This window comes from Pseudoalteromonas sp. bablab_jr010 (assembly GCF_016464105.1).
Lineage (GTDB): Bacteria > Pseudomonadota > Gammaproteobacteria > Enterobacterales > Alteromonadaceae > Pseudoalteromonas > Pseudoalteromonas simplex.
In genome coordinates this window covers 1-52,296 of sequence record NZ_JACDWV010000198.1, presented here as the reverse complement: position 1 = coordinate 52,296, position 52,296 = coordinate 1, and the positions used below count along the sequence as shown (strand labels likewise).

General features: G+C 41.1%; 50 protein-coding genes. 13 read left to right on the top strand and 37 right to left on the bottom strand.

Annotated features, from left to right (window positions below; translation table 11 throughout):
* Positions 1-285 precede the first annotated feature (285 nt).
* The gene (gene nfi, locus JIG37_RS19720; protein WP_199530122.1) at positions 286-954 is read left to right on the top strand and encodes a deoxyribonuclease V; all 669 of its coding nucleotides are present in this window, start codon (positions 286-288) and stop codon (positions 952-954) included.
* Positions 955-965: 11 nt separating this feature from the next.
* On the opposite strand, the gene JIG37_RS19715 is transcribed toward nfi, so the two are convergent.
* Both JIG37_RS19715 and JIG37_RS19710 read right to left on the bottom strand, forming a co-directional pair.
* Positions 966-1,862 (bottom strand): hypothetical protein, encoded by an 897-nt coding sequence (locus JIG37_RS19715; protein WP_199530121.1) that lies wholly within the window; start codon positions 1,860-1,862, stop codon positions 966-968.
* Between the two features lie 116 nt (positions 1,863-1,978).
* Entirely contained in the window at positions 1,979-2,317 is a 339-nt protein-coding gene (locus tag JIG37_RS19710) for a Grx4 family monothiol glutaredoxin (protein WP_054551536.1), read from the bottom strand.
* 264 nt (positions 2,318-2,581) lie between these two features.
* On the opposite strand from JIG37_RS19710, the gene JIG37_RS19705 reads away from it, so the two are divergent.
* The 5 genes from JIG37_RS19705 (at position 2,582) to JIG37_RS19685 (ending at position 9,061) form a co-directional block, all read left to right on the top strand.
* Positions 2,582-3,163: a Fe-Mn family superoxide dismutase gene (locus JIG37_RS19705; protein ID WP_054551537.1), complete on the top strand. Its 582-nt coding sequence runs from the start codon at positions 2,582-2,584 to the stop codon at positions 3,161-3,163.
* Positions 3,164-3,402: 239 nt separating this feature from the next.
* Positions 3,403-5,325: a PrkA family serine protein kinase gene (locus JIG37_RS19700; protein ID WP_054551538.1), complete on the top strand. Its 1,923-nt coding sequence runs from the start codon at positions 3,403-3,405 to the stop codon at positions 5,323-5,325.
* A 26-nt stretch (positions 5,326-5,351) separates the two neighbouring features.
* Positions 5,352-6,638 carry a YeaH/YhbH family protein gene (locus JIG37_RS19695; protein WP_138600437.1) on the top strand — a complete coding sequence of 429 codons (1,287 nt, stop codon included), beginning with the start codon at positions 5,352-5,354 and terminating at the stop codon, positions 6,636-6,638.
* A gap of 20 nt (positions 6,639-6,658) precedes the next feature.
* On the top strand, positions 6,659-8,173 hold the full coding sequence (locus JIG37_RS19690; RefSeq protein WP_138616001.1) for a SpoVR family protein: 1,515 nt from the start codon (positions 6,659-6,661) through the stop codon (positions 8,171-8,173).
* Between the two features lie 6 nt (positions 8,174-8,179).
* A complete protein-coding gene (locus JIG37_RS19685; RefSeq protein ID WP_199530120.1) occupies positions 8,180-9,061 on the top strand; it encodes a universal stress protein in 882 nt (293 codons plus the stop codon).
* Positions 9,062-9,117: 56 nt separating this feature from the next.
* Here the strand turns inward: JIG37_RS19685 and JIG37_RS19680 are convergent, their stop codons facing one another.
* Together JIG37_RS19680 and JIG37_RS19675 are read right to left on the bottom strand one after the other, a co-directional pair.
* Positions 9,118-10,080: a diguanylate cyclase gene (locus JIG37_RS19680; protein ID WP_054551542.1), complete on the bottom strand. Its 963-nt coding sequence runs from the start codon at positions 10,078-10,080 to the stop codon at positions 9,118-9,120.
* A gap of 3 nt (positions 10,081-10,083) precedes the next feature.
* Positions 10,084-11,088 carry a response regulator gene (locus JIG37_RS19675; RefSeq protein WP_054551543.1) on the bottom strand — a complete coding sequence of 335 codons (1,005 nt, stop codon included), beginning with the start codon at positions 11,086-11,088 and terminating at the stop codon, positions 10,084-10,086.
* A 205-nt stretch (positions 11,089-11,293) separates the two neighbouring features.
* On the opposite strand from JIG37_RS19675, the gene tpx reads away from it, so the two are divergent.
* Positions 11,294-11,875 (top strand): thiol peroxidase, encoded by a 582-nt coding sequence (gene tpx / locus JIG37_RS19670; protein WP_199530119.1) that lies wholly within the window; start codon positions 11,294-11,296, stop codon positions 11,873-11,875.
* An 82-nt stretch (positions 11,876-11,957) separates the two neighbouring features.
* Here the strand turns inward: tpx and adk are convergent, their stop codons facing one another.
* The 11 genes from adk to JIG37_RS19620 form a co-directional block, all read right to left on the bottom strand.
* Positions 11,958-12,602, bottom strand: coding sequence for an adenylate kinase (gene adk, locus JIG37_RS19665; protein ID WP_036967590.1), 645 nt, complete (start codon positions 12,600-12,602; stop codon positions 11,958-11,960).
* A gap of 179 nt (positions 12,603-12,781) precedes the next feature.
* Positions 12,782-14,695, bottom strand: coding sequence for a molecular chaperone HtpG (gene htpG / locus JIG37_RS19660; RefSeq protein ID WP_138600431.1), 1,914 nt, complete (start codon positions 14,693-14,695; stop codon positions 12,782-12,784).
* Between the two features lie 262 nt (positions 14,696-14,957).
* On the bottom strand, positions 14,958-15,770 hold the full coding sequence (locus JIG37_RS19655; protein ID WP_138616005.1) for a hypothetical protein: 813 nt from the start codon (positions 15,768-15,770) through the stop codon (positions 14,958-14,960).
* 134 nt (positions 15,771-15,904) lie between these two features.
* Entirely contained in the window at positions 15,905-16,513 is a 609-nt protein-coding gene (gene recR / locus JIG37_RS19650; RefSeq protein WP_054551546.1) for a recombination mediator RecR, read from the bottom strand.
* 10 nt (positions 16,514-16,523) lie between these two features.
* Positions 16,524-16,850 carry a YbaB/EbfC family nucleoid-associated protein gene (locus JIG37_RS19645; protein WP_054551547.1) on the bottom strand — a complete coding sequence of 109 codons (327 nt, stop codon included), beginning with the start codon at positions 16,848-16,850 and terminating at the stop codon, positions 16,524-16,526.
* 59 nt (positions 16,851-16,909) lie between these two features.
* Positions 16,910-19,348 carry a DNA polymerase III subunit gamma/tau gene (gene dnaX / locus JIG37_RS19640; protein ID WP_199530118.1) on the bottom strand — a complete coding sequence of 813 codons (2,439 nt, stop codon included), beginning with the start codon at positions 19,346-19,348 and terminating at the stop codon, positions 16,910-16,912.
* Between the two features lie 3 nt (positions 19,349-19,351).
* Positions 19,352-19,897: an adenine phosphoribosyltransferase gene (apt, locus tag JIG37_RS19635; protein WP_054551549.1), complete on the bottom strand. Its 546-nt coding sequence runs from the start codon at positions 19,895-19,897 to the stop codon at positions 19,352-19,354.
* 161 nt (positions 19,898-20,058) lie between these two features.
* Positions 20,059-20,181 carry a hypothetical protein gene (locus JIG37_RS22890; protein WP_254907726.1) on the bottom strand — a complete coding sequence of 41 codons (123 nt, stop codon included), beginning with the start codon at positions 20,179-20,181 and terminating at the stop codon, positions 20,059-20,061.
* A gap of 85 nt (positions 20,182-20,266) precedes the next feature.
* Positions 20,267-21,025 carry a putative DNA-binding domain-containing protein gene (locus tag JIG37_RS19630; protein WP_268795021.1) on the bottom strand — a complete coding sequence of 253 codons (759 nt, stop codon included), beginning with the start codon at positions 21,023-21,025 and terminating at the stop codon, positions 20,267-20,269.
* Complete coding sequence (locus tag JIG37_RS19625) at positions 21,018-21,881, bottom strand: DUF692 domain-containing protein (RefSeq protein ID WP_199530117.1); 864 nt, start codon at positions 21,879-21,881, stop codon at positions 21,018-21,020. Before JIG37_RS19625 ends, JIG37_RS19630 begins: the two co-directional genes overlap by 8 nt.
* Positions 21,882-21,935: 54 nt before the next feature.
* Positions 21,936-22,424 carry a hypothetical protein gene (locus JIG37_RS19620; protein WP_199530116.1) on the bottom strand — a complete coding sequence of 163 codons (489 nt, stop codon included), beginning with the start codon at positions 22,422-22,424 and terminating at the stop codon, positions 21,936-21,938.
* A gap of 173 nt (positions 22,425-22,597) precedes the next feature.
* On the opposite strand from JIG37_RS19620, the gene JIG37_RS19615 reads away from it, so the two are divergent.
* Both JIG37_RS19615 and JIG37_RS19610 read left to right on the top strand, forming a co-directional pair.
* Complete coding sequence (locus JIG37_RS19615) at positions 22,598-23,575, top strand: tRNA-dihydrouridine synthase (RefSeq protein ID WP_199530115.1); 978 nt, start codon at positions 22,598-22,600, stop codon at positions 23,573-23,575.
* A gap of 51 nt (positions 23,576-23,626) precedes the next feature.
* Positions 23,627-23,962 carry a TraR/DksA C4-type zinc finger protein gene (locus tag JIG37_RS19610; RefSeq protein WP_054551553.1) on the top strand — a complete coding sequence of 112 codons (336 nt, stop codon included), beginning with the start codon at positions 23,627-23,629 and terminating at the stop codon, positions 23,960-23,962.
* Between the two features lie 14 nt (positions 23,963-23,976).
* Here JIG37_RS19610 and JIG37_RS19605 read toward each other — a convergent pair whose 3' ends face one another.
* From JIG37_RS19605 to pyrC, 10 genes are all read right to left on the bottom strand, one after another.
* Complete coding sequence (locus JIG37_RS19605; protein WP_199530114.1) at positions 23,977-24,981, bottom strand: hypothetical protein; 1,005 nt, start codon at positions 24,979-24,981, stop codon at positions 23,977-23,979.
* 56 nt (positions 24,982-25,037) lie between these two features.
* Entirely contained in the window at positions 25,038-26,297 is a 1,260-nt protein-coding gene (locus tag JIG37_RS19600; RefSeq protein ID WP_054551555.1) for a tetratricopeptide repeat protein, read from the bottom strand.
* A gap of 11 nt (positions 26,298-26,308) precedes the next feature.
* On the bottom strand, positions 26,309-26,926 hold the full coding sequence (locus tag JIG37_RS19595; RefSeq protein WP_054551556.1) for an energy transducer TonB: 618 nt from the start codon (positions 26,924-26,926) through the stop codon (positions 26,309-26,311).
* On the bottom strand, positions 26,926-27,330 hold the full coding sequence (locus JIG37_RS19590) for a biopolymer transporter ExbD (RefSeq protein ID WP_054551557.1): 405 nt from the start codon (positions 27,328-27,330) through the stop codon (positions 26,926-26,928). Before JIG37_RS19590 ends, JIG37_RS19595 begins: the two co-directional genes overlap by 1 nt.
* Positions 27,331-27,344: 14 nt before the next feature.
* Positions 27,345-27,869 (bottom strand): MotA/TolQ/ExbB proton channel family protein, encoded by a 525-nt coding sequence (locus tag JIG37_RS19585; RefSeq protein ID WP_054551558.1) that lies wholly within the window; start codon positions 27,867-27,869, stop codon positions 27,345-27,347.
* Positions 27,869-29,233: a MotA/TolQ/ExbB proton channel family protein gene (locus JIG37_RS19580; protein WP_054551559.1), complete on the bottom strand. Its 1,365-nt coding sequence runs from the start codon at positions 29,231-29,233 to the stop codon at positions 27,869-27,871. The genes JIG37_RS19585 and JIG37_RS19580 overlap by 1 nt, the downstream gene beginning before the upstream one ends.
* Before the next feature lie 6 nt (positions 29,234-29,239).
* On the bottom strand, positions 29,240-30,010 hold the full coding sequence (locus JIG37_RS19575) for a DUF3450 domain-containing protein (protein ID WP_054551560.1): 771 nt from the start codon (positions 30,008-30,010) through the stop codon (positions 29,240-29,242).
* Positions 30,011-30,476: 466 nt separating this feature from the next.
* On the bottom strand, positions 30,477-31,091 hold the full coding sequence (locus JIG37_RS19570) for a response regulator transcription factor (protein ID WP_082389172.1): 615 nt from the start codon (positions 31,089-31,091) through the stop codon (positions 30,477-30,479).
* Positions 31,092-31,499: 408 nt separating this feature from the next.
* Positions 31,500-31,709, bottom strand: coding sequence for a cold-shock protein (locus JIG37_RS19565; protein ID WP_036967526.1), 210 nt, complete (start codon positions 31,707-31,709; stop codon positions 31,500-31,502).
* Between the two features lie 340 nt (positions 31,710-32,049).
* Positions 32,050-33,096, bottom strand: a complete 1,047-nt coding sequence (gene pyrC / locus JIG37_RS19560; RefSeq protein WP_199530113.1) for a dihydroorotase — start codon at positions 33,094-33,096, stop codon at positions 32,050-32,052.
* Between the two features lie 191 nt (positions 33,097-33,287).
* On the opposite strand from pyrC, the gene JIG37_RS19555 reads away from it, so the two are divergent.
* Positions 33,288-35,660: an EAL domain-containing protein gene (locus JIG37_RS19555; RefSeq protein ID WP_166339406.1), complete on the top strand. Its 2,373-nt coding sequence runs from the start codon at positions 33,288-33,290 to the stop codon at positions 35,658-35,660.
* Positions 35,661-35,718: 58 nt separating this feature from the next.
* Here JIG37_RS19555 and JIG37_RS19550 read toward each other — a convergent pair whose 3' ends face one another.
* Entirely contained in the window at positions 35,719-37,998 is a 2,280-nt protein-coding gene (locus JIG37_RS19550; protein ID WP_138601660.1) for an acyl-CoA dehydrogenase, read from the bottom strand.
* Positions 37,999-38,166: 168 nt separating this feature from the next.
* Between JIG37_RS19550 and JIG37_RS19545 the strand changes: the two genes are divergently transcribed.
* The gene (locus JIG37_RS19545) at positions 38,167-40,017 is read left to right on the top strand and encodes a M2 family metallopeptidase (protein WP_138601662.1); all 1,851 of its coding nucleotides are present in this window, start codon (positions 38,167-38,169) and stop codon (positions 40,015-40,017) included.
* A gap of 57 nt (positions 40,018-40,074) precedes the next feature.
* On the opposite strand, the gene JIG37_RS19540 is transcribed toward JIG37_RS19545, so the two are convergent.
* The 11 genes from JIG37_RS19540 to JIG37_RS19490 form a co-directional block, all read right to left on the bottom strand.
* A complete protein-coding gene (locus JIG37_RS19540; protein ID WP_054551566.1) occupies positions 40,075-40,863 on the bottom strand; it encodes a putative porin in 789 nt (262 codons plus the stop codon).
* Positions 40,864-41,083: 220 nt separating this feature from the next.
* On the bottom strand, positions 41,084-41,458 hold the full coding sequence (locus tag JIG37_RS19535; protein ID WP_054551567.1) for a PH domain-containing protein: 375 nt from the start codon (positions 41,456-41,458) through the stop codon (positions 41,084-41,086).
* A gap of 2 nt (positions 41,459-41,460) precedes the next feature.
* Positions 41,461-42,369, bottom strand: a complete 909-nt coding sequence (locus JIG37_RS19530; protein ID WP_054551568.1) for an ABC transporter ATP-binding protein — start codon at positions 42,367-42,369, stop codon at positions 41,461-41,463.
* Positions 42,366-43,184: an ABC transporter permease subunit gene (locus JIG37_RS19525; protein WP_199530112.1), complete on the bottom strand. Its 819-nt coding sequence runs from the start codon at positions 43,182-43,184 to the stop codon at positions 42,366-42,368. Before JIG37_RS19525 ends, JIG37_RS19530 begins: the two co-directional genes overlap by 4 nt.
* Positions 43,185-43,299: 115 nt before the next feature.
* Positions 43,300-44,478, bottom strand: a complete 1,179-nt coding sequence (locus JIG37_RS19520) for a cystathionine beta-lyase (RefSeq protein WP_054551570.1) — start codon at positions 44,476-44,478, stop codon at positions 43,300-43,302.
* Between the two features lie 19 nt (positions 44,479-44,497).
* A complete protein-coding gene (gene nudC, locus JIG37_RS19515) occupies positions 44,498-45,415 on the bottom strand; it encodes an NAD(+) diphosphatase (protein ID WP_138601666.1) in 918 nt (305 codons plus the stop codon).
* Between the two features lie 114 nt (positions 45,416-45,529).
* Positions 45,530-46,324, bottom strand: a complete 795-nt coding sequence (gene nagB / locus JIG37_RS19510) for a glucosamine-6-phosphate deaminase (protein ID WP_063705946.1) — start codon at positions 46,322-46,324, stop codon at positions 45,530-45,532.
* Between the two features lie 210 nt (positions 46,325-46,534).
* A complete protein-coding gene (locus tag JIG37_RS19505; RefSeq protein WP_166339410.1) occupies positions 46,535-47,665 on the bottom strand; it encodes a DUF5009 domain-containing protein in 1,131 nt (376 codons plus the stop codon).
* A gap of 63 nt (positions 47,666-47,728) precedes the next feature.
* Entirely contained in the window at positions 47,729-48,841 is a 1,113-nt protein-coding gene (nagA, locus tag JIG37_RS19500; RefSeq protein WP_138601670.1) for an N-acetylglucosamine-6-phosphate deacetylase, read from the bottom strand.
* Entirely contained in the window at positions 48,841-49,755 is a 915-nt protein-coding gene (locus tag JIG37_RS19495) for a BadF/BadG/BcrA/BcrD ATPase family protein (protein WP_138601672.1), read from the bottom strand. Before JIG37_RS19495 ends, nagA begins: the two co-directional genes overlap by 1 nt.
* Positions 49,756-50,124: 369 nt before the next feature.
* Positions 50,125-50,619, bottom strand: coding sequence for an NYN domain-containing protein (locus JIG37_RS19490; protein ID WP_138601674.1), 495 nt, complete (start codon positions 50,617-50,619; stop codon positions 50,125-50,127).
* A gap of 155 nt (positions 50,620-50,774) precedes the next feature.
* On the opposite strand from JIG37_RS19490, the gene JIG37_RS19485 reads away from it, so the two are divergent.
* A complete protein-coding gene (locus JIG37_RS19485) occupies positions 50,775-51,389 on the top strand; it encodes a hypothetical protein (protein ID WP_171041557.1) in 615 nt (204 codons plus the stop codon).
* A complete protein-coding gene (locus JIG37_RS19480; RefSeq protein WP_138601678.1) occupies positions 51,386-52,138 on the top strand; it encodes a DUF3307 domain-containing protein in 753 nt (250 codons plus the stop codon). Before JIG37_RS19485 ends, JIG37_RS19480 begins: the two co-directional genes overlap by 4 nt.
* The last annotated feature ends 158 nt before the right edge of the window (positions 52,139-52,296 follow it).

Genomic DNA, 52,296 nt, shown 5'->3' with positions numbered 1-52,296 from the left:
CAGTTAAAGAAAGGCAATTTATCATTGCTAGGTATACCTCTTTTCGTTTCTCCTTGCTCAATATAAAAATTAAGCTCTTTTGTATTATTTATATAAACCTTTCTATACTTTTCAGGATTTTTTATCGCCAGCTTACGCTTTCGTAAAAATTTTTCTAAGTTTTTATTCATTATTTACATGTACCTGCTTTTTTGATGAGTAATAATAAACTTTATTTTTTTCATACAACTAGCATTTTTTAATTATGATAAAATCTCACATTATACTTTGAATTTTTAAGATGTTATGGATATCAATCGTTTAAAAGAAGCACAGCTGTCGCTCTCTAAAAAAGTAAGAGCATCCGATGAAAAGCAATGTGTTAAGACAATTGCTGGTGTCGATGTTGCTTATAACGAACAATCATCTGAAGTTGTTGGCGCAATTACGGTACTGAATGCTGATACATTAAAAGTACTTGAAGTACAAACTAGTATTGAGCCCATCAGCTTTCCTTATATACCAGGGCTATTTTCATTTCGTGAAGTGCCACCGCTTTTAAATGCATATAACAAACTGACCATAACACCTGATTTAATTGTTTGCGATGGCCATGGCCTTGCACATCCACGGCGTTTTGGTCTTGCTTGCCACTTGGGTGTCACATTAGATATCCCCACCATAGGTTGCGGAAAAACCAAGTTATTAGGCGAGTTTAATGAACTTGCAGCACACCGCGGCGCAACGGCAGATTTATTAGATAACGACGAAGTTATTGGCAAAGTGTTACGCACACAAGATAACATTAAACCTGTTTATGTATCTATTGGCCATAAAGTATCTTTAGATACAGCAGTTGAGTGGGTTCTCAAGCTAACGCCTAAATACAGACTTCCCGAGACAACACGTCAAGCTGATCAACTGGTAAATAAAACTTTAAAAGAACATAGAGAAAAGACTTATGAAAAAACATAAATCTTAACTCATTAATAAAGCTTAAGTTTGTATAATATTTTTACCTTCTTAAAATTATCATTTCGAAAAGAAATGACCTCATCTAATGTTAAATTAACTAAATGGTGAAAGCTTAGTTCTTCTAGCTCCAGCCAAGCATGTTTTTTCAGCTCGTATAAAACACCCCAGCTAATATTTGAAACTAAAAGCGTATTAACTGGGAACTCTAACAGCGACGGCAATAATTCTGTAAATTTTACATCCGTTACGTCTTGTAAGCTAAGCTCTATAACATTATCAGAAAGCAATTTTTTTATATCGCTAAAACTCGTGATTTTTAGCGGTGAGTCATCAACCTTAGCATTCAAAGAAAAGATATCGTCAATACTCTTATAGATATATATACCACGAAGCTTATTCTCTTTATTAAATGATAACTTTAAACTTCTTTTATCCCCAGCTTGAACCTTCACTTTGTAATAAGACAACACTGAAGGCTCATTCCATATATATTCATACTGAATAGGACCAGCGCCATAAATTAATTCAGAGTAACAATCATGCTTTTGAAAATGTTGAGAAAAACCATCTAATTCCCACCCTTCAATGATACAACGTACATCACACACCCAGTCATAAGCAATCTCATAAACAACACCATTAAAAGGCTTACCTTCATGAAAAAGCTGTAAGTTTCCATCCCATTTTTCATCAATGATACTATCTAATAACTCAAGCCCTTTAATATCGATATAAGGAAAATTGTATTCTCCTAATATTTCGCCATTAAAAAATTGCTTTTTGCTAACAACAACCCCGCTTTCAGTGAAAATCGCAACCCCCGTAAAAGGCACCCCTTTGAAAAAGTAGGAACTTTCCTGTTTTACTAGCGCACCAGACACAACAAGTGGTGGAGCTTCACATTTCATTTAATAATCAACCCAGCAGAAAATTGAACATGCATTTTATTTTTAAGTTGTACTTAACTAAGAAAATAGGTAAAAAAAAAGCCGCAATCAGCGGCTTCTTTCAACACTAAATATAATTATTCAGCGTCTTTTTCTTTGTACTTTGCAGCTGTTTCAGTGATTAGTGGCTGTAATTCACCACGTTGAAACATTTCGATGATAATGTCACAACCACCGATAAGCTCGCCTTCTACCCATAACTGTGGGAATGTTGGCCAGTTTGCGTATGCAGGTAACTCTGCACGGATATCTGGGTTAAGTAGAATGTCAACGTAAGCAAACTGCTCACCACACGCCATAAGTGCTTGTGATGCTTGTGAAGAAAAACCACAGTTAGGTAACTTTGGTGATCCTTTCATGTAAAGAAGAATTGGATTTTCAGAAATTTGCTGTTTAATTTTATCGATGGTTTCCATTTACAACCTCAAAAAAGACATTGGCTTACTACATTGGCCTTGAAAAAGTTTCACTGTGGCCTCAGATATATAACTTAAAATCGGCATTCGTAGCCACAATTTTAAATAGTCTTTAGCAATAGCATTGCTGTTTGCTAAAACTTGAGTAAAATACTCAACAATTATAGTAACACTATAATACCACTTGGTATAGGGAAGTACGCTGTTTACCTTGCTATTACCTATAACTGAGTGGACTATCAACCAAGAAGATGGAGATAAAAAATGGCATTTGAACTACCGTCACTACCATACGCAATCGATGCATTAGAGCCACATATTTCAAAAGAGACTCTAGAGTTTCACCACGGTAAACACCACAACACTTACGTTGTGAAATTAAACGGTCTGATCCCAGGCACAGAATTCGAAAACAAATCTCTAGAAGAAATCGTATGTTCTTCAGAAGGTGGCGTATTTAACAATGCTGCACAAATCTGGAACCACACGTTCTACTGGAACAGCCTATCTCCAAACGGTGGTGGCGAGCCTACAGGCGCAATCGCTGACGCGATCAACGCTAAATGGGGTTCTTTCGACGCATTCAAAGAAGCGTTAAACGACAAAGCAGTAAACAACTTCGGTTCTAGCTGGACTTGGTTAGTTAAACTAGCTGACGGCACACTTGATATCGTTAACACATCAAATGCTGCAACGCCATTAACTGATGAAGGTGTTACTCCAATCCTAACTGTGGATCTTTGGGAACACGCTTACTACATCGATTACCGTAACGTTCGTCCAGATTACCTAAAAGGTTTCTGGGCATTAGTTAACTGGGACTTCGCGAACGCTAACTTCGCTTAATCTTCTGTTACTAGCAGTAATCAAAAAAAGACGCTTCGGCGTCTTTTTTATTGCGGATGCACGCCCCTTCTAAGTCGCAGCCAAGCCCTCAGCCAAAAAGCGTAATCAAGATGAGCTTTTTTCAATTAAATTCTTAATTTTCTTGCGCAAAAATTCAAAATCGTGACTAAGCTTTAATTAGCCTTTGCTTTTCTCTTAATCTAATTACACGTCATTTTAGCGGGTTTTCGGAGGTCTCTATGAGTATTTTTGAGCATTACCAATCACGATACGAAGCAGCGCAAGAAGAAGAATACAGTATTGAGGAATTTCTCGAGATCTGTAAGAAGGATAAATCAGCTTATGCCAGTGCACCTGAGCGGCTATTGATGGCCATCGGTGAGCCGGAGATTATCGACACTTCAACCGATGCGCGCTTAAGCAGGCTGTTTTCTAATCGCGTAGTCGCACGCTACCCTGCATTTCACGATTTTTATGGTATGGAAGATGCCATTGAGCAAATCGTCTCTTATTTAAAACATGCTGCGCAAGGCTTAGAAGAATGTAAGCAAGTACTGTATTTACTTGGCCCAGTAGGTGGCGGTAAATCATCCATTGCTGAAAAACTAAAATACTTAATGCAGCAGGTACCTATTTACTCAATCAAAGGCTCGCCTGTTAACGACCACCCTTTAGCGTTATTTGACCCAAATGAAGACGCTGAGCTTTTAGAAAAAGAATACGGCATTAAACCGCGTTATTTAAAAACGGTAATGTCACCGTGGGCTGCAAAACGCTTAAGCGAATTTAACGGTGATATTAGCCAATTTAGAGTGGTTAAGCGCTTCCCATCTATTTTAAATCAAGTCGCGATTGCGAAAACTGAGCCCGGCGATGAAAACAATCAAGACATTTCAGCGTTAGTTGGTAAGGTAGATATTCGCCAGCTTGAGCACTTTGCACAGAACGACCCTGATGCCTATGCCTACTCAGGTGCACTTTGTTTAGCAAACCAAGGCTTAATGGAATTTGTGGAAATGTTTAAAGCGCCAATCAAGGTGCTACACCCACTACTTACAGCCACGCAAGAAGGCAATTACAACGGCACAGAAGGCATTAGTGCCCTGCCGTTCAATGGCATGATTTTAGCTCACTCAAATGAATCTGAGTGGCAAACATTTAAGAACAACAAAAACAATGAAGCATTTTTAGACCGTGTTTACATCGTCAAAGTGCCTTATTGTTTACGTGTTTCTGAAGAAGTTAAAATTTACAACAAACTTCTTGAAAACAGTGAATTACATGATGCACCTTGTGCACCGGGCACATTAAAAACACTGGCACAATTTACCACTCTTTCGCGTATTAAAGAGCCTGAAAACTCAAGTATTTATTCAAAAATGCGGGTGTATGACGGCGAAAGCTTAAAAGATACTGATCCGAAAGCGAAGTCGTATCAAGAATACCGCGATTACGCGGGTGTTGATGAGGGCATGACCGGGCTTTCTACCCGCTTTGCGTTTAAGATCCTATCGCGGGTATTTAACTTCGATACCACTGAAGTGGCAGCCAACCCAGTGCACTTATTCTATGTTCTTGAACAGCAAATTGAGCGAGAGCAATTTACCGCCGATGTTGAAGAGCGTTACTTAAGCCACTTAAAAGGCTACCTCATTCCTCAGTATGTAGAGTTTATCGGGAAAGAGTTACAAACAGCCTATTTAGAGTCTTACTCTGAATATGGGCAAAACATCTTTGACCGCTACGTCACTTATGCAGATTTCTGGATCCAAGATCAAGAATACCGCGACCCAGATACTGGCCAGTTATTTGACCGTGCTGCGCTTAACGCAGAACTTGAGAAGATTGAAAAACCTGCGGGTATTTCAAACCCTAAAGATTTCCGTAATGAGATAGTTAATTTCGTACTGCGGGCGCGTGCCCACAACCAAGGCAAGAATCCGCTTTGGACCAGCTACGAAAAACTTCGCACAGTTATTGAGAAGAAAATGTTCTCAAATACCGAAGATCTGCTGCCGGTTATTTCCTTCAATGCGAAAACCTCTGCAGAAGATCAGAAAAAACACGAAGACTTTGTCAATCGTATGGTTGAGAAAGGCTATACCCAAAAACAAGTACGTTTACTTTCTGAATGGTATTTACGCGTTAGAAAATCGCAGTAAAAAACGTTTGTTTTAAGGGGGTTGTTATGGCGCATTTTATTGACCGACGCCTGAATGGAAAAAACAAAAGTACCTTGAATCGTCAACGGTTCATCAGGCGTTATAAAAAACAGATTAAAGAAGCGGTATCTGATGCCATTAATAAGCGCAGCGTAACCGATACCACCAGCGGCGAGAGTATCTCTATTCCGCAACGTGATATCAGTGAGCCTATCTTTCATCAAGGACGTGGTGGCGACCGTGAACAGATCCACCCAGGCAATGACCAGTTTTCTACGGGCGACAAAATCAAGCGCCCGCAAGGAGGCAGTCAAGGTGGTGGTAGCGGCGAAGGTGAAGCCAGTGACTCTGGTGAAGGACAAGACGACTTTGTATTTTCTATTTCAAAAGATGAATACTTAGACTTATTGTTCGAAGATCTTGAACTGCCCAACCTGCAACAAAACCAGCTCGATAAACTGGTGCAAATGAAAACCCATCGCGCTGGTTTTTGTAACGACGGCATGCCAAGCAATATTGATATTGTTCGCTCATTACAAGGCTCGCTTGCTCGAAGAGTGGCGATGACTGCAGGCAAAAAACGTCACCTTGCAGAGCTTGAAGGTCAGCTCGCTCTGCTACAAGCTGAAGAGCAGCCAGACAAGGCAGCCATTGCGTTACTTGAACGTCAGATTGAGGAGCTGCAAAACCGCATAAAAGCAGTGCCATTTATTGATAATTACGACTTACGTTTTCGTAATTATGAAAAGCAACCACACCCAACAAGCAAAGCTGTGATGTTTTGTTTAATGGATGTGTCTGGCTCGATGGATCAAGCCACGAAAGACATGGCAAAACGCTTTTATATTCTGCTTTATCAATTTTTAACTCGTAGCTACAAAAATATAGAGGTTGTCTATATTCGTCATCATACCCAAGCGAAAGAAGTTGATGAGCAAGAGTTTTTCTATTCTCAAGAAACGGGTGGCACCATAGTATCAAGTGCATTAAAACTGATGAACGAAATCATCGCTGAACGTTATAACCCTGAAGAGTGGAACATTTACGCAGCGCAAGCCTCTGATGGTGATAACTGGGCTGATGATTCGCCAAACTGTGGTGAAATTTTACGTAATAAACTGTTAAAGGCGGTGCGCTATTACGCCTATATCGAAATTACCGCTCGTGCTCATCAAAGTTTATGGCGAGAGTATCAATCAATAGTGCAAACCCACGACAATTTTGCCATGCAACACATTCGTGGCGTTGAGGACATTTACCCTATTTTCCGTGAATTATTTAAAAAGAATCGTCAGCAGCAAGGCGCCGCATAGCCTTGCCAGTGAGGTAAAGTATGGCCGATAAACGTATTAGCGACGGTCCTGATTGGACATTTGATCTATTAACAGAGTATCAAACTGAGATTGAACGGGTAGCGAAAATTTATAAACTCGATACCTACCCGAATCAAATTGAGGTGATCACTGCTGAACAAATGATGGATGCCTATTCGAGTGTGGGTATGCCGATTGGCTATAGCCACTGGTCGTATGGTAAAAAATTCATTCAAACAGAGCAGAATTATAAGCGTGGGCAAATGGGCCTCGCTTATGAAATTGTTATTAACTCAGATCCTTGCATTGCCTATTTAATGGAAGAAAACACCCTGCCAATGCAAGCCTTGGTAATGGCCCATGCCTGTTATGGTCACAACTCATTTTTTAAAGGCAATTACTTATTTAAAACCTGGACTGATGCCAGCTCAATTATCGATTACTTATTATTTGCCAAAAACTACATTGCCAAGTGCGAAGAGAAATACGGTATTACCGAGGTCGAAAACCTGATTGATTCATGTCATGCATTAATGAATTATGGTGTTGACCGCTACAAACGCCCGCAACGTATTTCTCTTTATGAAGAGCAAAAACGCCAACAAGAACGTGAAGACTACCTACAATCGCAAGTCAACGAGCTGTGGCGCACAATCCCTACTTCGCAGCAAGAGTCGAAAAAGCGTGAGCGCCGTTTTCCTGAAGAGCCACAAGAAAACATTTTGTATTTCATCGAAAAAAATGCGCCGCTGCTAGAGTCATGGCAACGAGAAATAATTCGAATTGTGCGTAAAATTTCGCAATATTTTTATCCACAAAAACAAACGCAAGTGATGAATGAAGGTTGGGCTACGTTTTGGCATTACACCATTTTGAACCACTTGTACGATGAAGGTAAGCTTACCGATGCCTTTATGCTCGAGTTTTTACAAAGCCACACCAATGTGGTGTATCAACCACCCTACAACAGTAATTATTATTCAGGGATTAACCCCTATGCTCTTGGCTTTAACATGATGGTTGATATTCGCCGTATTTGCGAAAACCCAACAGAAGAAGACAAGAAGTGGTTTCCAGAGTATGCCGGCAGTGATTGGTTAGAAACCTTGCACTTTGCAATGCAAAACTTTAAAGACGAGAGCTTTATTAGCCAGTTTTTATCGCCAAAAATTATTCGTGATTTCAAGTTGTTTACCATTATTGATCATGAAAAAGAGCCAACCCTCAATGTCGGTGCCATTCATGATGAAATGGGCTATCACCAAGTTCGTGAAACCCTGTCGGCACAATACAACCTAAGTAATCACGAACCAAATATTCAAGTCTATAATGTTGATATTAGAGGAGATCGTTCACTTACTCTGCGTTATGTACCCCATAACAATATTCCTTTAAACAAGTCTAAAGATGAAGTACTAAAACACCTTTACAGGTTATGGGGCTTTAAGGTAAAACTGGAACAAGAAAGCGCAACAGGTGAAGTTTCATTATTGGGTGAATGCCCAAGCAGTGATGCCCGACACACAACAGAGTAACCAAAAATGAATAAAAAGATATTGGTGATCATCGACTCAACGGCCGATGCTAAAACATCTATATTACATGCAAGACAAAAAGCCAAAGGCATGAAGCATATTGATATTGTTGCTTTTAGCTACGAAGACACCAATAACATTTTATTCTCTATTCCACCTGATGAAGCGCTGGCTATTCAAGACAAAGAGCTTGCTAAAGTACGTGCAGCACTTGGTCCACTTATCAGCGAGTATTTAGATGATGGTAGCTATACTTTGCAAACCCTGTGGCATGAAAGCCCAGTACAATGGCTAGCCAATGAGCTTGATACGTCAGATTATGAAATGGTGATTAAAACTCGCCACATCGACGAAGAAACGCAATTTACAGAGCTAGACTGGCAGCTTATTCGCTTTAGCCCGCTGCCACTTTATTTGGCCGCCGATAACAAATGGCGTAACAATACCAATGTGCTGGCAGCCCTTGATTTAGGCAGTGAGAAGGCGGCTAAATACTGTTTAAACGAAGCAATTATCAAAGCAGGCTTAGCCTATGCAAAAGACTACGACAGCGAGTTTTATGCCTGTTATACCGTACATGTATCACCGTTTTTACGTGATTTAGGCATTGTATTTTCAGATGAGCAAGTGATTAACGCCTTTGAAAAGCTACCCGTAGCACAGCGAACCTTAATCGAAGCGCACGACTTAAAAGACAAGCTTAAAATCAAAGCCGGTGTGGTTGAGCAAGTGATCCCAAGTGTTGCAGCTAAATTAAATGCTGACTTAGTGATTATGGGTTCGGTGGGTAATACAGGTATTAAAGGTCATTTAATTGGTAATACCGCCGAAAAAGTCATGAAGCTACTTAAAACAGATATTCTTGTTTTACCGCCACTTGGGGTTTAATTTGCTTAACTGAATAGAGTTACTATGAAAAAGGGGCTTAATTGCCCCTTGTTTGTTTATAAATCTGTGTAAGCTGTGACCTTGTTACGGCCGTTTTCTTTTGAGTGATATAAGGCTTTATCGGCGGCTTCAACCCACTTTTCGTAGCGATCAAACTTCTCGTCGAAGCAGGCAAAACCAATACTGACCGTCAGTTGAATTTGTTTGCCATCAAAGTAAATTGATGAGTTCTCAATGAGTGTTCTTAATCGCTCAGCAAATATATGTGCACCTTCATGATCAGTATCAAGCAAGGTTACCGCAAACTCTTCACCGCCATAGCGACCTGCTAAGTCTGTTTCACGCAGAGTTTTACGCAGTAAGTCTGCAATATGACGCAGCGCCTCATCACCGCCGCGATGGCCATGTTCATCATTGACCTTTTTAAAGTGATCAATATCAAACATTAACAAGGTGCTGCACCCGCCACTGCGCACTATGCGCATGTATTCTTTGCGTAACTTTTCTTCCCAATAACCACGGTTAGTAAGCTTAGTAAGTGCATCGGTACGGCTCATTTGTTCAAGCTTGCTATTCGCTTCTTCTAGCTCTTTTTTATTCACCGCTTCATCGGTTACATCATAGATAATGATACAGATATGCGATACTTCACCTGTGGTCGTCGTCAGTGGAATAAAAGTGGCATTTTGATACATATGATCCGCTTTACCGGTAATTGGGCGATAATTCTTAAAACGGAAAATATATGGCTGCTGCTCCCAAATAGTAAATGAGCGATTATTTAAAATGAACACAGACTCAGATTTGCTGCGAAACCACTTTTCATCGATTGATGGAAACAAATCAAACAGGTCTTTATCTTTCACCGCGCTTGGCAATAGGCCAGAATGATTTTCCATAAACCCATTCCAGATGCATACTTTGTAGTCTCTATCGAGCACCACTAGGCCTACATCAACGGTATTAAACATATCCATTAACCAATGGAGTTCATTCATATTAAAATCGGCTGCAGGCATAGTTTAGTCTTCTAATAAATAAGCTACTTTGTACTTAAGGGTTTTTAATGAGTCCTCGGTGAACAGCAACATCAAATCACAGTTAATATTGTGATTTTCGATGCCATAGCTGATCTCAATCGCCAGCGTTCGTTGCCAGCGAGATTTATTCGCCTTTACTAAATCAGATACATCACAGTGTTGTCCTAGCACCACGGGATGACCTTGGCTAAAACGCATATCTAATTGGTGCGACAGTCCTGTCAGAATAGCCCCTATTAATATGTTACTCACATCCATTAATAGCTCTAATTCAACTTTATCGTTGAGCTCACCCTCATAATTCATTAACGAGGCGATTTCTTTAAAACTTGAATCATTTAACAGCAATAGTGCTTCGCCAGAAACACCGCCGCCAATAAAACCCTGACATACACCTGAGGTTGCGGCATTGGCATCAATCGAGCGCAAAGCCATATCTAGTTCATTGACTTCTAAAACATTTACATTAGGAATAGGAAGCTTTACGAATACATTAAGAAGACGCGCTAATAAGTCTCCAGCTTGCCCCATTGCGACATTGGTGAGTTCTTGGTAGATATCACGCACATCGGGATCAACTTGCTCACCTAGCTTATTAGCAAGACGCTCACGCATGGCTTTATCTTTAATACCATGATGTTCAATAATACTCGCTAGTTTCTCGGCGGAACAAGGTTTTTGAATAAAGTCGATTGCGCCTAACTCAAGCACACGTCGATGAGCATTAGGTTGGATGTCTCCAGATACAACAACAGTGAGAACATGAAGGTCTTGTTCTTGAATGGCTTGCAGTACTTCGTAACCATCCATTTCAGGCATGTTTAAATCGAGAAATAAAATTTCCGGCTGAATTTTTTTGATTTGCTCAATACAGTGAACACCATTTTCAGCAAACTCAATTTTTATATCCCAATCATCGGGTAAAGAGCGTGCTAATTGTCGACGTGCTAACTTTGAATCATCACAAACTAATACCGATGTTGACATATATTCTCTCTAAATCCACACTTTCTAACTAGCAAAAACATTAACTAGTAACTTTATTCTTATTTTTATATGTAAAAAATAGGGTCACAGGCACATGTTAATCAAACTAATGGTTATTTACAATTTTAAATTGTACTAATCCTTGGAGCCACTTCATGAGTATAATACACTGAAGTTAAATGCGTTAATTTAAAGGAATTTTATTATGTTACGTCCGCTAATGTTTGCATTAGGTGCAGTGTGCACGTTTAGTTATGCAGGTGATTTATCAGAAAATAGTTTAGACGCAGGTAAGGTTTCAGCCCAGTCTAAACCGGTTACTTTACTAGGGCAAGGTGTTGAAGTTGGCCAACAAGCGCCTAATTTTAAAGTAGTAGATGGCAACTTTACACCCGTCACACTAGACAACTATCAAGGCCAAGCAGTGCTTTTAAGCGTTGTGCCAAGTTTAGACACAGGTGTATGTAGTATTCAAACCAAACACTTCAATGAAAAAGTAGCTTCAGAATACCCAAGTGTGGCGATGCTGACCTTAAGCGCAGATTTACCATTCGCACAGAAGCGTTTTTGTAAAGCCGAGAATATAGACAAAATAGTGACCTTATCTGACTCTGTATGGCGTGACTTTGGTAAGAACTACGGTTTGATTATCAAAGATATGGGCTTGTTAACCCGTGCCGTATTTGTGCTCGATAAAGAACATAACATCGTTTACAAGCAGCTTGTCGATAACCTTTCAAAAGAGCCTGATTACGACAGTGCTATTGCGGCATTAAAGAAACTGTAAAAGCGCAATTTTAACTTGCAGTGAGACAAACACAAAAAAACCGCCCAGAGGCGGTTTTTTATTTGTGATTCTAAAAGGTAAATTAACCTAAAAGCTCACCAAGTTGTTGGCTAACAGCTTCAACAGCTTGAGTACCGTCTAATTTGTGGTACTGAGTGTTGCCTGCTTTCGCTTCAGCTTGGTAGTAATCAACTAATGGTTTAGTTTGGTCGTGGTAAATACCTAAACGCTTACGAACTGTTTCTTCAGTGTCGTCATCACGAATGATTAGGTCTTCACCTGTGATGTCATCTTTGCCATCAACTTTAGGTGGATTATAAACAACGTGATAAACACGACCAGAGCCAGGGTGTACGCGACGACCGCCCATACGCTCAACGATGATTTCGTCAGCAACGTCAAATTCAATAACGTGATCAACCACCACGCCATTCTCTTTCATTGCATCTGCTTGAGGAATAGTACGAGGGAAACCGTCTAGTAAGAAACCTTTTTCGCAATCTGGCTTAGCAATGCGCTCTTTAACTAGACCGATAATAATTTCGTCAGATACTAATTGACCTGCATCCATTACTTTTTTAGCTTCAAGACCAAGTGGTGTACCTTCTTTGATTGCTGCACGCAGCATATCGCCCGTAGAAATTTGTGGAATACCGTATTTGTCCATCAAAAACTGAGCTTGAGTACCTTTACCTGCACCCGGCGCGCCCAAAAGAATAATGCGCATATCATTGTCCTCTGTGTGATACTAATCTTAAAAATGGTCGATCAGTGGAGTTTTGTTTTTAGAGCCTGAATTCTTCCACAACTAAGGCTATACCTCAAGTAACTTATACCAATTGCCTATATTAGCGGCAATAAAAAAGGGAGCCTTGCTCCCTTTTTCAACTCATTGCGCTAAAACGCTTATTTGCTTAAATCTAGCATAAGTTTGTTCAAACGAGTTACAAAGCCTGCAGGGTCTTTTAACGTACCGCGTTCAGCCAGTAATGCTTGATCTAGAAGTACTTGTGACCACTGAGCAAACTTGTCTTCATCTTGTTCAACATTTAAGTGTTTAACAAGCTGATGCTCTGGGTTAAGCTCAAAAATTGGCTTTTGCTCAGGCACTGTTTGACCAACTGATTCCATTAACTTTTGCATTTGCGAGCTCATATCGTGCTCATCAGCAACAACACACGCTGGTGAGTCAGTTAGACGGTGCGTAAAGCGTACGTCTTTAACGTTATCACCTAGTGCAGTTTTAATGCGCTCAACTAGGCCCGCAACTTCTTTTTCTGACTCTTCTTGCGCTTTTTTCGTTTCTTCGTCATCCATGTTGCCTAAATCTAAGTCACCACGGGTAATTGACTGGAATGATTTTTCGTTGAACTCTGTTAAGTAGCTCATCATCCACTCATCAACACGGTCGCTTAGAAGCAATACTTCGATGCCCTTCTTACGGAAGATCTCTAGGTGTGGTGAGTTCTTCGCTGCAGCGAATGAATCAGCAACTACATAGTAGATCTTATCTTGCTCTGGCTTCATACGCTCAATATATTGCTCAAGCGATACATTTTGTGTGCTTTCATCAGTGTGTGTAGAAGCAAAACGCAGTAGCTTAGCAATGGCTTCTTTGTTAGCCGCATCTTCAGCTGGGCCTTCTTTTAACACCTGACCAAACTCGTTCCAGAACGTTTGGTAATCTTCTTCGCGGTTTTTCGCCATACGCTCAAGCATCTTAAGTACGCGCGACGTACACCCTTTACGGATTGCTTGTGTTACTTTGTTGTCTTGTAAGATTTCACGTGACACGTTTAGTGGTAAGTCGTTTGAATCAAGTAAACCTTTCACAAAACGTAAGTAGCTTGGCATGAACTGCTCAGCGTCATCCATGATGAAAACGCGTTGTACATACAGTTTTAAACCTGATTGACGCTCACGGTTCCATAAATCGAAAGGTGCTTTTTTCGGGATGTATAACAGGCTGGTGTATTCTGTTTTACCTTCAACCTTGTTATGTGCCCAGCTTAGTGGCTCTTCCCAATCGTGACCGATATGCTTATAAAACTCTTTGTACTCTTCGTCTGTTACTTCTGACTTGTCACGGGTCCATAGTGCTGTCGCGCGGTTAATACCTTCCCACTCGCCTGGCTGTGCTGGAATTTTCTCGCCGTCAGGACCTTCAGATTCAGGTACCTCTGCTTTATACATCTCAACTGGAATAGAAATATGGTCTGAATATTTAGTTACGATGCTACGTAAACGGAACTCATCAGCAAATTCTGTTTCGTCTTCACGAAGGTGAAGAATGATTTCAGTACCACGTGATGGTTTATCAATCTCTTGTAATGTGTACTCACCTTCGCCTGCAGATTGCCATTCAATACCTTGGCTTTCACCTGCTTTACGCGTACGCACTGTTACTTTGTCAGCAACGATAAACGCTGAGTAAAAACCAACACCAAATTGACCAATCAATTGTGAATCTTTGCTTTGGTCACCAGTTAGGTTTTGGAAAAATTCTGCGGTGCCTGATTTTGCAATTGTACCTAGTGAATTGATCACATCTTCACGGCTCATACCAATACCATTATCAGTAATGGTGACCGTGTTTGCTTCTTTATCGGCACTGATACGTACTTTTAGTTCCGCATCGTTTTCGTATAAATCGCCATTAGAAAGCGCAAGGAAACGTAATTTATCTGCCGCATCTGACGCGTTTGATACAAGCTCACGTAGGAAAATCTCTTTATTAGAGTAAAGAGAATGAATCATCAGGTTTAATAGTTGTTTGACTTCTGTTTGAAAGCCTAATGTTTCTTTTTGTGCTGCAGTCATTGTGTAAATCTCCAATTAACAAAGTGTCTAATCTGCACTATGACTCTTTATATGGGGCAGGCTTTTTGAACTTCAAGGCAAAAATTTAAATTTAAGGTTAAATTCGGTTTGCTCCAATTAATTAGTAACTTTCATATCGGCAGTTACGAGTAAAATTTATCAATTCTATTTAAGATATTAACATTGGAGGATTTGACACTGATTCCAACCTTAAACATGATCTCTAATTGATATTTATTCTATTTATGAATTAGCAATTGCATCAAAAATATGAGCACTGAGTAGCAGGTAAGGTCTGTAATTCTTTATTCAAGTGCAATACAGAAACGTTCAAATGAGAACACTCTTTAACTCTTCTTAAATTTTTCTGACCTAGAAAAGTCCACATTGCAAGACTTGCTTCAAGGTCATAATTTCGGTTACCTAGCCAAGTATTATCACCTTGACTATAAACTTTATATATAAATTCAGAAGGATACATTTTTCCGTCAGAGTCACTATTGTACCTGAAGTAGGCAGTAAAACCCCCTTGCGAGTCTAGGAACTTAAAAAACACTGGTTTGTTTGATTCTTTTAAGAAAATATCCAGCGAGGTTTGCACATCAGAAGGGGTAAGCTCAGATCCTAACTCAACTAGCTTCCCATCAACTTTTTTAATAAATTCTTGTCTATCCATATTATTAGCTATTGATTTTTCAAATGACTTTAAGTTGCTATAATTTACCTCTAGGTAATTAATATAATCTGAAAATTTACATTCACTGAGTACACAGTTTTTAAGTGGTACTTCAATATTAACATTGCTTAACTTAATACTTTCTCTATTACTAATTAACCAAGCGCCTTTTGACTTAGACTCTGTAGTAACTGTGAAAAAGTATTTTATGATAAATTTATTTTCTTCATTTACATGTTCACCCTCAACCATAAATGTATTTTTAGCAGTAGCCAAAAGTTTTAATGGGCATTCTTTGTAAAATTCAGGTTTCTGATTAACCTGATGGCATTTTGTATTTGTAGCAAATGCAGCTGAAGAGAATGGAATTAAGAAGCTAAGTAATATCAGTATTTTCATTGTTTAAAATCCTTATCAAACCATTTGATAAGACAATACTACAATTAAAATACAAATTAAACCGTACCCAGTTAAGTTACGACCTGCAAACAAAAAAGCCTGCTTAAAGCAGGCTTTTGATACCATATCAGATATTAGTTTTGGTTTACGGCGCGTCGTCCGCTAAATGCATGCATCAATGTCATACCATCGAGTAAGTCGAGCTCTCCACCAACAGGGACACCGTGAGCAATACGAGATGCACCTACCTGATACTTATGACAAAGCTCAGCAATGTAGTGGGCTGTGGTTTCACCTTCAACACTTGGATTGGTTGCGAGGATCACCTCATTAATGCCACCTTGTTGCAACTTGCTTTCAAGAATATCAAGGCCAATTTCTTTTGGCCCTATGCCATCAATTGGCGACAAGTGACCCATTAAAACAAAGTAAAGACCTTGGTATTGACCTGTTTGCTCAATCGCGAGTACATCGGTTGGTGATTCGACCACACACAATAAACCACTATCTTGGCGTTTAACACTTGAACAAATATCGCATACCGCTTGCTCTGTAAAAGTACGACAAGATTGACAATGCCCTACTTCATCCATTGCTTTGGTTAATGCATGGCCAAGCTGTTTACCACCTTGACGGTCACGCTCAAGCAAATGAAAAGCAATCCGCTGTGCCGACTTAGGGCCTATGCCCGGCTGGCATCGTAGCGCTTCAATTAGCTGTGTTAAACTAGGAGATAGTTGCATACAAAATCACTTAGAATGGCATTTTCATACCTGGTGGTAATTGCATACCGCCAGTTACTTTGCTCATGCGCTCTTGTGTTTCTTCAGCAACACGACGTACAGCATCGTTACACGCTGCCGCTAATAAATCTTCGATCATGTCTTTGTCGTCTTCCATTAGGCTGTCATCTAATTCAACACGACGAACATTGTGGTTACCAAGCATAGTTACTTTAACTAGGCCTGCACCTGCTTCACCTACAACTTCAAGGTTTGCGATTTCTTCTTGGGCTTTTTGCATGCGCTCTTGCATTTGCTGCGCTTGCTTCATCATGTTACCCATTCCACCTTTAAACATAACTGTCTCTCTTTCTAAACTACTTTAATTGGCATGAAGATAAGGGCTATTGTAACTAATTACAATGCCTGAATACTGTTTTCATCGATTATAGCGCTAAACAACTGCTGAAATTGCACTATATTTTCATCACTATTTATTACATCAATCGCTTGTTGATGACGTCCCGCATCAATTTTTTGTTGAATCAAATACGGTGAATCAATTACGCCATCAGCAAACTCGATACTAAGCTCTACATTATGGCCGTAAATTTCACTTAATGCAGCATTGAGCTTTTGTCTAAGCACAGCGCTATCTAAATGGCGCTGTGATGAATCAACTTCAATGTGCAGCTGATTATTCTGCTTGGTAAAGATTGAATGCAGCGCAAATTGGCGCATGCGACCACCCAGTCCCATGCGTTTAATTAAATACGCCCATTCGTCTTGTTCGTGTGCAAATTTAATACTGCTGATCGGGCTTTCAAAATCATCAGGTATCGGAATACTGGCTTCTTCAACTACTGGCTCTGGCGCTTTTTGTGGATTGATCTGCTCAAGTAACTCTGGCGCTAAGTTTTCGGTGATTGTTTGATGCTTTTCTCGAAAGTCGACTTTTTTTACTTTACTACTGCTCTCCCCCGTTTGCTGGGGGATGGGCTTTTTTACTTCAGCAGCCATTGCTTGCTGCTGAGGCTGAATGTTGGTCGCGGCTGTGCTTTGTTGCACTGGCGGCTTTGCTTTGGGCTTAGCTTCAGGCTGTGGTTCTGCTTTAGCATGAGTTTGCGTTGCTGCACCACTTAAACGCCCAGCACCTGAAATATTGCGATCTTGTAAAATACGTGCGATAGCCGATTGCGCCTGACTTTGCTGCTGTTGTAATTGTGCTGGTGCTGTTTGCTGTTGCTGAGGCGCAGATGCTTCATTGGCAGTAAAGCCCTGATCATAGGCGCTATTCATCACATCATCGTATTGCGCTGCAAGTGATGAGTCCATTTGCGCATCATTATCGTCCATGTAATCTTGCGAAGAATACTCTGGTGATGAGTACTCAGCTGCAGGCACTTGCTCTGAGTGGCTTGGCTCTTGCTGTTGTGGCGCAGGTTGAACTTCAGCGGCCATTGCAGTTTCAACTGATTGCTGAGGCTGTTGACCAACATCAAGCTGCTCTACTGCTGTTGCTTCAACTTGCTGGGCAGGCTCATGGCTATGTGCCGTTTCTGCCTTGGCTGCTTGAATAGGCTCAGCTTGTGTTGGCTGAGGCTCTGAAGGAACAGCAGTTGTCTGTGCAGAGCTATGTGCAACTGGTGCTTGCTCTGAAGCTGCTTGTTCACGTTGCGCCGTAGATTTTTTCAAAATATCACGCAATGCACCGGCACCACTTGGCTTAACCTGTTGCTGGGTATTCGTTGGTGTTTGGCTTTGTGCAAATTGCGTAGGTTGGAATGCAAGCAGTCGCAACATGATCATTTCAAAGCCAAGTTTAGCATCGGGTGCCCACTGCAAATCTTTTTTACCATTGAGTAGCAATTGGTAGTAAACCTGCATCTGCTGTGCATCAGTGGTTTGTGCCACCTGCTCAATAAAATCTCGGTTAGTATCATCAAGTGCCGCTGCACTAGGCACAAGTTGCACAAGCTGAATAAGATGCGTCAGGGCAATTAAATCGTCGAGCAAGGCTACAAAGTTAGGGTTTCGGCTAACGACCGCTTTTACTTCTTGAAGTAATGCATCGCCATCTTGGCACAGTAACGCTGCTAACATGGTTTGGCTATATTGAGTATCCATCAAGCCAAGCATAGTTTGCACAGCCTGATGATTAATATTGCCATTGGTTTGCGCAATTGCTTGGTCTGTAAGACTCAGTGCATCACGCATACTACCATCGGCTGCCTTAGCTAAAATAGACAATGATTTATCATCAAAACTTAGCTGCTCTTGATTAAGAACATGGGCAAGCTGATCATGAATTTCTGATTGCGACAAAGCATTTAAATTAAACTGTAAGCAACGCGATAAAATCGTCACTGGCAGTTTCTGCGGATCGGTTGTCGCTAATAAAAACTTCACATGCTCTGGCGGCTCTTCCAATGTTTTTAGTAATGCATTGAAACTGTGCTTTGACAGCATGTGAACTTCATCGATTAGGTATACCTTGTAACGACCACGTGTTGGTGCGTATTGAACGTTATCAAGGATTTCGCGGGTATCTTCTACTTTGGTACGTGATGCCGCATCGATTTCTAATAAATCAATATAACGGCCTGCTTCAATATCAGTACAACTTGAACATTGGCCGCATGGCTCAGCAGAGATACCCTTATCGCAGTTGAGACTTTTTGCGAATATACGTGCAATGGTTGTTTTACCCACCCCACGGGTTCCAGTAAAGAGATAAGCGTGATGGAGTCTATTTTGTGTTAATGCATTAACTAATGCTTGTTTAACATGAGACTGCCCCACTAACTCGTGAAAGGTTTGTGGTCGCCATTTCCTTGCTAGAACCTGATAACTCATTAATTATTCGCCTTCGAATTCAACCAACTTTAAGATTTTGATGCCCATATCAGCAACTCGTTGCTCACCACCCAGCTCAGGTAAAGAAACAACAAATGCCGCATCAGTTGCGTTACCGCCAAGTTTAGCAACTAATTTTGCCGTTGCTTCGATTGTGCCACCTGTAGCCAGTAAGTCATCTACTAGTAACACTTTATCGCCAGGGACAATTGCGTCTGTATGAAGCTCAAGAATATCTTCACCATACTCTAATTGATAACTTTGTGAAATCACTTCGCGAGGAAGTTTGCCTGGTTTACGAACAGGAATGAATGGAATACCTAGTGCGTAAGAAAGTGGTGCACCGAAGATAAAACCACGAGATTCAGTACCGATGATTTTTGTAAAACCTTGGTCTTTATATGCTGCAATAAAGCTGTCGATGGTTGCTTTAAATGCGTCAGCATTAGCCATTAAAGTAGTTACGTCGCGGAACATAATGCCCGGCTTTGGGTAATCAGCGATCGTTGCAATGCTCTGTTTGATGAGCGTTGAAGTTGCTTGAGTCATAATTATACTGCTCAAAAAGTTTATCTAACAAAGCTCGAGAGTATAACATCACCTTAGTAGAAAGTCGGTAGCAAGTTTCGAAATTAATCACTTAACAAGAAATATAAGCTATAAAAAAGGCTGCATAATGCAGCCTATTGTCTTTAATTTGCTTACGCAGATTAAGATAAAGAAGTGATCCAACCAAGAATAGCGTTTAGACAGCCAATGCCACCGAATACAGCTAAAAACGCAATGAAATAAGTTGCATTGAACGGATCTTTAAAGTCTTTATCATTCGACATAATTACTACCTTTATTTAAGCACGACAAAATAAGGCGCTCATAATAGTCGAACTAAATACATCAATAAAGACTTTTAGCTGATTTTTAAACCAAGGTATTAGAAACCACAATGCCGCGTTCTGCCATTGCACTTAAGGTATTGAGCGCTCCCTGATACAGCTGCTCTTGGCTAAATTGAGGCGCATGCTCTGCAACTGCTTGGCATACATCATTTAAATCTGCACCCGGCTGAGATTCAATAATATTAAGAAGTAATGCGGTCATCGCATTTGTCGATAAAAATTGTACTTCGTCATCGCTATCACGATAAACCACAAAGTAACTGGGTTGTGCTGCCGGTTCACTTGGTTGATTATCTGCACTGATGGTATGAACAGGAAAACTGTAACTCAAATTACGGGCAAGTGAACTTAAGAATAATGCAGAGCTTGTCACTTGATGAGCCGATAAACTGACTTCTTCTGCCACCTCTTGAGCAACCGATACATCAAGCTCAACCCATTCATAGTGCGCTAGCTCTAACATAAACGCGGGATCATCGCTTTGCACTTCATAGTCATTAGCAAGAAAAGCCAGAAACTCCCCTGCAATATCTAAAAAATAAGGTGATTTACAATCATGCTGGCTAAAAAACTGCCTAACGAGGGCATGCCAAGCTTGCTCTGAATATAAACTTTTTAATACTGGATACGCAGAGCTGACAAACCCATCCACATTATTAAAAAATAAGTCGCGGTAAATCGCCATCCGGCGCTCTTCAACATCGCTAGGCTTAGCATGTTGTTGAGGGTCGCGGATATGCGCCATAAACGCTTGCTGTACTTGAGTAAAATGTTCAGGCACTGTGTTTCACCCTTGCTTGGTTTTGCTTGCTCGCTGTTTGCTGCAGTGCTTCAATAGTTTTTAGCTCGGTTAACAACTCACTCATCGGCGGAATATTAAAATCACGCTCTAATAAGGTGGGAAATACGCCATGAACTTCATAAGCTTTTTCAAGCAATTGCCAAACAGGATCGATAACTGCCGCACCATGGGTATCAACCAGTAGATCTTCAGCCTCAGTGTAATGGCCCGCAACATGCCCATAGGCAATCCGTTTTGTTGGTAATTCAGCTAGGAATTGCTCAGCGTTATAACCATGATTAATCGAATTAACGTAAATATTATTCACGTCGAGCAGCAGTTTACAATCAGCTTCTTCTAAAACAGCATTAGTAAATTCAAGTTCTGTCATATGTTGACCAGGGGCGCCATAGTAAGACACGTTTTCAATAGCAATTGGCTGTTCTAAAATATCTTGTACTTGCCTAATACGAGAAGCAACATGCTTAATAGCATCTTCAGTAAATGGTATAGGCATTAAATCGTACATATGTCCTTCGCCCGAGCAGTAACTTAAGTGCTCGCTGAATAAACGAATATTATGCTCTTTAAAGAAGGTTTTAAGCGATTGCACAAATTCAATATCAAGCGCTGCTGGTGAGCCAATCGATAACGATAAACCATGGCAAACAAAGGCATGTTGTTCGGTAAGCTGTTTAAATTGTTTACCAAAACGCCCCCCAAGCTTTAGCCAGTTTTCAGGTGCAACTTCTAAAAACTCAATAGGTTTAGGAACATCAATGAGCATTTCATCAAGCATTTCTCGGCGCAAACCTAAGCCAATCAGCCCAAAATCAGCTACTGATTCATTTAACATACTACCTCCTACTAAAAAGGGCCTTTACGGCCCTTTTAAAAGCTAAATGAGCGCTTAGTGATTAGAACCACATTTACCTTCGCCACACTTACCTTCTTTAGCTTTCTTTTTGTCTGCGCCACATTTACCTTCGCCGCACTTACCTTCTTTGGCTGCTTTTTTGTCTGCGCCGCATTTACCTTCGCCACACTTACCTTCTTTGGCTGCTTTTTTGTCTGCGCCGCATTTACCTTCGCCACACTTACCTTCTTTGGCTGCTTTTTTATCGCCGCCGCATTTACCTTCGCCGCACTTGCCTTCTTTGGCTGCTTTTTTGTCGCCGCCGCACTTACCTTCACCGCACTTGCCTTCTTTTTCAGCTTTTTTATCGCCGCCACATTTACCTTCACCGCATTTACCTTCTGCGGCATCTAGTTGATAGCCTGCTTGCATTTGCTGAAATTCAAATGGGTTTGCACTCGCATCAGTTGCTACAAAACTTGACGCACCTACTACAACCGCACCTAATGTTAATGCAATTGAATTTTTCTTAACTGTGTTCATTCGATGACTCTCTTTTTTATAAAGGGTTATTAAACAAGACCCGAGAACTAAAAATTACTTTCAAAATTTTTATAATTATTTTCTGAAAGTGCCAAGAATGCAAATTACGATTTATAAAACAATCCAGAAAAGCTAGAATACGCGTCCTAATTTTTGATGAGTTAACAGGTATCATGCGACTAGTTTTAGCACCGATGGAAGGCGTTGTGGATTTTAAAATGCGACAACTCTTAACTGATTTAGGTGGATTTGATTTATGCGTAACAGAGTTTGTTCGTGTCGTTGAAGACACACTGCCCGAACGCGTGTTTCATCGCTATTGTCCTGAGCTAAAAACAGGTGGCTATACCCGTGCAGGTACGCCAGTGCGTATTCAGTTGCTAGGTCAAGTTGCTCATGCTTTGGCAGCAAATGCCGTCAAAGCAATACTCCTAGGCTCCCATGGCATTGACTTAAATTTTGGTTGCCCAGCTAAAACAGTGAACAAAAGTAAAGGTGGTGCAGTACTGTTAAAAGACCCTGAGCACATGTACGAAATTATTAAAGCCGTACGTGATGCTGTTGATCCTTGCCATGAAGTTAGTGCCAAAATTAGGCTTGGTTTTGATGATGATAGTAATAGCCAAGAAATTGTTGATGCTGTTGTTAGCGCGGGTGCTTCAAGTCTTGCTATTCATGCCAGAACTAAAAGAGATGGTTACAACCCTCCGGCATACTGGGAAAAAATCCCCCCGTTAATCAAAGATAAAAATATTTCGGTCGTTGCTAATGGCGAAATTTGGCAAGTTGAAGATGCCATGCTTTGTCAAAAGCGCAGTCATTGCCAAGATTTAATGCTTGGTCGTGGTGCATTAGCGATGCCTGATTTAGCAAAACAAATAAAATCTCATGCAGAAAACGAGCATTACACTCCGATGTTATGGGAGCATGTGATATACCACATTATTCATTCATCTATGCACCAAGACGAGAGCAAATGTGAAAAGTATTTTGCTTCTCGTACTAAGCAATGGCTCGGCTATTTAAAACGCCAATATCCTCAAGCTAACGCACTTTTTGATGAGATCCGCCGCCTAAAAGCCAAAGACGAAGTTGCAGATGTACTAAGAAAGTACGCGAAAGCGCCGAGTATTGATACAAATCATAATTAGCAAATCGATTTTGTTTGATAATATCAGTATTGCCCACTTGGAAGAAAAGCGATGAACAATACTGAAATTCAAACAAAGTTATCTGCGGAACTTGCGCAGGTTCGACAACGTTTACTGGATATGCTGGCTAATTCTGATCAAGCCTATCATCAGCAACTGCTATCGCAACTCAAGGATCATCCCCCTTCAGACTGGTTAGAGCTGACAGCAAATAATCTCGGTTCTGAGTATCAAATATTGATTGCTCGAATAGAAAAGTTAGAAGCAGCACTATGCCAAATCGATATTGGGCAGTATGGCTATTGCTGTGATTGTGAAGAAAAAATTGATGACGAACGTTTACTTGCAGATCCTGCAAGCCAACGCTGTCGGCGATGCGCTCCATAGAGCGCAGCGCTGTACTAATTTATAAAAATAAAGCTCATCGCAGGATAAAGCACGATATCCTCAATTAACCAATCAGCTTGTTGCTGATTTACCCCTAGACGCTTCATCAAACTAACACGTGCTTGCTGTTCACTCCATGTGTGATAATGAATTCCTAAGTCGGTTTCCATCATAACTTGCCAGAAGTATTGCTCATCTTGTGTTAATTTACGCTTACTTTTGAGCGGGTCGAGATAATCAAGTTGCCAATCAAGACCTGTGTGCTGATGACTTTCTACAAAATAGTTCATTACTAATGGTTTAGCGTGAGAGTCTGATACAAGTAATACAAAATCTGCATTCTGCGATTGCTTTAACGAAGCCTGGATTTCACTTAACCAAGTTAAAGGCGGCTTAGTCTCACCACTAAAGTAATTAAGTTTACTTTGATACCAATCTTTACCATTTGCCAAACCGACTAAACCAAGTTTTGTACGCGGTTTATATTGAGTTAAATATTGATTAAGTTTGTTTAGTGCTGCTTGTACACTGTCATCGCTATTATCAAGGTGCGATTTGACCATATTATGTAAAAGCGTTAATTCGATTTTATTTAATTTCAGATTGCTTTGCTCAGCTGCAATTAACTGCGTTTCAACTAACTCTAGCCAGTTAGCTAATTCATTTACTGAATAGTCACCTACTAAACGAGCTTGGCTAATAACATCACGTTGTACAGGCCACACAAAGTAACGTTCGGGATAACGCTCAGCAATGATTAAATAGTTCAATTGCGCCTGTTGTGACACATCTAACGTCGTCGTTTTTAGTCCTTGATAAGCCTGATGACGTGCTTGCAAATAACTTTCTGAGAAAGGCCAGCTAGCAGCTTCACTTTGCTGTTCTTGAGTCGATAATAAATTATTAATAGTTTGCAGCGCTTGCTGCCCTTCACTAAATGTTTTGAAACCTGATGTTTGCTCAGAGCAAGCTATCAGCATCACACTTGCGACAACTAATAATACGATCTGTCTTAGCATTTTAAAATTCCATAAAAAAAGCCCCAGAGGGGCTTTTTAATTTAAAACAACATCAATTAGATTTTTACACCGTTACGAGCGGCTTTATCTTTGATGAAGGTCGACCAGCTCTTCGCAAACTTGCGAGTGCGCGGATCGTCCATTGCTTTAGTGATAGCGTTATAAGCTTGCTTATACTTCTCTTGGTAGTAATAAGCTTCAGCTAAATCAGAGTAAATAGTTCCTTTTTTGTCAGAACCTAACTCTATTGCCTTGTTCAAACGAACAACGGCTGCACTATAATTTTGCGATTGTAAAAGTAATGAACCCGCTTTGCGGTAAAGCTCAGCATCATCATCAAATTTAGCCGCTTCTTCATAGTATTTAGCTGCTTTTTCAATATCTTTAGAACGGTGGTAGTTAGATGCCACTGCACTGATATTTTGCTTGTTACGCTTAACTTTTTCTTCGTTGATTGCCTTTTCAAGCACAACTGCTGCTTTGTAAGGGATATCATTTAACGAATAAAAGTTAGAAAGTACTTTGTATTCAACTTCGTTTTCAAAATAGCCATTTTTATAGGCAACTTCCATGGTCGCTAGACCTTTCTTGAAGTCTTCGGTTTGAAGGTAGTATTTACCTAAACCAACCCAGGCTTTTTTGTCTTCAGGCCAAACACGAACAATTTCTTCAGCAACACCTACCATATTTTTGTACTGTTTAAGTTCAAAATAGGCAGCTAGCTTTAATTGGTAAGCAGCCTTTGCAGGTTCTTTTGCCAATTCAATTGCTTTGTTTGCAGCAGGAAGTACGTCTTTGAAAAGTTTTAACTCGTAGTTTGCTTGCGCAATACGTGTATAAACCTTGTCGTCTTCCTCACCTGTGAAGTCCATCCAAGCTGCATAAGCTTCTTTCGCTTTTGCATATTGCTCAGTACCCGCGTACATATCACCTAGAAGTTTTAAGCCTTGCTCTTGGTCAGCAAAATTTAAAACGTCAGGCTGAACTGCCGCTGCGATATGCTTGATAGCCAATTGATACTGCTCTTTTTGAGCGTACATTTGACCTAAGTAACGATCGACTGTTGCCTTATCAAATTCATCCGAAGGATCGATTTCTTTAAGTAACGCAATCGCTTCATCAAGCTTCTCTTCATTGTACAAATCAAACGCTTTAATAACTTTTTTACCAACGCGCTCGCCCATTACTTTAGTTTTTGCTTTTTTACGCGCTTCAATCTTCGCGTAATCTGGCGCTGCTAAAGCAGGTGCAGTGAAAGCTACACCTGATAGAGACATAAGAAGCGCAAGTGCAGTTACTTTAGATAAATTTCTCATTACTCGCCTCCTTAGTTACCTTGGTTAAGTTTAAAGTCTAGTTGTACTTGAAGACCAAATTGCTTCTGTGGTTTGCCGTCAATGATTTTCGGACGGTACTTCCACTTACGTAGCGCACGTTTAGCTTCGCGGTCGAAGATACGTTTAGGATCGGCGTCGATCACTTCAACATCTTCTACACCACCCACTTCATTGATAGTGAATGAAAGTTGTACCCAACCTTCTTTACCATCACGCGCTGCTTGCGTAGGGTATTTTGGTTCAATACGAACGATAGGTGTCGCGTCACCATCACGTCCAAATGCACCTGGACCACTTAGGCCACCAGCTGTGCTACCCACATCGATGCTTGGCATATTAAATGACAAACCACCAGTGTTAGGGTTGCTGTTTTCCGGCTGAGGCGGCTGCGGTTTAGGCGGCTGCTTTGGCGGTGGCGGAGGCGGAGGCGGAACACGCTTCCTCTCCTGCACCTTAGATTCAGGCGGATTCGTCATAATTTCGACTACGATCTGTTCTTTTTGTTCAGTCGCACGGTCAGCTCCACCGGAGATGAGGTACGCCATGAAGTAGAACAAGCCGAAAGTAACTGCCCCACCTGCAATCAGTGAAAACAGAAAACGAATCATTACTGATCTCCAGCTATTGAAATTTTAAGGTTATCACCCGTCGCTTTGATCTGGTCCATAACTTTAACTACTACGCCGTGTTTTGCTTCTTTATCAGCTTGCAAAATTACAACTTCAGTAGGTTGTTCTGCTAATAAACTTTCAAGTTTAGCTGATACACGCTCAACGTCTACTTGTTGTTTATCAATCCAGATCGCACCGTCAGCGCGGATAGCAACAAAAATGTTTGCATTTTTCTGCTTCGTAGCTGCAGCTGCTTTAGGTTTATTGACTTCGATACCAGCCTCTTTAACGAACGATGTAGTTACGATAAAGAAAATAAGCATGATAAATACGATGTCAAGCATTGGCGTCATGTCAACCGCTGCTTCTTCTTCTTCACGAAAACGTTGTTTACGTGCCATATTTAATTCTCTCTCTAGTGATGAGGCATGCTATCTACAAGTTTAGCTTTCGCCATTCTCGCTCTCGCTTCAAGACGTGAGCTAAAGAATACTCCAGATAGTGCCGCAACCATTCCAGCCATTGTTGGGATTGTTGCCATTGAAATACCTGATGCCATTAAACGTGCGTTACCAGTACCTTGAGTAGCCATGGTTTCGAAAACCGCGATCATACCCGTTACAGTACCTAATAAGCCGATTAAAGGACAAACAGCTACTAATGTCTTAATCAACAACATACGCTGATCTAATTTTTCAGACGCTTCAGAAATCCATGCTTCACGGATTCTGTGTGCGTACCAAGACGTAGTGTCTTGGCGGGCATCCCACTGAGCTACAATGTTCTTCGTCATACGAGGAAACTCAGCTAGTAGGAACCAATAGCGCTCAATCATTAAAACCCACATAAGAAAGAGTGCTATCGCGACCACGTATAATACCTGGCCGCCTGTGCCAACAAAATCCCTGATAGATTCCCAGATCTCCATCAGGACTAGCATTAGGCTTTCTCCTTCTCCGCGTGAGCAGCGATAATACCAGCGCTTTGCTCATCAAGGACATGTAGAACCGACTTACTACGACCCGCAACAATTGAGTGAAGTAGGATAAGTGGTAGAGCTGCAATTAGACCTAACGCTGTAGTTACAAGTGCTAGAGAGATATTACCAGCCATGATCTTCGGATCACCTGTACCGAACAATGTGATTGTTTGGAACGTAAGGATCATACCGATTACCGTACCTAGTAGACCTAGTAATGGAGCGATTGCTGCCAAGATCTTGATGATGTTGATACCAGCTTCGATGCGAGGCGTTTCACGTAGGATTGCTTCGTCAAGTTTAAGCTCAAGGTTTTCAACGTCTTGATTCTTGTTGTCAGCGTAAACCTTAAGAATACGACCCAGTGGGTTGTTTGTATTCGGAGTAGAAAGGTTCTTAAGCTGGCTCTTAATCTTAGTGCTAGTAAGCGCAAGATCAATGAAACGAACGATGAAGATAAGTAGACCAACAACTAATAATAGTGTGATGATGTAACCTACTTCAGCACCTTGCTCGTAGTATTCCATTAGTGATTTCTTCTGCGTGTTGATACGTAAGATCGCGCCACGAGTCGGGTCGATGTATACGCCAGCGTAGTTATCTGCAGAAGTACCTTCTAAATCGCTGATACCCGCTAGGATGTAGCTATCAGGTTGCTTACCTAGAGGTTGAATCGCTTTAGTTTCTGGAGAGTAGATTAAATAACCGTCGTCAGTTACTAAGTTGAAGTTACCGATACGCGTTACTTTCTTCACAGAAGATGAACCGTCAAGACCTGCAACTTCAGTTTCGAAAGTTGAAACTTTAGCAGACTCAGTCATTTCAGTTTGAAGAGAAATCCAAAGCTCTTCTAGTTCACGAACAGTTGGAAGTTCTTTCGCAGCAGCTAGTGAGCGAAGTACTTCAGCACGTCCTGGTTTTTCAGCAGAAACAAGTGATGCTTCGATTGAACCGATTGCATCAGCAGCTGCACGACGTACAACACCGAACATCTCACCTAAAGTACCTTGAGCATTTAAAAGAGCTTGCTCTTTTTCTGCTAAAGTATTTTCGTTTTGAGCATATTCTTTAGCTAAACGGTCACCACGTGCTTTTTCAGCAGCTAGGTCGCTTTTAGCTTTGTTAAGTAACGCTTGCTTGTCAGCACGAGCTGAAAGGAACTCTTGTTCACGTTGCTTATTTAATTTGCCTTCAGAGATACGTTCTTGCTTAACTTGCTCAAGAATTTTGTCTAAAGCATCAGTGTTTGCGTGTGCATTAAGCGCGGTACCTGCAGAAACAGATAGTACTGCTGCAACAGCAAAACCTTTAAATAGTTTCTTCATTATTGATTACTCCGCGCCAAAAATTGGTAGTTTAACAAGTTCTAATGTCGCTTGTTTACGCGCCATACGGATAACTTCTTTAACAGGTTTTAGGTATTCTTCACCTAATTCTTTCCACTGTTTAGTGTTGTTATCCCACACCCACGCGTGCTTAAGGTCAAAAGACTGAGCTACGTAAGTGATACGACCTAAACGACCGAAGTCAACGTTGATGCTCTTACCATCGATCTCAAGAGTACCTTGAGAAGCAGTTACAGCTGAGCTGTATGCAGTTTCAACAGTGTAAGCTTCAAGAACTTGGCGGAATTTTTCAGATGTAGTAACTGAAGCTGACGCCATGATGTCACGAAGTCTTTCAACACGTGCTAGACGGTTTTCAAGATTGAACGGAACGTCCGCTTTGATGAATTGCTCAAGCGTATCGATCATGCGATACATCAAAGGCACAACGTTTTGTTTCGTGTTATCGATAGTTGCGATTTGACGGTCAAACGATTCGATTGAAGCGTTTTGGTCAGCGACCAAACGTGCTACGTGATCGTTGTAAACCTTCATTAGCTCAGTTTCGTCAACAACGCTACGGTACTCAGCGATTAGCTCTTGAGTTTGACCATATACATTGTCAATTTTAGTTTGAGACTTAACAGCAGCCTTTTGAATTTGTTGACCTGCATCTTGCACATCTTTCAAAGGATCTGCAATCACATTGCTGCTTGCAAATGCAAAAGCGCCAACCAACGCTGATGCTACAAGACTCTTTCTGATTTTAACAGACATAGTTCCCAACCAATTAAGTAATGTTACTTTTATAATTTAATTACCCTCCGAAGAGGACAACCCTGATATCTTTTAATAGATATCAACCCTCCAATAATGCTAAATGCATCTGAGTCTGTCAACTTGATGTTCGGCTTTCATCGGAAAAATTTGGTGACTCGTCGTTGATATGAAAATAACCAAAACAACGAATTAACAAAAATATAACAGCCACACATCTGTAAGGCTTCTATAGCCCTTTAGTAACAATCATCACATTCATATTCCGTTCAAACTTAAACATAAATGTAACATTTATTGAAATCAAAAAGCGGTAAAGAAAAATGAAAAAAAAATTCAGTTTTTTCATCTAAAAAATCTAATTAGAAGAATTTTTATGCATTTACAGGCAGGGAATGTTTAATAAGCAAGCAAACTGCTTACTAAACATTAAACGGGATTTAATCTTGACTTATAACTGCCGCCATTAGAACACGGCGCGGTCTTTTACTAGCTTAGCTAATGAGATAACTGAATCAACCTCAAGCTTTTCAAATATCTTTGTTTTGTAAGTACTGACGGTCTTGTTACTGATGAAAAGTTTTTCACCAATGTCTTTATTCGATAGCCCTTGCAATAGGTAATTCATTACGGCGAGTTCACGCTCAGTGAGTAACTCGTCAATGTCTTTTTCAGAAGCAATTAAATGCTCTTGAGGAAAAAAGGTGTAACCACGCAAGATCATTTCAACTGCAGAAGAAATATCTTCAAGGCTCTCTGCTTTGTTAACGAAGCCTTGCGCTCCCAACTTTGCTGCAGTGCGTATAATATGCTTATCTTGCTTAGCTGATAAGAATAACACTTTGCCAGTAAACCCTGCACTAACAGCCCGCTTGTATAAGCTAAAACCATCTGAGTCTTCTAACTCAATATCTAATATAGCTAACGCTACATTATTAGCTTTTAAAAATTGTAGTGCTTCTTTTTGACTTCCAACAGCTTGAACTTCGTTAACTAAGGTCGATTTGGATAAAACCATTTTAATTGCTGTTGCCACCATCGGGTGATCGTCTACCAAAAGTATATTATTTCCTATGCTCATCAATTAGCAAACCTTCATTATATCTATCAAACGAGTATTTTATTGCTCATTTAAATTACCGCTGTCTTATATATCACTAAGTTTAGCGGGAAATTCAGATGTTGGTAAAAAAATCTACAATCTCTGAAAATGAGTACTAAATTTTCTCGTTAGATCAAATTTTTCACTTACACAACGATCAATGTCATGTTTAATTAACTAAGTCTAAGAGCATATAGTACTTTAGATACCGAGAGTAGCTTTAAAGGAATAGTTGAGAAAGTTCTAGAAGAATTACCTATTAAAAAAGGCTAACACAATACTTTAGGTTTAAATAGGTTTAGGTACAACTGTATGATATTTGGGGAGTAAATGAATTTTGGTGAAACAGAAACTGTTTCACCAAAATGCTTAGGTTCACATAATAAATTATGCTACTTCTACGTTCTCAGCTTCAGGGCCTTTTTGACCTTGTTTGATGCCGAAAGATACTTGCTGGCCTTCGCTTAGAGTGCGGAAGCCTGTACCTGTGATAGCGCTGAAGTGTACGAATACATCAGGGCCATTTTCTTGTTCAATGAAACCGAAACCTTTAGCTTCGTTGAAGAACTTAACTTTACCAGTAACCGTGTTTGACATACCAAATTTTCCTGTAAGTCAATTATTAAAATTCAGCCATAATGGCTCTATCCTCCCTGAGTGAATGCCCAATAAACTTGGGGTAAAGTACAGGAAGAACCAATAACCAAACCGGTAACCGTACAGCCGCACATTATCCGTAAATTCAATACGCAAAAACTCAAAGCAATTTAAGACTAACACATTAAATAGCTTTTAGCTCTATTAATCGAAAATAATTTTAAGGTCAACCGCTCAAACAAAAATATATGACAGTACTATTTATAAACAATTAATTATAAATGAAAAAAGCCCATCAAATAGATGGGCTTTTTATTCTCGATTTAGACCTTGCTAAAACTTACTTAACTTGCCAGTCCATTTGTGCTTCTGCTTTGATTGGCACCACTTCTGAATCGCCTAGTTTATAGCTAGCTGGTACTGTCCAGCTCTCTTTTACTAGTGTAATGGTATCTTGGTTTCGAGGCATACCGTAAAAGTCAGGACCGAAGTGACTCGCGAAACCTTCAAGCTTGTCTAAAGCACCCGCTTCTTCAAACGCTTCAGCATAAAGCTCAATAGCTGCATGTGCAGTATATGCACCAGCACAACCACAGGCCGCTTCTTTTTTGTCTTTGTAATGTGGTGCAGAGTCAGTACCTAAGAAGAACTTTTTGCTGCTGCTTGTTGCAGCACCAATTAACGCTTGTTGGTGAATGTTACGCTTTAGAATAGGTAAGCAGTAATAATGCGGGCGAATACCACCTGCTAGCATATGATTACGGTTATAAAGAAGGTGATGAGCAGTAATGGTTGCAGCAACATTCTCTGGTGCATTATTAACAAACTCTACCGCATCTTTTGTCGTGATGTGCTCAAGCACAATTTTAAGACTCGGAAAGTCATTTACTACATCCGCTAAAATTGTATCTAAGAAGACCTTCTCACGGTCAAAAATATCAATTGATGAATCGGTTACTTCACCATGTACTAACAGTAACATCCCTACTTCTTGCATTGCCTCAAGTACAGGGTAAATATTCTTAACTGATGTCACACCAGAATCTGAGTTGGTCGTCGCGCCAGCTGGGTACAGTTTAGCAGCAACAATTTTACCTGTTGCCTTAGCTTTTTTAATTTCTTCTGGCGTAGTTTTATCTGTTAGGTAAAGCACCATTAATGGTTCGAAGTTACCTTGTGGGCCCGCAGCTTTAATTCGCTCATAGTAAGATAATGCAGTGTCTGTACAAGTTGCCGGTGGAACAAGGTTAGGCATGATGATTGCTCGCCCCATGTAACGGCTTGCATCACGAACGGTATCAACGAGTTGCTCACCATCACGTAAATGAATGTGCCAATCATCTGGGCGTGTAATTGTTAGAGTTTGCATCGAATTTAAATCTGACATTGCTTGTTTCCACGGCTAAAGTTAGGGGGATAGCATAAACATTGAGCAAATAACCTCGCTTATTTACCCAAGTTCATTTTCAGGTGCCTAGTTTACACCAGTATACGTTTTTTTTGAAAATAACTTTGTGGATAGTTTGATAGTAGGTTAACGTAATAAATTAATACAACATTTTGGTTACCTTTTATTCTATGCCTAAGAGTTTAGACACGGCTTTTGCACTTGAAGTCAAAACAGACCAATTACATATTATTAATCAGTTCTCATCATCTCTAATGCAGTTAGATACAGTTGAAGAGTTACTCGAATATGTTACATCAGAGGTAGTGAGCCGCCTGGGCTTTATAGAGTGTGTCATTTACCTAGCAGACGATAAAACACGTACCCTAAAAGAAATGGCGTCTATTGGCACGGCAAGTAGCCATGATACTTACCATATCGACCGAACAGAAATTAGCTTTGATCAAGGTATTACGGGTTATGTCGCAAGCACTGGCAAACCCTTAATGATTGGCGATGTCAGTCAAGACCCGCGTTATATTGCCGATTCTCGCCCTGCTCTTTCTGAGCTTTGCGTACCATTAGTTTACAAAGAAAAAGTACTGGGTGTCATTGACTGTGAGCACCCGCAAAAACATTACTATAATGATACGCATTTAGAGATTTTATCAACTGTCGCCCACTTACTCAGTGCCAAGATAAATCAAGTTCGCACCGTAGAAGACTTACAGCAAACTGTGATGCAGTTAAATGATGCACAAAAGCTAGAACGCTCGATGCTGCAAATCGCTAACTTAACCTATCAATCAAGCGAGCTAGATAGCTTCTTTGAATCTTTACACGGCATTATTACCTCTTTACTGAGGGCTGATAACTTCTTTATTGGCCTGTATGACAAGCAACTCGATGTGCTTGATTTAGTTTATATTATCGAAGAAGGCGTGCGTTCTAACGCCCATAAGAAAATATCGAAAGAACAACTAAAAGACACCGCATCTTATTATTTATTAAACATCGACCAATCTTTACTTTTTACGAAAGAAGAATTTCAACAACACATTGATGCGGGTCATTTTAAAATGGTTGGTCGTCAGGCCGAGTCTTGGCTAGGGGTGCCATTTAAAGTAAATGAGCGTATTAGTGGTGTTATCGCCGTACAAAGTTACAGTAAAAGCTATCACTATGACGAACATGACCGTGCCTTACTCACGTATGTGAGCCGCCAAATTAGCATGGCGATAGACCGCCAATTATCAAGACAAGAGCTTGAGCACCGAGCTCTTCACGACGAATTAACCGGCCTTGCTAACCGCTCGTTATTAATAGAGCGTATTAAACATGCGATCCTTCGTTTGGCAAGAGCAGATAAGCGCCACCAACATGCCCTGCTCTATCTAGACTTTGACCGTTTTAAAAGTATCAATGATTCATTAGGTCATGAGGTTGGTGACCACTTTTTGGTAAAAATCTGTGAGTTAATCTTAGGTACCATCCGCAATACCGATACCTTTGCCCGCTTAGGGGGCGATGAGTTTGCCATTTTTATGGAGAACATCACCGATAAACAACAAATTAAAGATGCCCTTGAACGAATTCAACAGGTTCTCGCTGAGCCTCTTGATATTGATGGCCACTTACTTCAGGCATCCACAAGTATTGGTGTTGCGTTTTGTGAAAGTAGTCGCGATCAAGCTTATAAGCTACTACAGCATGCTGATGCTGCAATGTACGAGGCGAAGTCATCAGGCCGCGGTAAAGTTAAGTTTTTTAACAATACCATGCGTAAAAAGCTTAAAAACCATGCGGATATAGAAAATGATTTACAGCATGGTATTGAACATGACGACTTTGAACTTTACTACCAGCCAATTTTTGCTATTCAAGATGCACAGGTTGTCGGCTTTGAGGCGCTTGTGCGCTGGCATCACCCAAGTAAAGGCTTTGTTTCGCCAAATGATTTTATACCCGTTGCAGAAGACACAGGCCAAATTATTAACTTAGATTTACACTTGCTTGAACTCGCGGCAAAGCAAATAGCACTGTGGGCAAGTAAAGGTAAAGCGTTTGGCCGAATTACCGTGAATGTGTCATCACGTCATTTTGCAAGTCTCGACTTCGTCGCGCAAATCCATGCTTTGTACTCTAAATACAAACTCCCTTTAGGCTCGCTGTGCTTAGAAATCACTGAATCTGGGCTAATTGGTAATTTAGAGCTAGCAACAAAAATCATTAAGGGCCTTGAGCCTCTTGAAGTTAAACTGTGCTTAGATGATTTTGGTACTGGCTACTCAGCGCTTGGTTATTTACACCAATTACCTATCCATATTTTAAAAATCGATAAAAGCTTTATCGATCATTTAAATAAAGCACACAACCCCTTGGTGGATGCCATATTATCGTTAGCACAGTCGTTAAAACTCGATGTTGTTGCGGAAGGGATTGAAACAGAAAAACAATTGGCAATCTTAAAACAAACGCAATGTAAGTTTGGTCAAGGCTTCTTAAAAGCGAAACCAATGCCAGCCAGCGAAGCAGAAAAAGTCATCACTCACGGATTGGTATAAGCTAGTATAAAAAAGCCTTGCAAATGCAAGGCTTTATTTATTTCAACTTGGCAAGAAGTTACAGCTCTCCGGGGGCGAAATTATCAACGGCTATCGCTTGTTTACGTAGCTCATTGGCTTGATTCATACGCTCTGCAACGGTTTCGTTTATCAAGTTTTTCTCTGCCGCTGCGGCAATTGCACCCTCAAGTTCAAGGTTTTTGGCAATAGTGCCTTCTTTTTGCCATTTACGAAGCTGCTTAAAGTCTTCATGGGTGTCAATCATGGCTAAAAAGGCATTTTCCATGACACCCGTGCCTGCATTTTCATCAACATAACAAAGATGGGTTAATCTGTCTCTAAAGACCCCTGGTTTGCTCATGTGCTCACACATTGTTTGTGCTAACTCATCGCTTGGACGGTGGTAATGATTACCCAGAGGGAACACAATACGTTTTAGTAAAAAATTAACCACTGGGTTAGAGAAGTTTTTAAAGAAGCCATCGAATGCTTGACCAATGCAGAATAACGAATGCTCAACGGCATATTGCACAAATGGTAGGTCAGCTTGCTGGCGTCCTTCATCTTCGTAGCGTTTCAATACACATGAAGCAAGATATAAGTGGCTAAGCACATCACCTAGACGCGCCGAAATCATCTCTTTGCGCTTTAACTCACCACCTAATACTAGCATCGCAACATCAGTACAAAATGCTAAACCACGACTCATGCGGCTCAACTGTTTGTAGTAAACAGTGGTTGCGCCACACACAGGAGCTTTAGCGAAGTAACTGCGCGTTAAACCGTGCACAAATGCCATACCAGCATTACTGCCAGCAAATAAAATATGTTGCAGCAGTAATGAGTCAAATTCTTTTAAAGCAACATCTTGGTCTTCCATTGCTGCTGCTTCCATTTCTTTTAAAACAAATGGATGACAACGAGTGGCACCTTGACCAAATATCATCAAGTTACGAGTCAGAATATTTGCACCTTCAACGGTAATCGATACCGGGATCCCCATATAGCCATGGGCTAAATAGTTATTCGGCCCGACTTGAATACCTTTACCTGAATGAATGTCCATCGCGTCGTTCATAACTGTACGGCCCATTTCAGTCATATGGTACTTAGCTATAGCGGTAACCACAGATGGACTTAGTTTTAAATCAATCGCCCCTGCGGTCATTAGCCTCGCTGATTCTAAGGTGTAAGTTAAACCACCAATGCGAGCGAGTGCTTCTTGAACACCTTCAAATTGGCCAATCGACACACCAAATTGTTGGCGAACGGTTGCATAGGCTGATGTCATTCTTGAAGCCAAGTGACCTGTTGCCGTACTAAGTGCCGGTAACGAAATACCGCGGCCCGCACTTAAACATTCAACTAACATGCGCCAACCTCTACCTGCGCCCTTTTCGCCACCGATGATCCAATCAAGCGGAATAAACACATCTTTACCGTACGTTGTGCCATTCATAAATGCCATGTTTAACGGGTAATGACGCTCACCTGTTTGCACACCTTCGTGATCTGTCGGAATAAGTGCACACGTGATACCAAGCTCTTTTTTATCACCCAATAAACCTTCAGGATCGTACATTTTAAATGCAAGACCCAGTACTGTGGCGATTGGCGCAAGGGTGATATAACGTTTTGACCAGTTAAGTTTTAAGCCAATCACTTCTTCACCGTTATGCATGCCCTTACAAACCACCCCAGTATCAGGAATACTGCCTGCATCAGACCCAGCCTCAGGGCCCGTTAATGCAAAACAAGGCACATCATCGCCCTTAGCTAGGCTTGGCAACCAACGCTCTTGTTGCTCTTTGGTACCGTAATGAAGAAGCAATTCGCCAGGACCTAAGCTATTGGGGACCATAACGGTGACCGCAGCGGTTAAGCTCTTAGTGGCAATTTTCGATACAATGGTTGAATTAGCAATGGCTGAAAACTCTCGGCCACCAAATTCTTCAGGAATGATTAGTGCAAAAAATCCTTCTTTTTTTAGGTAGTCCCACACTTCTTTTGGTAGGTCTTTATCTTTTTGCACGATTTGATAATCATCAAGCATGGCTAGCAAAGTTTCGACTTGCTCACCCATAAATGCGCGCTCTTTTTCGCTGAGTTCAGGTTTAGGAAAACGATGCAGCTTTTGCCAATCAGGGTTACCACTGAATAACTCACCGTCCCACCAAACATCACCCGCTTCCATAGCTTCACGTTCTGTTTGCGATAACGGCGGCAAAACTTTTTTAAATAGTCTAAACGTAGGTCGTGTGACAAGATTGATGCGAATGTCTTTCACAGCAAAAATTACAATCACAGCAACTAGTAACAGAATGATTACGGTCGTCATTGTGCAATCCTTTTATTTTATTTAACTGGTTCAAGTATGACTGATCGTGCCATAAATACAACGTAAGCAGCGCTTACTTAGCTTGTTTTCAACTAGGCAGTTTGTTGTTTACTAAGACACTGCTATTATGCATGAGCAATAAATAACAATAAACTTCTAGGGAACGTTATGAAAAAGACTCCATTTAAGCTCAGCATCAGCGCGCTTATGGTCGCCAGTGCACTTGCACTTACAGGCTGTAATGATGACGCTGCGAGCACTAAAACAACGACTGCTGAAGTCAAAACAAGCCAAGTAACCGCACAAGATGCCGCTAAATTTATCGCCGATACTGAAAAAGAATTAAGCGCGCTTTATTTAGAAGCAAGCCGTGCTGAGTGGATTTATGCCAACTTCATCACCCATGATACTGCTGAACTATCTGCCGAAGTAAATCGCAAAATGACAGAAGCTGTGGTTCGTCTTGCTAATGAAGCCGCAAAGTTCGATAGTTTAGAGCTTGATTACGATGCACGTCGTAAACTCGATAAACTTAAACTCGCACTTACCTTACCTGCACCACAAGATGCTGAAAAAACAGCTAAGCTCTCACAATTAGTGGCTGAGCTAGGGGGTATTTATGGTAAAGGTAAATACTGTAAAGAAGATGGTAGCTGTTTAAGCCTTGGCGAGATGACTGCTAAAATGGCAACGAGCCGTGATTACAATGAATTGCTTGATTTATGGCAAGGCTGGCGACAAGTTTCAAAATCTATGCGCCCGCTTTATGAGCAACAAGTTGCACTCACCAATGAAGGTGCAAAAGAGCTAGGTTATGCAGATACAGGTGCTATGTGGCGTAGTAAATACGACATGCCAGCCGATGATTTTGCAAAAGAACTCGACCGCATTTGGGGCCAAGTTAAACCGCTATATGATTCATTACATTGTCATGTTCGTGCCAAGCTAGGTGAAAAATATGGCGAAGATAAAGTCCCGCAAGATCAACCTATCCCAGCTCACCTTCTAGGTAATATGTGGGCCCAAACATGGGGTAACATTTACGACGTTGTTGCACCAGAAAATGCCGATCCTGGTTATGATGTAACAGAACTATTAGCTGAACACGATTACGACGAACTTAAAATGGTACGTGGTGCTGAGAAGTTCTTCACCTCAATGGGCTTTGCACCACTGCCTGATACCTTCTATGAGCGCTCGCTATTCACTAAACCGCAAGACCGTGACGTACAATGTCATGCATCTGCATGGAATATTGATAGCAAAGACGACCTACGTATTAAGATGTGTATTCAACGCACAGGTGAAGAATTCTCTGTTATTCACCATGAACTAGGGCATAACTTCTACCAACGCGCCTACAACACACAGCCTATTTATTATCAAGAAAGTGCGAACGATGGTTTCCACGAAGCGATTGGTGACACCATTGCACTTTCTGTAACGCCAGGTTATTTAAAAGAAATTGGTTTATTAGACGACGTGCCTGATGAATCTAAAGATATCGGCCTGTTAATGAAAATGGCATTAGACAAAGTAGCATTTATCCCATTTGGTTTATTAGTAGACCAATGGCGCTGGAAAGTTTTCTCAGGTGAAGTAACGCCAGAGAACTACAACAAAGCGTGGTGGGAATTACGTGAAAAATACCAAGGTGTACAAGCGCCTATCGCACGTAGCGAAGCAGACTTCGATCCAGGTGCTAAGTATCACGTACCAGGCAACACGCCTTACACACGTTATTTCTTAGCGCACATTTTACAATTCGACTTCCACAGAAGTTTATGTGAAATTGCCGGTAACGAAGAAGCGATTCACCGTTGTTCTGTATACAACTCTGCTGAGGCTGGTGAAAAACTAAATGCTATGTTAGAAATGGGCTCAAGCCGCCCATGGCAAGAAGCACTTGCGACAATCACTGGTAAAGAAGAAATGGATGCAACAGCAATCTTAGATTACTTTGCACCGTTACAAAAATACCTTGATGAGCAAAATGAAGGCCGCCAGTGCGGTTGGTAATGATAAAAACGAAAAAGCCCGCATAATGCGGGCTTTTTTATATCATCAAATTAATGATTAAAACTGTAAGCTTAGGTTTGCAAAGTATGCATCGTAGTCTGAGTCATCCCAGTTGTTTGCATAACCAGCTTTTAAGCCAACGTTTTTATTAAAGAAGTGCTGAGCACCAAAGCTGTAGTCATCTTCTTTATTAAACGTTACAAATACTGATGTTGCTTTAGAGAAGTAGTAGTTAGAACCTAGTTCCCAAGAGCTACCACTATCATCAGTATCAGCAATTGTACCTTCAATCGTTAGGTAATTACCTTGTTGAAGATCCATAAAGTATTTAGCGCTAACCGCACGATAATCAAACTCGTCGTCTGCAGTGAACGTGAAACCTAAGTAATCAGTGCTGTTAATTTGATGATTGTACTTAAGGTCGAACATTACATAGTTATCACCATCTTCAACGTCAGTGAAAGTCGCTTTTAGAAGAAGGTTAGGGTTAAAGAAGTAACCCGCAGACACATTGAATAAATCAGTGTCTGAACCGTAATCGTAATTGCTGTAACCCGCACCGATTACAAAATCTTGTACGAAGTACTCACCGCCGATGTTAGTCACATCACCAAAGTCATCATCTGCGTACGAACCAAACACGTTAGTTGTTCTGTTGATGTATTCAAACTGGTCGTATGGACCCATCGTTTTCTTTGGTGCGAAGTAATAAGTTGAATCAACACTTACAGTGTCGTTGCCATCGGTGTCCTTGTATCCTAAATGGCTAATTGATTGGTAACTATCCGCAGCAGTCGCGGCAGTTGACAGAAGCATACTCGAAATAATAACTGCTAACTTTTTCATAAACAGATTTCCCTATTAACATTGTTTCATTGCTGTTGAAAACTAGCCTGATGGCTAAGTTGGGCACATGCTAACGTCAGAAAACTGAATGGAAACTTAACTAAGCGTTTGTTTTTACTTGATTAATTGTAATAAAGTGTCGGTAAATGTAAAGAAAAAGTTGGCCAAAACTTTCATCTTTTAGCCAACTTTTAATAAAAAAACAAGATTTGTCAGTACTTTATAAAGCAAATTGACTTATAATTCTATAAACCTCATTAATGTTATCTCCTGCTTTAAAGTCTTTACTGATTGGCGTTGGATCTGAACCAACCCAAATTTTCAGTTCAGCATCTAGGTCAAAATGCCCGGCACTTTCTTTACTAAACTTAGTAATTTTTGAGTAAGCAATACTCAGCATTTCAACTTTAGAACCGGTAACACCTTGTTTATCTATGATAATTAATCTTTTATTAGTAAAGATGAACATATCACGAATAACTTTATAGGCTTTTTGAACTGTTTCACCATCAATCAATGTATTAGCAAGCAGCTCTTCTAAGTCGTCGTTATCGACTTCACTTGCATTACCCATTAATCCACTTAATAGACCCATAACTAGCTCTCCTTATGAAAAATTTGATTTTCGAGTGTGTGACCATTTACCAGTTGACGATACTGCCAACCTTGCTGATAACAAAATTGTAGAAGATTGATGTCAAAAGGCTCAGCGGTTTTCTCAAACTCGATCACATATTCTTTTGCTTGGCTCATATAAACATGATGTACATGGGCAAGGCCAGCAAGCTTTGCTTCTACATCATCATAGTGTTGATTTAACTGCAGCGTAATAAAGTGTTTATTATCTTGCGTGCTAGAACGGGCTTGATGCTCACTTAACACCCCTTTATCGAGGTGTAAAACTTGTGAGCATAAACGCTCAAGCTCAGTTAAGTCATGGGAGCTTAAAATAAATGTTGCTTCGTTACTTAAAGAACTTACCAGCTCCCTTACCTCACGAGCATGAATTGGATCAAGGCCTGCAGTTGCTTCATCAAGCATCACTATTTCAGGTGAGCCAATTAATGCCTGTGCAATCGTCACTCGCTTACGCATACCATGAGAAAGATCATCTGGTCGTTGCTTAGCCACTTCTGATAAACCAACCAACTCTAAGACGCGAGCCGTTTCTTTTTTACGAACCGCACCACTGAGCCCTTGTAATTGGCCATAAAAGTTAAGTTGATGCGCAATACTAAAACGAGGATCAAGCTGGGCATCTTGCGGTAACGCGGTTAGCTTACCAAATAACGCCGCACTGCCTGGGGTATACCCCATTACCGATAGCTTTCCTGAGCTAGGTAAAATATAGCCACATAACAAACTGAATAACGTTGTTTTACCTGCACCATTAGGACCAACTAGCGCTACCGGTGCCCCTTTGTTTATCTCAAAGCTAACGTTATCGAGCGCTCGCTTAGCCCCGTAGTTTTTTGACAAGCCTTGTGCTTGAATTAAAACGGTCATAATGAGCTCCTTGCAAAAATTCGTTCACCAGCAACCAGTAGCACTGCCGTTTGTAAAAGTGGTAAACCAAGAGCCAGTGTCACACCTGCACGTTGACCTGCCATTAAATCAAGTTGATAGCCCGGAAATATGTAATTTAAAACCTCAAACGCAGGCCATTGCCATGTTAGTAAGCCAATCACAATATTACCGCCAGCAAAAAACAAAATAGCCAAAACAAACGCAAGACGCGATGAACGGGCAAATGTATTTAAAAAGCTCATCAAGGCAATAAATGGCATAACTGCAACAAGCAAATAAAATAACAACATAAAGCTTCGCGATAAGCCAGAAAGCAGTAAACTTGGCTCACGATAGCCAAGCATTGCAACCGTTGCCATCAAGGTAACAAACAACAATGCCGCTAAGATGAGTAGCTGTCCCAAAAAGCGGCCAATAATAATTTCTGAACGAGTCGCTCTTAGCGATAAAAAGCGTAACGTACCTCGCTGTCTGTCGCCCACTGTTTGGTCACTACATAAAAACAAACAAAAGCTTGGGAAACTAAATAAGGCAACCAGCCAATAAACGGCAAGTTCAGATTCAGGCCAATCAAGTAATTTACTGATACCAATGGCGCCAAATGCTTGCCTTGCAAAGTCGGCAAAATCAGGTGAGCTAATCAAGGTCACAGATTGGGCAATGGGATAGCGTAAAATAAGTAGCCAACAAATGGCAAAAGCGGCAACCGCCAACAAACCACGTTTGGTCAGAAATAGTCGTACCAGCTCAAATTGGGCAATTTGTGCAAGACGTTTAGGATGTAACTGCGTCACTCATAATCCTTAATGAATTTTATTATTAGAATTACACTAAGTTGAAACAGCTTGAATTACCAGAAAAAAAAGACCCGACAAGCGGGTCTTATGTAACAAAGTATAAACTTTTAACCTAGAGGTGGCTTTCGTACACTGCAAGCGCTTGGTCAAGATCGGCAAGTAAATCAGCCACATCTTCGAGACCAATGTGTAGCCTTATTACCGGGCCTTGTGACCAACCTGTTTCAGAACGAAGCCCTTTCATGCTCAGGTTTGCCGTGACCAAGCTCTCATAGCCGCCCCAAGAAAAGCCCATTTTAAAATGGTGCAGGCTATCTAAGAACGCATCAATTGCTTGTTGATTACCCTGCTTCATTACAAATGAAAATAAGCCGTTACTGCCATCAAAATCTCGCTTAAAGAACTCATGACCCGGGCACGTTGCAAAAGCAGGATGGCGAATATGATCAACCAATGGGTGTGTTTCAAGCCATTTAGCTACTTCGATGGCGGCTTGTTCATGCTGTTTTAAACGCACAGCCATAGTACGCAGACCACGCAGCGCTAAATAAGCATCATCCGCAGAGGTGCATTGCCCTAGTAGGTATGAATTTTCTCGAAGGGTTGGCCAATACTTTTTATTAGCGACCGCCACACCCATCATCACATCAGAGTGACCAACAATGTATTTTGTCGCTGCTTGAATACTAATATCTACGCCATGCTCAAGCGGTCTAAAATGCAGACCATTACCCCAGGTGTTATCTAGCATGGTCATTACACCGCGCTCATTAGCCTTAGCAACCATGGCTGGCACATCTTGTACTTCCATAGTGATTGAGCCTGGTGATTCTAAAAACAATACGCGAGTGTTATCTTTAATAAGCTCACTAATTCCTGCGCCAATTCCCGGTGGGTAATAGGTTGTTTCAATACCTAATCCAGCCAGTATTTTGTCGCAAAAATCACGGGTTGGCTCGTAAGCGGTATCCACCATTAAAATATGATCGCCTGTTTTTACAAACGATAGCAGCGCATTGCTTATTGCAGCCGCACCTGATGGATAGAGCGCACAGCCTTCGCCGCCTTCAAGTTCAGCAATCGCTTCTTGCAGAGCAAAATGTGTCGTCGTACCGCGACGGCCATAAAATAACGTTTTGTCGCCTCGTTTCTTCGCCGCTGCTTTTAAATCAGCCACTGAATCGAATACCACTGTTGATGCACGTTGCACCACAGGGTTCACAACCCCTTGTGTATATGCTTTTTTACGCCCTGCAGAGACGATTTGGGTATTTTTATTTGTCTTTGTCATAATTTGTCCAAGCTGTGCTTTACAGGTTGCGCCAGTGCTCAACCAAAAATCGAGAAATAGAATCTTGTCGGGTTAGTTTAAGGTGGCTGCCCTGCTCATGCCATTGGCCAAATTCATTAAGTTCAGCACGGCTAAACCATCTTGCATCGTCTAACTCGTCTTTATCTACCTGAATATCTTCTGAAACCGCTGTGGCCATAAAGCCAAACATGATTGATGATGGAAATGGCCAAGGCTGTGACGCGATATATTGAATATCTGTCACCGCAACACCGGCTTCTTCCATGACTTCGCGGGCAACGGCCTGCTCTAGTGTTTCACCTGGGTCAACAAAACCAGCAAGAGTTGAAAAAACACCGTCAGGCCAGCTTGCTTGACGGCCTAGTAAGCAGCGCTCAACTCCATCTGAAAAGGTTTTAGTCACGATCATAATCACCGCAGGATCAGTTCGCGGAAAAGTTTGATGCTGGCAAGTTTGGTTCTCACATAAACGTGAATGCCCTGCTTCAACCATGTTATTTTCATGACCACAACGACCACAAAAACGGTGCGTTGCGTGCCAAAAACACAAGCCCCTTGCCAGTGCGGCAATCGAGCCTTGTTTTAGTTCAACTTGTGGGCCTAACTTGCGAATATCAACAAATTCAGCGCCATTAAGCATAGGCTCAATGAGTGAGTCTGGAACATGGCTGACATCTAAAGCAAAATGCGCCACATCATCGTCGTCTAAACCCAATAAAATGCCTTTTGATAAATCGAGATGATCCACTTGAGATAAGCGTAAATAACACACTTCAGGACTGTCTTTAACAAATAAACTTTGATTGTTATTGACCAATAACCAGCGACTCTGAGAATTCATTTGAGCCTTTAACCACTTTGGATCTTTACGGCGATTTGATGCACGATCCAATGGCATTTGAGAGTAATTCAGCATGGCGTTCCTTGAAAATAGTTTACTCGCTAAAACTACCATAAGCGGATAATAAACCCAATTTATTACAGGCATAAAAAAAGCCCAAACTGGGCTTTTTTATTCTCTCTCACAATTTTACAAGGTCGCTAAATGCGCTTGTAGTTTTTGGTTCTCAGCTTCAATATGCTGATAGAACTCTAAATCTTCTAATTTACTCGCGGCAGCTTTATCAATGATGATCACCGCATCTTTATGAAGTTGCAGTGCTGAAGCTGGGCATTTAGCCATTAACGGGCCTTCTACCATGGCATGAACGGCATCCGCTTTACTTGCACCCGTTGCTAAAAGCACAACTTTTTTGGCTTCTAAAATAGTGCCAATGCCCATAGTGATTGATAAATGCGGTTGATATTCGCCTTCTGCAAAAAATCGTGCATTGTCTTCAATCGTCGCTTTCGTCAGTGTTTTTACACGGGTGCGTGATGTCAAACCTGATGAAGGTTCGTTAAAACCGATGTGACCATTACGGCCAATACCAAGTAGTTGTACGTCAACACCACCAGCCGCTGTGATTTTTTGCTCATATTCAGTACAAGCAACAAGCGGATTTACTGCATCACCCGGCGGTACATGGGTGTTTTGTTTGTCGATATCAACATGGTTAAACAGCTGCTCATTCATAAAGTAACGGTAACTTTGAGGATGCTCGCCAGTTAAACCTAAGTATTCGTCTAAGTTAAATGTTGTCGCTTGGCTAAACGAAATATCGCCAGCTTTATTTTTTTCGATCAGTTGTTGGTACAAAGCAACAGGTGTTGAACCTGTGGCAAGACCGAGTACCGAGGCTGGTTTTTTTAGTAATTGTTTAGCAAAGATGTTGGCACCATACGCTGCAACTTGGGCTGCATCATCAAGAATCACTATTTGCATATCGATTAGCTCTAATTATAAGTTGGAAAAAAATGGGACCTAAAACCCAACCCCACGTGCAATCGAGCTGGGTTTTAGATCAAACCACTGCCAGGATACGATGCAGTAGCTACAACCATTATGACAACGCTGTCATTATCACTTCTAGTTTTATCTTTGTAAAGTAAAAGTGAATAAAAAATTACTCTTTCTGTTAGTGTTTAATAATTATCAAACACTAACAAAGATCTTACGGCGATACATCCAATGCAATACCAGCATTTGTACTGCTAATAACGCAATCACCGCCATCAGGGGTTGCCATGCCGCTGGCACAGCTCGAACCACCCCACCAAATACGCTTTGGCTTACATAACCCCAATTCACTAGACTTGACGCTAAATAAATAATAATCGAGTTTGCACCTATGATCACAAATGGATACGCAGCGCGTTGCCCCGGTAAAATATCAACCAGTGCATAAAATACGGCGAGCAATATGGCACTCCAGCCAACGGTTACAAGCACAAATGAGCTGGTCCAAAGTTCTTTATTTACTGGGAACTGTAAATCCCATAACCAGCCTAAGCATACACTTACCACACCTGCGGCGAACAATAAGGCGGTCATTTTCCACTCGCCAATTTGCTGAGCACGTGCCACTAATTGACCTGCAAACACGCCCATTAATGCATTAACTATCGCAGGGATATTCGACAACACACCTTCTGGGTCTACTACACGGTTTTGATAACTAATCCCCGGCAGTAAGTGTGCATCAAACCATGCATTCCAACTCCCTGCTGCTGAAAGGTCACCAGCACTGCCACCCGGCACTGGAACAAAACAAAGTAGTAACCAATAACCCACTAAAATAGCCGCAGCGGTAATAATTTGTGTTCGTAAACCAGTATGCCAAACCAACATTGCACAGAAGAACCACGCAATAGCGATGCGTCCAAGCACACTGGCATAGCGAATTTCATCTAACGCCATCGGCATCCCTGTGCCCCAGCCGTGGTTATACAAAATACCTAATAAACACAATAGTAAAAGACGTTTACCCGCCTTACGGTAATACACTTTGCGCTCATCAAATGGTAAATGGTCAATGCGTTTCGGGGCTAACCCCATCGCAACACCCGATAAGAATATAAACAATGGGAAAATCAAATCGTAAAATGTGAAGCCATGCCAAACGCTGTGCACTGTGTGTGCTTCAAAAACTTTCCAGCCAGTCCAGCCAGTTAAAACGAAGAGCGCTGCGAATAGTGACTGTCCGCCTAATATCCAAAACATATCCATGCCGCGCAGTGCATCCAGCGATGCCAAACGTTTTCTTGTTGGTTGTGTTGTTGTCATTGTATTACCTTAAATAGAAAAAGCCCCGCGATACAACGGCGGGGTTTTTACCAGGGAAGCTTGTTATAGCGCTTTTCCAGCAATAAAGGTGGCTTGTACATTTTGCTGTGCGTCTAACACCACAAAGTCAGCGTCAAACCCGCTCAGTAAGCGACCTTTTTTATGTAAACCTAAATATTGTGCAGGATAAAGTGATGCCATACGTAAGCTCTCAGCAAGGCTAACATCCAATGTGTTCACTGTGTTGCGCACCGCACTTGCCATATCAAGTACGCTGCCTGCTAATTCACCGGTCGTTGAATTTAATCTATCGCCAGTACGAATAACTTTACGGCCATCAAAGAAATCAAACTCCATATCATCAGTCCCCACAGGTGGCATTGCATCTGTGACTAACATAATTTTTCCGCGCTGTTTGCTGCGAATTGCTAATTTAGCTGATGATGGGTGTACATGGTGACCATCAACAATTAAACCGCACCAGCTGTTATCATCCCAAAGTGCAGCACCCACAACACCAGGCTCTCGCGATGTAAATGCTGACATAGCATTAAATAAGTGGGTAAAACCATCTGCCCCTGCAGCAAGTGCTGCATTTGTGGTCGCAAAGTCTGCATTGGTGTGGCCAATTGATACTTTTACACCACACTCAACCAAGCGCGCGATATCATCAGCACTGACATTCTCAGGTGCTAAGGTAACCATTTTAATGCCTAAGTCTTGGCGGGCATAAATTGCAAATTCTTGCTCTGTAATAGGGCGAATAAATTGCTCGCTGTGGGTGCCTTTTTTCGGCAATGAAAGGTGCGGTCCTTCGAAGTGCACACCCATTACGCCCGGAACACCTTCAGCAATTGCTTGTGCAGTTGCATCGGCCGCTTTTGCCATGACTTCGACTTGGTCAGTGATCAGCGTTGGCATAATCGCTGTTGAACCAAACTGACCGTGTGCTTTGGCTATTCTATCTAAGCAATCTGGCGTTTGTTCAGCGTTAAAAAACGCCCCGCCACCGCCATTCACTTGCACATCAATAAAACCGGGGGCCACTAACCCCGTTAATGCAACGGCATTAGCATCTGCTTCAACACGGTTAAATACACCATTATCGACGCTAAAATATACATCAGATAAAAATTCGTCCCCGGTAAACAATGAACTTGCATGATAAATCGTCATTACAAACTTACCTCTTGGTTTTGTTCAAGCACAGATTGCTGAGCAAAATACACAGCGCCCATTTCCGGTGGTTGAATAGGAGATTCAACGCGTTTCGCAATATCTTCTGCAAGCCATTTATTTAATGGCTCAGCTAAACCGCCAATCATAGATAAACGTGGCGGGTTATTCTCTAATAAGCGCTGCGCTAATTTACTAACGTAATCAGCCCCTTCTTTCACAATCGAAACCGCAACTTTGTCGTTGTTATTAGCTGCTTCAAATACATAGCGGGCTAATTTAGCAAAACTACTCGAAGGCTGGCCTGACATTTGCTCAACAATCGCCATTGCATTGTCAGCTGCAAAATGCTCTGTGATCACGTTAGTCAGATTTGTTGCTTCGCCTAGGCCATCAAGGTCTAGTAATGTCGCTTTTATTGCTTCAAGACCCATCCAGGCGCCGCTGCCTTTATCACCTAAGGCAAAGCCATGACCACCAAAGTTAGTTGTGCGACCATTTACACATGAGAAACCACATGAGCCAGTGCCTGTGATGATCACCGCACCATCACTCCCTTCGTGTGCACCGATACAGGCTGTATGTAAGTCGGTGGTGAGGAACATTTGTTTGAATGGATGCTCCCATTCCATAATCTTGTCGTACAAACTTGGCAGGTTTACACCTGCTAAACCTAAGCCGGCATAAAGCTGATGAACGGTTTCAAGCGGTAAACCCGCATCACGAAGTGCTAATTGTGTTGAGACCATAATTGATTCGAGAGTACGTTCCAAACCATGTAATGGATTTGCAGGACCACCTAGGCCAGTTCCTAATACACCTTGTTTAACAGAGTAGATAGTTGCTCGACATTTCGTTCCGCCACCATCAATACCAATAAACAATTGGTCCTCATTCACACTCTTCGCCATCATTTAACGACCCCTAGCCTTCGTTTAGTTTTTGTCTAAATCGCATTATTTTGCTTATCAGAATGCGAAATCATCTCAACCTTTGTTGATTTAATGTTACACAACAAATGACAGCGTTGTCATTATATTTTTTATAAAAATTCGTATAACTTTCATATTTATTTTTAATTAATTGAATTAAAACGCTTTATTTAACAGACAAGAAAATTAGAAACCACATCACAATGTCCTATTACACCTTTATTTATGCTTTTTTGCATAATTTAGTGCGTTGTACGCGCCTATTCCTTTATTTATCATCAAGTGTAGTTAATGTTAGCTTAGCTGAAATAATACTTTAGTTAAACATTTTATTTTTATAGGAATATTTTTTTACCTTGATAACAGCAGTGAATCATCAATACAATGAAATTCAGCGGCGGCTTGCTTTAAAATATCTGCGGTGAGATGCTCTGCTCCATAGACATCACACGGTAGCTGATACTTATTCGCTAAGTGACCAAGTAATAAGGCAAAATCACCATCACCCGAAAGCAATACCAATTTATCGAGCTGCTTGGCATGCTCTAGCATATCAATGGTAATGCCAACATCCCAATCCCCTTTTGCACTGCCATCTTTGCGCTGAATAAAAGGTTTCAGTTTTACCTCAAAACCAATTGCGCGCAGAATATTTTGAAACTGCGATTGCTTTTCATCGCCCCGATATATTGCATACGCAATGGCGCAATCAATTTGGTAGCGTTCGCTCATTTGTGCCCAAAAGGCATTGTAGTCAAAATTTTTCTTGTAGCTTTCTCTACAGGTGTAATAAATGTTTTGTACATCTACAAAGATACCGACTTTTGGCTTATCAACTGCTGACATAACTTTTCTGTATTTAGTGATTTGTGTTCACTGTAGCATATCTAGGTTGATATTTACGAAAAAGTAACCTAAATTGGTTACATAAAACAAAGTAACCAAATTTGGTTACTTATCGCGATGTAACTAAATTAAGTTACTTAATCTAAGGGATCATAATGATTGCGGTGATCAGCGGTGATTTAATTAAATCACAAAAAATTCCACAGCAAGAATACGACGCCATGCTTTATCAGCTTGATCAAAGCTTGCGCTTTGTTGCTAAGCGCTTTAATGCAAGCTTTACCATTTACCGTGGCGATGCATTCCAAATACAGCTAACGGAGCCAGAACTGGTATGTCATGCAGCCATCTTGTTGTATTTGCAAATGAAAGCAGCCAATTACGAGCTGCGACAAAGCTTGGCCATTGGCTCACTCGATAACCCCCGCGCCGATATTAAAACAGCCACAGGCAGTGCTTATACCTTATCAGGCCGTGGTTTAGATAACATGAGCCAGCAACGCTTAGTGTTAAATATTGAAAATAACACCCTTGAAGAAGGCTTTGCGCTTAATATTGCGCTTATTGAAGTCCTGCTTGAAAAAATGAGTCAAAAGCAGGCTAATGCCCTGTTTTATTACTTAACCGCCGAGAACAACAGCCATGCAGAGCTTGCCAAAGAGCTTAATACGAGCCGAGAGAATGTCACTAAGTTACTCAACCTGGCGCATTATCAACTTATCGAGCGCTTTATAAATTACAGCCAAACCACACTCAAAGGATTGTTATGACCAGTTTTGCTCTATTACTCACCGCATTAGTATTGGGCCACTTACTTGCAGACTTTTATTGGCAGCCAATGAGCTGGGTACACGACAGAAACAACCGTCACTTTCGTGCCAGTAAACTCTATTTGCACGTATTAACACACGGCGTGACCTCTTTAGCTGTGCTCACACTATGGGAATACACTTACGGCTGGCAAGAGTTCTCTCGTGTATTGTTAGCAACGGTTGCAATTATGCTAAGCCACTATGTCATTGACTTGGCAAAGTCATATTCAAATAAAGGCGTAGTGCCGTTTTTACTCGACCAGTTGGCGCATCTTGTTGTGATTGTAATGCTAAGCGTTTGGCTTAGTGATAAGAATGAATTTTATAGCTTAGCGTGGCAAAAGCTGATTGCCCTCGATACTTTGTTTGTTATTGCAGCTTATTTATTGGTGCTTAACCCAAGCTCTGTGTTTATTCGCATGATGCTAGAGAAAATCAATATTCAGATAAACAATGAAGGCAGCATTCCTGCCGCGGGGCATTTTATTGGCTTGCTCGAGCGAGTGTTAATGTTGAGCTTTATCTTGTTAGGTGAATACGGCGGCGTGGGCTTTCTACTGGCGGCCAAATCTATCTTTCGATTCGGTGATTTAAAAGAAAGTAGCGAAAAACAACTTACTGAGTATGTCATGCTGGGCACTTTGTTAAGTGTCACCGTGACACTCTTTATTGGTGTCACCACCTTATATTGCATTAAACTCATTTAAAACAAAAAACGCGCAATTGCGTAATGCCAGTCAGTTAAGAGCTGACTGGCATTTTCTTTTATAGGGATATTTATTAGGTTTCCTTCTTACCACCCTTGGATAATGCCTGTCTGGTAGCCTATCGGGTAAGATAAACAACCTAAGAGTTGTCAGTAATT

Bases quoted from the DNA above. Each gene is read 5' to 3' on its own strand.
- nfi (WP_199530122.1), top strand. From the start codon at position 286: ATGGATATCAATCGTTTAAAAGAAGCACAGCTGTCGCTCTCTAAAAAA.
- htpG (WP_138600431.1), bottom strand. From the start codon at position 14,695: ATGACTGCAGCACAAAAAGAAACATTAGGCTTTCAAACAGAAGTCAAA.
- JIG37_RS19700 (WP_054551538.1), top strand. From the start codon at position 3,403: ATGAGTATTTTTGAGCATTACCAATCACGATACGAAGCAGCGCAAGAA.
- JIG37_RS19485 (WP_171041557.1), top strand. From the start codon at position 50,775: ATGATTGCGGTGATCAGCGGTGATTTAATTAAATCACAAAAAATTCCA.
- JIG37_RS19715 (WP_199530121.1), bottom strand. From the start codon at position 1,862: ATGAAATGTGAAGCTCCACCACTTGTTGTGTCTGGTGCGCTAGTAAAA.
- tpx (WP_199530119.1), top strand. From the start codon at position 11,294: ATGTTACGTCCGCTAATGTTTGCATTAGGTGCAGTGTGCACGTTTAGT.
- JIG37_RS19490 (WP_138601674.1), bottom strand. From the start codon at position 50,619: ATGTCAGCAGTTGATAAGCCAAAAGTCGGTATCTTTGTAGATGTACAA.
- JIG37_RS19505 (WP_166339410.1), bottom strand. From the start codon at position 47,665: ATGACAACAACACAACCAACAAGAAAACGTTTGGCATCGCTGGATGCA.
- JIG37_RS19710 (WP_054551536.1), bottom strand. From the start codon at position 2,317: ATGGAAACCATCGATAAAATTAAACAGCAAATTTCTGAAAATCCAATT.
- JIG37_RS19550 (WP_138601660.1), bottom strand. From the start codon at position 37,998: ATGACGACCGTAATCATTCTGTTACTAGTTGCTGTGATTGTAATTTTT.
- JIG37_RS19655 (WP_138616005.1), bottom strand. From the start codon at position 15,770: ATGAAAATACTGATATTACTTAGCTTCTTAATTCCATTCTCTTCAGCT.
- JIG37_RS19620 (WP_199530116.1), bottom strand. From the start codon at position 22,424: ATGAACACAGTTAAGAAAAATTCAATTGCATTAACATTAGGTGCGGTT.
- JIG37_RS19565 (WP_036967526.1), bottom strand. From the start codon at position 31,709: ATGTCAAACACGGTTACTGGTAAAGTTAAGTTCTTCAACGAAGCTAAA.
- adk (WP_036967590.1), bottom strand. From the start codon at position 12,602: ATGCGCATTATTCTTTTGGGCGCGCCGGGTGCAGGTAAAGGTACTCAA.
- JIG37_RS19600 (WP_054551555.1), bottom strand. From the start codon at position 26,297: ATGAGAAATTTATCTAAAGTAACTGCACTTGCGCTTCTTATGTCTCTA.
- JIG37_RS19680 (WP_054551542.1), bottom strand. From the start codon at position 10,080: ATGCCTGCAGCCGATTTTAATATGAATGAACTCCATTGGTTAATGGAT.
- JIG37_RS19595 (WP_054551556.1), bottom strand. From the start codon at position 26,926: ATGATTCGTTTTCTGTTTTCACTGATTGCAGGTGGGGCAGTTACTTTC.
- nudC (WP_138601666.1), bottom strand. From the start codon at position 45,415: ATGCTGAATTACTCTCAAATGCCATTGGATCGTGCATCAAATCGCCGT.
- JIG37_RS19535 (WP_054551567.1), bottom strand. From the start codon at position 41,458: ATGGGTCTATTAAGTGGATTAATGGGTAATGCAAGTGAAGTCGATAAC.
- JIG37_RS19575 (WP_054551560.1), bottom strand. From the start codon at position 30,010: ATGTCTGTTAAAATCAGAAAGAGTCTTGTAGCATCAGCGTTGGTTGGC.
- JIG37_RS19530 (WP_054551568.1), bottom strand. From the start codon at position 42,369: ATGACCGTTTTAATTCAAGCACAAGGCTTGTCAAAAAACTACGGGGCT.
- JIG37_RS19555 (WP_166339406.1), top strand. From the start codon at position 33,288: ATGCCTAAGAGTTTAGACACGGCTTTTGCACTTGAAGTCAAAACAGAC.
- JIG37_RS19625 (WP_199530117.1), bottom strand. From the start codon at position 21,881: ATGTTAAATGAATCAGTAGCTGATTTTGGGCTGATTGGCTTAGGTTTG.
- JIG37_RS19685 (WP_199530120.1), top strand. From the start codon at position 8,180: ATGAATAAAAAGATATTGGTGATCATCGACTCAACGGCCGATGCTAAA.
- JIG37_RS19520 (WP_054551570.1), bottom strand. From the start codon at position 44,478: ATGACAAAGACAAATAAAAATACCCAAATCGTCTCTGCAGGGCGTAAA.
- JIG37_RS19580 (WP_054551559.1), bottom strand. From the start codon at position 29,233: ATGAAGAAACTATTTAAAGGTTTTGCTGTTGCAGCAGTACTATCTGTT.
- JIG37_RS19645 (WP_054551547.1), bottom strand. From the start codon at position 16,850: ATGTTTAAAGGTGGAATGGGTAACATGATGAAGCAAGCGCAGCAAATG.
- JIG37_RS19610 (WP_054551553.1), top strand. From the start codon at position 23,627: ATGAACAATACTGAAATTCAAACAAAGTTATCTGCGGAACTTGCGCAG.
- JIG37_RS19545 (WP_138601662.1), top strand. From the start codon at position 38,167: ATGAAAAAGACTCCATTTAAGCTCAGCATCAGCGCGCTTATGGTCGCC.
- dnaX (WP_199530118.1), bottom strand. From the start codon at position 19,348: ATGAGTTATCAGGTTCTAGCAAGGAAATGGCGACCACAAACCTTTCAC.
- JIG37_RS19695 (WP_138600437.1), top strand. From the start codon at position 5,352: ATGGCGCATTTTATTGACCGACGCCTGAATGGAAAAAACAAAAGTACC.
- JIG37_RS19705 (WP_054551537.1), top strand. From the start codon at position 2,582: ATGGCATTTGAACTACCGTCACTACCATACGCAATCGATGCATTAGAG.
- JIG37_RS19605 (WP_199530114.1), bottom strand. From the start codon at position 24,981: ATGCTAAGACAGATCGTATTATTAGTTGTCGCAAGTGTGATGCTGATA.
- JIG37_RS19615 (WP_199530115.1), top strand. From the start codon at position 22,598: ATGCGACTAGTTTTAGCACCGATGGAAGGCGTTGTGGATTTTAAAATG.
- JIG37_RS22890 (WP_254907726.1), bottom strand. From the start codon at position 20,181: ATGTCGAATGATAAAGACTTTAAAGATCCGTTCAATGCAACTTATTTC.
- JIG37_RS19480 (WP_138601678.1), top strand. From the start codon at position 51,386: ATGACCAGTTTTGCTCTATTACTCACCGCATTAGTATTGGGCCACTTA.
- JIG37_RS19590 (WP_054551557.1), bottom strand. From the start codon at position 27,330: ATGGCACGTAAACAACGTTTTCGTGAAGAAGAAGAAGCAGCGGTTGAC.
- pyrC (WP_199530113.1), bottom strand. From the start codon at position 33,096: ATGTCAGATTTAAATTCGATGCAAACTCTAACAATTACACGCCCAGAT.
- nagA (WP_138601670.1), bottom strand. From the start codon at position 48,841: ATGACGATTTATCATGCAAGTTCATTGTTTACCGGGGACGAATTTTTA.
- JIG37_RS19495 (WP_138601672.1), bottom strand. From the start codon at position 49,755: ATGATGGCGAAGAGTGTGAATGAGGACCAATTGTTTATTGGTATTGAT.
- recR (WP_054551546.1), bottom strand. From the start codon at position 16,513: ATGCAACTATCTCCTAGTTTAACACAGCTAATTGAAGCGCTACGATGC.
- nagB (WP_063705946.1), bottom strand. From the start codon at position 46,324: ATGCAAATAGTGATTCTTGATGATGCAGCCCAAGTTGCAGCGTATGGT.
- JIG37_RS19585 (WP_054551558.1), bottom strand. From the start codon at position 27,869: ATGCTAGTCCTGATGGAGATCTGGGAATCTATCAGGGATTTTGTTGGC.
- JIG37_RS19690 (WP_138616001.1), top strand. From the start codon at position 6,659: ATGGCCGATAAACGTATTAGCGACGGTCCTGATTGGACATTTGATCTA.
- JIG37_RS19540 (WP_054551566.1), bottom strand. From the start codon at position 40,863: ATGAAAAAGTTAGCAGTTATTATTTCGAGTATGCTTCTGTCAACTGCC.
- apt (WP_054551549.1), bottom strand. From the start codon at position 19,897: ATGACTCAAGCAACTTCAACGCTCATCAAACAGAGCATTGCAACGATC.
- JIG37_RS19675 (WP_054551543.1), bottom strand. From the start codon at position 11,088: ATGTCAACATCGGTATTAGTTTGTGATGATTCAAAGTTAGCACGTCGA.
- JIG37_RS19570 (WP_082389172.1), bottom strand. From the start codon at position 31,091: ATGAGCATAGGAAATAATATACTTTTGGTAGACGATCACCCGATGGTG.